The sequence below is a fragment of the Asanoa ferruginea genome, assembly GCF_003387075.1.
GTDB classification, from domain to species: domain Bacteria; phylum Actinomycetota; class Actinomycetes; order Mycobacteriales; family Micromonosporaceae; genus Asanoa; species Asanoa ferruginea.
The window spans coordinates 6,068,025-6,125,695 of record NZ_QUMQ01000001.1 but is presented as its reverse complement, the minus strand read 5'-3'; the positions used below and the strand labels follow the sequence as shown (position 1 = coordinate 6,125,695).

Below are 57,671 nucleotides of genomic sequence, written 5' to 3'. Positions count from 1 at the left end.
AGCTCGTAGAGCAGGCCAAGTGGCGGGAGCACCCCAATCGGGACACCCCCGAGCACGTCGCGCCATCAGGCCGAACTGTGGGCGGGACAAGCACGCACCGAACTGGAGTGGGCGAAGAGCCTGAGCAAACGACTGTCTGAGGGCGCCTACACCATGGCCGATGATCCGGGTTCGTGGCGAACGGTCCCCGATCACCTCAAGCCGCGCGCCTAATCAACCTTGACTAGACGTTTCGTCCTCGTGTACTTTGGCCAAGTAGTCAAACTGGACTAGTCCTCTACCAATCCGTTTGCAACACGGGAGAAGGAATCGAACCCATGGGAAAGCTCGCGATCGAGACGAGAGGGTTGAGCGGAGGTGGGCGCGTGTCGGCGACGAAGCTCCTGGTGCTCGGTATCGTGCACCTCTCCGGCGGCGCGCATGGCTACCAGGTGCGGTCCGAACTGCAGAGCTGGGGTGCGGAGAGTTGGGCCAAGATCAAGCCCGGCTCGATTTATCACGCACTGAAGAAGGCGGCGGCTGATGGCCTCCTCACCGAACACGCCGAGCCGGGCAACTCCGGGCCGGAGCGCGTTTTGTACCGCGCGACAGCTCGGGGACGTGACGAGATGGTCGAACTGGTCCGCGACGGTCTGCGGCGCACCCATGACCCCACCATGCTCGACGCGGCCATCGCCATGTTGCCCATGCTGACCAGGACAGATGCGATCGCGCACGTTAACGAGCGGGTCGCGCGCCTGGAAGCGGAGCTCGTAGGGCAGGCCAAGGGGTGGGAGAACCCGAACCCCGACATTCCCGAACACGTCCGCGATCAGGCCGAACTGTGGGCGGGACACGCACGCACCGAACTGGAGTGGGCGAAGAGCCTGAGCAAACGACTGTCTGAGGGCGCCTACACCATGGCCGATGATCCGGGTTCGTGGCAAACGGTCCACAATCCCCTCAAGATGCGCTTCTAATCAACCTTGACTAGACGTTTCCTCCTCGTGCACTCTGGCCAAGTAGTCAAACTTGACTAGCTCACCAATCCGTTCGCAACGCCGAGAGAAGGAATCGAACCCATGGGAAAGCTCGCGATCGAGACGAGAGGGTTGAAGAAGAGCTTCGGCACGACCCACGCGGTCGCCGGTGTGGACCTGGCCGTGAGCGCCGGGGGCGTGTACGGCGTGCTCGGCCCGAACGGGGCGGGCAAGACCACCACGATCCGCATGCTCGCCACGCTCCTGCGCCCCGACGCCGGAGAGGCGCAAGTGCTCGGCTACGACGTCGTGCGTGATGCGCGTTCGGTACGGACCCGGGTGAGCCTCACCGGGCAGTTCGCGTCGGTCGACGAGGACCTCACCGGGGTGGAGAACCTGTTGCTGCTCGCCAGACTGCTCGGCTACTCACGCCGCCGAGGCAGGGAGCGGGCGACCGACCTGCTCGACGCGTTCGGTCTTGCCGAGGCCGCCGATCGGCAGGTGAAGAAGTACTCCGGCGGGATGCGCCGGCGCATCGACATCGCGGCGAGCCTGGTCGTCACCCCCGAACTGATCTTCCTCGACGAGCCCACGACCGGGCTCGATCCGCGCAGCAGGAACCAGGTGTGGGAGATCGTCAGGGGCATGGTCGCCGAGGGCGCCACCGTGTTGCTGACCACGCAGTACCTCGACGAGGCCGACCAGCTGGCCGACCGGATAGCGGTGATCGACCACGGGAAGGTCATCGCCGAGGGCTCGATCGGCCAGCTCAAGGCATCGGTCGGCGCGGGCTCGCTGCATGTACGCCTGCGTGCGCCCGAGCAGCGCGCCGAGGCCGAACGGGTCCTCGCCGCCGCGCTCGACGTGCCGATCGAGCTCTCCGCTGACCCGGCCGCGCTGTCCGCGCGGATCTCCGACCCCGAGCGGGTCGCCCGTTCCGTGGCCGAGCTGTCCCGCGGCGGCATCGACGTCACCGAGTTCGCGCTCGGTCAGCCGAGCCTGGACGAGGTGTTCCTCACCCTGACCGGACACACCGCCGAGGAGACACCCGAGGAGGATGCCGCATGAATGCCACGACCGCGGAGCAGGCGTCGGCGCCGGTCACCGAGGACGCGCTGCGCAGTGTGCTGTTGGCCGGTGAGCGGCCGTCTCGCCCCGGCCCGGTGCTCACCTCGTTGACATTCGGCTGGCGGGCGCTGCTGAAGATCAAACACGTGCCCGAGCAGCTCGTCGACGTGACCATGTTCCCGATCATGTTCACGCTGATGTTCACCTACCTGTTCGGCGGCGCGCTCGCCGGGTCGACACAGGCGTACCTGCAGTTCCTGCTGCCCGGCATCCTGGTGCAGGCGAACGTCATGATCACCATGAACACCGGCATAACGCTGAACACCGACATCCAGAAGGGCGTGTTCGACAGGTTCAGGGCGCTCCCGGTGTGGCGACCGTCCCCGCTTGTCGGCGCCCTGCTCGGCGATCTGGTGCGCTACTCGATCGGGTCGGCGATCGTCATCACGCTCGGACTGGTCCTAGGGTTCCGGCCGGAGGGTGGCGCCGTCGGCGTGGTGCTCTCGGTGGTGCTGCTGCTGGTGTTCTCGTTCTGCCTGTCGTGGCTGTGGACGATGCTCAGCCTGATCCTGCGCACGCCGAACTCGGTGGCGGGGGTCAGCATGATGGTGATGTTCCCGCTGACGTTCGTGAGCAACATCTTCGTGGACCCGAAGACGATGCCCGGGTGGATGCAGGCGGTCGTCGAGGTCAACCCGATCAGCCACCTGGCGACCGTGGTACGCGGCCTGATGGACGGCTCGGTGCCCGCCGGGGAAATCGGCTGGGTGCTCGTCTCGTCCGTACTTCTCGTCGCGGTCTTCGGTCCCATCACCATGGTCCTCTACCGCAACAAGAAGTAGATGCCCCTACCGCGAGCACTTGGTCGAAATCAACTCCGACAACCCGGCCCACTCGGCCAACGCCATCACCGGTACCAGGCCCGGACACGACACGGAGAGCCGAATGAGCACCATCCCCCAGAACAACTCGGAAACCGTTGCGCACACGCCCGGGCGGGCGAGCAGCATCGGGGTCTGGATTCTGCAAGTCGTGCTGGCGGCGATAATCGCCAGCGGCGGAATCTCGAAGCTCGCCGGCGACCCGGTCATGGTGGACATGTTCGCCGACATCGGGGCTGGCCAGTGGCTCCGATACCTGGTCGGAGCGCTGGAGGTCGCGGGAGGGGTTGGACTTCTGATCCCGGCTCTGGCGGGCCTGGCCAGTCTCGGGTTGGCGGCATTGCTGACCGGTGCTGTCATCACCGATCAGTTCGTGCTCGAGCAGAGCCCTTGGCTGCCGCTCGCCTTACTCGTCGTAGCGGCCGTGATCGCAAGGACGCGGTGGTCGCGCACCGAGGCCGTCGTCGGCACGCTGTTCAGGCGCTGAGACAAACCTCTCGAACGGAGATGTGAGATGAACGAGATGGCCTTTCGCATGACATCAAACGATGGCACCACCATCGCCTACGACAGGGAAGGAAGCGGTCCGGCCGTCATTCTGGTGGGCGGAGCACTCGACGAGGGGGTGGAGAACGCTCCCTTGGCGCCAGCTCTCGCCGAGCACTTCACGGTCTACAACTATGCCCGTCGGGGACGCGGCGCGAGCGGCTTCACCGAGCCGTACGCCGTGGAAAGGGAGATCGAGGACCTGGATGCGTTGATCGCGGAGGCGGGCGGCTCGGCACACCTGTTCGGGGCGTCGTCAGGCGGCGCGCTGGCGCTGGAGGCCGCCGCGGCAGGGTCAGCCATCGACACGATCGCCGTCTGGGAGGTGCCCTACGCGGTTGGAGACGACATACGCCCGCGATTCGAGGAGTACATCGCAGACACCCGACGCGCCTTCGACGCCGGGCGAGACGAGGAGGTTCTCGAACTGTTCATGCGCATGACCGGCGCCTCCGACGACAACATCGCGGCCAGGAAAGCGGCAGGCAAGCAGACGGCGCATTGGGCGCATTCGGTCGCCCTCGCGCCCACGCTGGTCCACGACAGCGTCTTCCTCAACCGCTACCAATTGCCGGCCGATCGACTGGCAACGGTCACCCAACCGGTCCTGGTCACCACCGGAGGACCGATCACGGTCCCCTACATGGCAGGCCTGCCCTCGGACTTCTTCGACCGCGCGGCCGACGAGCTTACAGACCTACTACCCCACGCTCAACGGGAGACCCTCGAGGTGCCGGATCACGTCGTCGACCCACAGACCGTCGGCCCGCTGTTGCTACGGTTCTTCAGCAGCGAACGCTGAGGGGCCCGCGAGGTGTTGCGGGAAGACCGATTAGGCACCGCGCAAGCAGCGTGCTCGTCACCAACGTCTTCGTCACCACGCAAGGCCGGGCCGTCGTACTGACCTGGGCCTCAGTGGGACTCGACCTGGCCTACTCACTGCTCATCGGCTCCGTCGTCGGTCGTACCCCGCACTCCGGGCCGACTCAGTACCGCCCACCGAACCCCTGCGCAGCACATGACCAGGCACCTCGGTAGGGCCAGTCATTCCGGGCTGTGGTCGCATGCGGTCACCGTTCCCGGGCAGTGGCCCGGTGCCGAAAGTCGTGCCCACGGCGTGCTCACGTCAGGAGTGCCACCGATGACACAGCCGCGTTCCCGGGTCGACCTGTACGCGGCGATCCGACGGGTTGCCCGATCTGGGATGTCCAACCGCGCGCTGCAGCGCAAGCACGGCGATGCCGCCGCCGTTTCGCAGGCGTTCTCGCCCAGCCGCGTAGGCCGACTTCTCGCACTGTTACCGATATCCCAACGCGGTCGATACATCGCTTCTGGGCGCCATCGGTGTGTGGTCTACGCTGGAGCCCGCAGCGTCTACATAGGAGGCATCAACAAGACTCCTTTACTCGGCTGGTCTATGCTTTGCACGACCTGGGAATACGTTGCTGAGCATGCCGCTCACCCAGCCAAGAGCTGGGGGTCGTCCCGACACAGCTCAGAGGGCATATCCGATCGATGGATATGCCCTCTGCGGCCTCGAGGGCCTACCGCCTTATCACAGCGCAGCAACGAGTTCGTCGAGCATGCGGTCGAAAGCCCCGACTCCCACCGACAGGTGTCCCTCCCCTTGCTCCAGATGGGCGGTCACCCCCGGCACGTGCGCCGCGAGCCACTTGCCGTGGGCGTAGGGCACCATCAGGTCCTCGCTGCCCTGCCACACGTACGTCGGCATGGCGATCTCGGCCAGCTCGAAACCCCAGTCCCTAATGAAGGCGAGGTCGTCGTCGAGCCAGCCGTCGACGCCCAGACGCAGCCCCTCCGCGAAGCCGGCCGTTAGATCCACGCCGAACTCGTCGGTCAGCACGGCCCGGTCCACGGGCGGCAGCAAACTCGACAACCCGGCGATCAGACCGGCGGCGTCGGTGTCGCGCATCCCCTCGGCCTCCTTCTCCAGGTATGGGCGCAGGTGCTGCTCCCCGCGCGCCGCCGCGCCGAACTCCGTGACGTTGTCCTCGCCCATGCCGGCGAGAAAGTCCAGGCCCTCGGCGTCGTACGGCGCGACCCCGGCGATCACCAGCGCCGCCACCACCCGCTCCGGCAGCCGCGCGGCCGTCGCGAGGGCGTGCGGCCCGCCCCCGGACCAGCCCGCCACCAGGCAGCGCGGAGCGCCGACGTGGTCGAGCACGTCCCGCACATCCGCGACCACGTCCACCACCGCCCGGCCCGCAGCGCGCGTCGAGCCGCCGTAACCGGCCCGGGAGAACGTCACGAGCCGCAGGCCCCGCTCGTGCACGCCCCGCCGCATGTAACGCAACGGCCAAGCCGACCCAGGGGTGCCGTGGTGGAAGACCAGCGGTACACCGTCGGCGGGGCCGCTCACGTCCACGTCGAGCAACCGGCCGTCCCGAGTGGAAATCGTCGTCATGTCCCGATCCCTTCGTAGAGCCACGCATAGGATGGCGCACGGCGACGCGCGTTTCCACCAGGTGGCCACGCGGGCATCGTCCAGCGGTAGGCGGCCGCGACCACCGCCGCGGCCGTCGCCGACCTACCGGGCAACAGCTTCGCCGGACCCAGCCGCCTCGGGCACATGCGCGGAGCGCCGCCGACGCCCAGGACCACAGATGGCCGCGAGGCTCTGGTCACTTTCCGAACAGCTCACCGATACGCGGTTTCCCCTGCAGGGGCGGCCCCGCGAGATCCTCTAGCGGCGTTCGGTGGTCGCTTCAGCCTCGGCGGCCTCCTCGGCGCGCATCGCGCCACCTAGGCCCCGCATGTTCTTGATCGGCTCGATTGAGGGAAGAAAGATCGTGATGGCGCCGGCCAGTAAGATACCGGCAGAAACCAAGACGGACAGGACCTACTGCTCTACCGCGAGTGGAGCGCATGTCAGTCGATGGACCGAGCCGCGGGCGGCACCGGCTGGGCCAACTGTTCGGCTGCCCAGAGCAGATTGTGGAAGCCACGGCGGCACAGGAACGGGATCATCACGCGGTGCGTCAGCGTGGCCATGAGGGGAAGGCGCATCCGCAGCGGCGGGTTCGTCATGGATGCCCGGCGCAGCCGGTAGGTCACCCGCGCGCCGTCGGCGGCCGGCTCGATCTCGTAGCGGTGCTCCCACCGGGCCTCGGTGCGGCGGCCGGTTGGCCACACCGCGACGCCGTCAGTGTGAAACTCGATGACGGCGGCCTGGTCGGCGCGCACGACCACGCTGTGGTCCTGCCAACGGGTGCGGGTCATCGGCATTGATCCGACGCTCGTGAATTCGGAGCCGGCCCGCATCGGGCCGTCGGCCCGCAGCGACGTGAGTTGAAACCCGTGCCGTTGCTTGCGGCCGGCCCAGTCCAGGTGGGTCTCCAGGTTTGCCAGCACGTCGTAGACCGCGGATGGCGAGGCGTCGCAGTGCGCCTCGAGCACCATCTCGTAGCTGCTGTCGCCGTCCCACACCACGCGAGTCAAGGCCGTCTCCCTCATGCCGGTGCCCATGCGATCGACGTTAGGTCGGAGCACGGGGGCGGACATGAGGCATTCACCTCATCTTTGTCGCGACTCCGCGTCGATGTCGTCGTCGCCGATCAGGCCGTGCTTCACGGCGAACAGACTGGCCCGGGCCCGGTTGGACACACCGATCTTGACGTAGATGTGCTCCACGTGGTTGGCGGCGGTTTTTTTTGGAGATGCCTAGCTGGGCGGCAATGGCCGCGACCGCCAGCCCTCGGGCGGCCAACCGGAGGACTTCGACCTCTCGGGCCGTGAGCCCGGCCGGCCAGGAGCGGCGGCGACGCACCGCGTGCCCGGCCACGTGCAGCACACCCTCGACCGCGTCGCCGTCGAGCCGGCCGACCCGTGCCTCATCGCGCAGGTAGGCCGCGGCTTGATCGGCCGTCAGCCGGGCTCGGTGCGGTCGCGGTTCCAGCTTGGACCGGTAGGCATCGGCCGCTCCTAGAATCCGGGCGACCATGGGCAGAGCATCGCCGGTGATGCCCCGGGGGTATCCAGAGCCGTCCAGCCGTTCGTGATGGGCTATCGCCACCGTCCCCAGTGGAGCGAGTGCCGACGCCGCCAGCATCCGCTCGGTCAGATACGGGTGCAGCCGCACCCGTTCCCGTTCGCCGACGCTGAGGCTGCTCGGCTTGTCCCAGATGGTATTGGACACGCCAAGCCGGCCGAGGTCATGGACATACGCGGCCCGCCGCACCAGCACCGCGTCAGCCTCGACCAGTCCGGCGGTACGAGCCGCCGACTCGGCCAGCAGGGCCACCGCGCACGAATGGCCGAGCGTGTAAGGCGACTTCACATCGGCGAAGTTGGCTACCGCCGCGAGCGCCGCGTCGAGCTCCGCGCCAGTCAGCACGACGTCGAGCTCGGGCTCGGCGGCGATCACCGCGCTCCAGGTCGCCTCGCCGTCAGGCCCCACCAAGATTTCGTCGGCGACGGACACGAACAGATCGACCAGCTCCGGATCGAACTGAGTCCCCCGCCGCTCACGGGCGACCGCCACGGCCGCCTCAACGCCACCCAACCGGTGGAAAACCTCGACCACATCAGCCAGGGTCACCAGCCGTGCGACCAGCGAGATCGCGGGCCCCCGGGCCAGCCCTGGGGTACCCCTTCCATCCCACCGTTCGAAAGCCTGCCCAAGGCTGTCCCGAACCTCGGCGTCGAGACCGAGCTGGTGGGCCAGATCCTCCGCTGCCCGCCGATGGTTGTCGATGATCGCCTCGACCTCGCGCCGGCCACCGCCGATCAGCGCCAACCCGAGCCGGGCCCGGTCGACCAGCGGTCGCCCGGCACCCAGATGACGCAGGACGAAACCCGTCCCCGCCCCGTCGACCATCGGAAAGTCAGACTTGAATGCCAGGTCATCACCGAACCACTTCGCCTGCTCGTAGGCGTCCACGTGGCAGCCGACCCAGGTCAGCAGCGCCGTGTAGCAAACGGTCGCGCGGCCCCTCGTATCCAGTCCGACTCGCTCGGCCAGGCGCATCGCGATCAGGCACTCACGCAGCACGTGCTCCATCGGCTGACCGAGGCCGAGATCGGCACCCAGCGACATGACGGCCAGCAGCTCGAGGCGGCGCACTCGCAGATCAGCTGACGGCCCGGCCATGCGGCCCAGTGTATTAATTCAGCGGCACGGGCGGAGTGGCGAAGACGAGCGGATAGGCCTATCTCTGTTGATCACAGAGACGGGCCGAGAGGTCAACCGGGAGGGCCGAGGCCGGCCGGAACGACCGGCCGACCTCAACTACCACGCCGTTCCCCCGCGGCATCGGCCGAGCCGACCACCGCAGGGTGGCGCTCACGTCACCGGTGACCCGGCGTGAAGCTCACGGTCTCGGTTCTCGAGGTCTTTCCGCCGGCGTTGCGTTGCACATAGGCGAAGTATTGCGTGCCGTTGGTCAGGCCCTTGATGTGCACGCCCTTCGAGTTGTAGTTGACGTTGCTGTAGAGGGTGAACGGCCCTGGCGCATCCGCCTTCTTGAGGTAGACCGAATACCCCTTCCCGTTCGACGACCCGATCGCGAAGTCCAGGTCCACCTGGCCGTTACCGGGTTTGATGCGCGTGACGGGGATGTCGTTGGCGGCGTTGACCGTTGTCGAGCCGAGCAGGTTCGCGCCGAGGTCGGCGTCCCAGATGCCCTCGCCATTGTTCGCGAACTGAATGCTGCGCTTGTTGGGGGTGGTCTCTTTGGGATCGTTGATCTTCAGGTAGATGTCGTAGTCGCCGACGGGCACGTTGCCGAACTTGTGCATGTCGATCGCGAAGCTCAGATCGCGGTAGGCGGCGGTGTTGCTCGCCCTGCTGTCCAGGTCGGGCCGCCAGTTCCTCGCGTCGATCTTGGTCAGCGCCGTGTAGGACTTGCCATCCGCCTTGGACTTCAGGACGACCGACACGTTCTTCTTGTTGACGATGTTCCCGAAGCCGACGTTCTGGATGCTTCCGTCGAACTCGAGGGTGCCGTTCTGCTTGACCCACCCGCTCGCGTTCGCGTCACGCAGCACCAACCGATAGCCCAGTCTGTCGCGGAAGTACTCCGCTCCGGTTCTGCCGTCGTACAGGGGGTCGAAGGTCGCGTACTCCGTCCGGTACGGCTCCTCGTACGCATTCGTCATCTTCTGCTTGACGTTGTCTTTCGTGTACGTGAAGTCTCCCCACCTGTCGTGGACGGAGTCCTCGTAGTCCGCGTTCAGGTAGACGGTCTGTGCATAAGCGGCTTCCCAGCCGACGAACGGATAGGTGTTCCAAAGGGTCGCGTCGCCCTGCGCCTCGCCGCCATAGAGGTTGTTCTGCTTCCTGATCCAGGTCATCAGCCGGCCGCGGTCATACGTGTCCGCGGCGCCCAGCGGGTTACCCGGCCAGCCGGCCCCTTCGGACAGCGAACCCCAGTCGTTGGGGTAGTTGTCCCCTTCGTCCTCGCCGTACGCATAGCTGTCGTTGAAGAAGCCGAACCGCGCCTCTGGGGTACCCGCCTTCGGTGGCGGCATCTTGTCGATGTTTTGGAAGGTGTAGTGGGTGTGGTATTTCGCGTTGTACCACGACACGAACGCGCCACCCTGGACGGTGATCGAGCGCGACTCGGGGACGGCGTCCAGCAACGCGTTCAGCATCCAGGCGTACGCCTGCGGACTCGTGCCGAAGGTCGTCGAGTGCTCTTCGCCCCAGGGACCGAAGAAGCCTCCGTCCACCCCCATGATGACGTCTTCGAACTCGTGCAGGATGGGCTTCAGCTGCGCGATGTGCTGGAGAACGGTCGCTTTGTCCGGCTCGATGTCCGCGACGGACCGGTCCATGTAGCCGTCCTGCGGATGCTCGACGGAGACCCAGCTGTAGCCCAGGCCGTCGTAGTTGAAGCGGACCATGGTGACCCCGTTGCCGTTCCTGACCTCCTGAAGCTTGGCCCTGATGTAGGCGAGGGCATCCGCTGTCAAGGGTTGGGACGTGCCGCGCGGCCACGTGGGCAGGACGTTTGCCTTCCAGTAGTCGAAATGAGTCGCGTAGGCGTACGGCGGCTTGTCACCGGGCCGTGATTGTATCGACACATCCGCGGGGGCCCGATAGCTCGCGGTATATCTGGTGCCCCGCGACGTGAAGGTATTGCTCGAGTAGTTCCTCAGATCGAAGTAGATGTGGCTGATGCGGGTATTGACGACCGCGCCACCCACGGTCACCGGGCTGTTCCCGACGTTGACGGTTCCGGAGCCCTGGCCGGTGACCGGCACCACCATCCCGTCGTTGGCACGGTAGAACCCTCTGTCCGGGTTCGGCACGTCGACCGGGTTCTCCGTGTAGTTCAGGCCTTGCGGCACCAGCGGCGCCGAGGAACCCGCACATTGGACTCCGCCATGAGAAAACGCGCTCATGGTCAGCAGCAGCGCCGGAGCCAGCAGCAGAGAGAGCGCCCGCCTCATTTTCATCGGTGACCCACCGTAAAGCTCACCGTCTCGGTTCTCGAGGTCGCTCCGCCGGCGACGCGTTGCACGTAGGCGAGGTACTGCGTGCCGTTGGTCAGGCCCTTGATGTGCACGCCCTTGGCGTCGTAGTTGACGTCGCGGTAAGGCTTGAACGGCCCCTGCGCATCGGCCGCCTTGAGGTAGACCGAATACCCCTTCCCGTTCGCTGACGCGATCGCGAAGTCGAGGTGGGCCTGCCGGTTGCCGGGCTTGACCGTGCCCACCGGAATGTACGGGCGATCCTCACCAGGAATGCCGCCGTTAGCAAGCCAGTAGGCCTCGAACGCGTTCCACCCGCCGCCGCCGCTCGTCCGGCTGTAGACGCCGACGTTGTCCAGGTACGCGCCGTCGAATCCCTGGCTGATGATTCGGTCGATGGAGGACGTGTTGTCATGAGTGGCGATGTTCGCGTACGGGCTGCCACCGTTGACGATGATGTCGCGCCACTCGGGGTTCCACCACTGCACCACGGCCTCTTCGGCGTAGTTGCCGCCGTATCCCAGGGCCAGCCACGCCGGGGCGTTCTCGGGCGGCGAGTAGACGGTGTTGACGATCTTGCCGGACTTCATGCTCCGTTCGGTGTTCGGGTTGGTGGGGTCGATCCAGACCCAGTCGTCCTGGCAGTACCAACGGTTCTGCTCCGCCGATCCGACGCTGATGTAGGCGATGACCTGCCGCCTGCCGCCGCCCGGCTTGCGCTTGAGGCTTTCGATCTCGGCGCGCGTCAGCGGCGTCTGTTCCCCGGGCAGCGCCCGGTGGTTGTAGAAGGAGTCGATGTAGATGACGTCGTAGTCGGAGTTTCGCAGCGCGTTGAGCCACGTCTTCCGGCCGTCGTTCACGTTGAGACCCGCAGCCCGCCACCACCAGTCCCACTGGTCGCCGTACTGAGCTATCGCGTTCTGCACGACAGTGGCGTCTCCCGCCGGCCGGTAGCGACCACCTGGGGACGGAACCAGCAGACCGTTTCCGTAGGAGTCGGTGATCCTCGTCCGGTCGGGCTCGCCCGCCGCGAGAGCGGCGGCCTCTTCGTCGTCCCACGTGCTCCAGGCGTCGAAGGGCCGGCCGTTGATGTTGTAGAGGTAGTTCCGGGCGTCGGTCAGGTCGCGGACATTCCTCTTGCCGTCGATCCGGCCGCTGAGACCGATCGTCGCTGGGTTCTCGACCCAGAAGTAGTCACCGTTCTGCGCCCAGCGCTTGCCCGGGAACAGCTGCTGAGCCAGTGTCCCGCCGATCCGCGGGTAGGGGATGATGCCCCAGTTCTGGGCTCGGCGGTAGTACTCCTGAAGCTGCGCGGGCGAGTTGACGGTCGAGGTCTCGGTGACCATCAGGCCTTCCTTGACCAGCGCGATGTAGGCCGCCTGCTCCGAGGTCGGAGTCGTTCCGTCCCCGCCGAGGAGCAGTGACTCCTTACCCCAGCCATCGACGAGAGAGACGAGATCCGGCAGCACTCCCTTGCTCACGTCGCCGTCGATGAAGGCCAGCGCGGCCGCATCCTGGGGAATGATCTTGAAGTCGGGGTTACGCGTCTTCGCGTGGAGTGCGAGCTCCATGATGAACGCCTGCATCTTGTGGGTGCGGCCCACCAAGCCGGATCCACTCGCATAGAGCTCGTTGATCTTCGCTTTCAGGGCGGCGACCGTCGGATCCTGCACGCACGGCTTCGCGGCCGACGCGGGCGCCGCTGTCGTCGTCAACAACAGCGGCGTAGCCAATGCGGCCGCGAGGATCTGCCGCCGCCTTATCGGGGTCAGTGCGGGCGCCGGGTGCGCCGAGGAACGTGATATAGCCATCTGCGGATCCTCTGCCTGCGCGAGCGGCCTGGCAAGCCTTTCTTGCTCAAACGCGCGTAAATGAACTAGCTTGATTGCGCGTTTGTGTTCATGACTGGCAGGGAGCTCGCATGGCTCGTAGCACGTTGCGTCGCGCCGACCGGGTGTCGACGATCCTGGACCGCATCTCGAGCGACGGCTCGGTCGATGCTCGGGCGCTGGCGAAGGAGTTCGCCGTTTCGGTCGCGACCATCCGCCGTGACCTCCAGACGCTGGAGGACCAGAAGCTGCTGAACCGTACGCACGGCGGTGCCATCGCGGCCGAGGTCAGCTACGAGCTGCCGGTCCGCTACCGCGTCGGTCAGCACCGGGAGGAGAAGCTGGCGATCGCGCGCACGGCGGTCTCCCGGCTGCCGCACGGGCCGCTCACGGTGGGACTGACCGGCGGCACCACCACTCACGCGGTGGCGCGCCTGCTCGCCGACCGGTTCGATCTGGCGGTCGTCACCAACGCGCTCAACATCGCGGCCGAACTGGCGCTACGTCCCCGGCTGAAGCTCGTCATGACCGGTGGCGTCTCACGGACGCAGTCCTACGAACTGGTCGGTCCGATCGCCGACCGCACCCTCGGCGGGCTCAACATCGAGGTGGCGATCGTGGGGGTGGACGGGATCTCCGCACGTGCCGGCCTGACGACGCACGACGACATCGAGGCGAACACGAACGCCACGATGATCCGCCAGGCGCAGCGCGTCATCGTCGTCGCAGACGGCTCCAAGGTCGGCCGCGTCCACCTCGCCCGCATCTGTGCGCTGCAAGACATCGATGAGTTCGTCACCGACGCCAGCGCCGACCCGGCCGCGCTGGCCGCCATCTCCGCTGCCGGAGTCACCGTCACGGTTGGCACCCCCGATTCGCGTTGATCATGAACTCCTGATCAACGCGCCGCCCGGGTGTCCAAACGCGCATCGACCCGCTGGCCGGTTCGCGACGTGTCCACTGTCTCGGGTCCGGTGTCGTGGGCACCGGCTGGCGAACTCGGCCACCCGCATGAGCATCGCAACACGCTCATGTTTGCACAAGTTCTGCGCGAGTTTGCTCGGATCTGCGTGAATGCCTAGAAGAAATGCTTGACAGCGCACGAAGCGCCGTCCGAGTATCTTGCGATGAGCACCACGGCAGATGAGATCGCAACCCAGCCCGAACTCTGGCGCCGCGCCCAGCGGGTCTTGCACGAGGTCGCCGACCTACTGCCAGCACCTGGCCAGGACGTGTGCATCGTCGGCTGCGGCACGTCGCTGTACATGGCCCAAGCGGCGGCGAGTCTGCGGGAGAGTGCCGGCCACGGCCGGACCGACGCGTTCGCGGCGTCCGAGATGCCGCACGGACGCCGTTACGACGTCATCGTGGCGATCTCCCGCTCCGGCACGACATCAGAGGTCACGAACGTCTTGAGCCGCGGCCACGGCGCGCGCTCTGTCCTCATCACAGCGGTCCCGGACGGTCCGGTAGCGGCGGTCGCGGACGGCGTGATCGCGCTGCCTTTCGCCGATGAGCGTTCGGTGGTCCAGACACGCTTCGCCACCACTGCCCTCACCCTGCTCCGGGCCCATGCCGGCGACGGCGACGAGCGTGCCGCGACCGATGCCGAGCAGGCGCTCAACACGCGACTGCCGGTCGACCCCAGCGCCGTTTCACAGTGGACGTTCCTCGGCCGCGGCTGGACGGTCGGCCTCGCCCAGGAGGCTGGGCTGAAGCTGAGGGAGGCCGCACAGGCCTGGACGGAGGCCTACCCCGCCCTCGAATACCGGCACGGACCCATCAGCGTGTCGGGCCCCGGTAGCGTCGTGTGGTCGTTCGGTCCACTCGACGCCGCCCTGGCACGCGAGGTGCACGCGGTCGGTGCGACGGTGGTCGACCTGCCGCTCGATCCGCTGGCCTCGCTGGTCGTAGCACAGCGCGTCGCGGTCGAGCTCGCCGAAGCGCGCGGCCTCAACCCTGACACCCCGCGTAACTTGACCCGTTCGGTCGTGCTCTCCGGCGACGCGCTCACGGTGCTGTAGCCATGCGACGGCGGATGCGCGGGCGTTTGGGCAAGTCATTGACACCCCGAAATCAGCTGGATAGATTCCGTGCGCTTTATCGGACAGCGTTCGAAATCTCGAACACATAGGGCGCGGCCCAACCTGCCGTAGCCACCACCGCAACCCAGTGAACGCTCGCACCCGAACCGCTGCGCAAGGGTTGGAAGCGGAACGAACAGTTTCTGCTCGCACCAGCCATCACGCCGCAGCACCAGAAGGGGGAGACCTTCAGTGACCGTACGACAGCCCTCCGGCAGCGTGCCCACTCGGCGAGACTTTCTACGAGGTGGACTTAGCCTGGCCGCGCTGGCCGGGATAGCACCGATCCTGAGCGCATGTGGCTCGGATGACGACAACAGCGTGGCGGCCGACGGCACCGTCACCATCACCATGTGGCACGGGCAGAACGACACGGGTAAGGAAGCTATCGACAAGATCGTGGCCAGCTTCCAGAGCAAGAACCCGAAGATCAAGGTCGACGCGAGCACTGGCGGCGTGCTGGCCGACGCCATGCTGCAGAAGATCACCACCGCGCTCTCCGGCGGCACCTACCCGGACATCGCCTACATCTTCGGGCCGGACATCGCGAGTGTCGCCCGCAGCCCCAAGGTCGCGAACCTGCAGTCGTTCATCACCCCACCCGAGGCGAAGTGGGACGACTTCTTCCCCGCTGCTCGCGACGCGGTGACCGTCGACGGGAAGGTGCACGGCTTCCCGGCCCTGATCGACAACCTGTGCGTCGCGTACAACAAGAAGGTCTTCAAGGATGCCGGGGTGCCGGAGCCGACCGAGGCCTGGACCTGGGACGAGTTCGTCGCCACGGCAAAGCGGCTGACCAATCCCGGGAAGGGGATCTTCGGCACGGGATGGCCCGCCGACGGCGGGGAAGACTGCGTCTGGCGTATCTACCCGATGATCTGGGACCTGGGTGGTGCCATCGTGGACGACTCCGGGCGCAAGGTCGGGTTCGACAACGACGCGGGTCTGAAGGCCCTGCGGACGATCCAGCAACTGGGTGCGGACAAGTCGGCCTACCCGGATACCAAGCCGGGCAGCGAGACGATGTACCAGATCTTCAACAGCAACAAGATGGGCATGATCGCGACCGGGCCATGGCAGCTACCCGCCATCATCGAAGCGAAGGTCGACTATGGCGTGGTTCCGCTTCCGAGCTACAACGGACAGCGGGTCACCATCGCCGGCCCGGACACCTGGACGGTTTTCGACAACGGATCGGCGAAGGTCAAGGCCGCCGTCGAGTTCCTGCAGTTCGTCACGGCCGCCGATCAGGACATTCAATGGGCCACCCAGGCCGGCAGCCTGCCGCTGCGCAAGAGCACCTCCGAGTCCGCCGAGTGGAAGCAGCACCTGCAGTCCACCGCCGGCCTTGACGTCTTCTCGAACGCGCTCGGCTATGCGCGGACCCGCCCGACGATCCGCAACTATCCACGCATCTCGCAGCCCCTGGGCCAGGCCATCACCAAGATGGTCCTCAACCAGGGGACACCCGAGGAAGCGCTCAAAACGGCCGTGCAGGCCGCCAACGCTGCCCTTGCCGCCGGTTAGGAACTCGGGTGGGCATCAAGCTTCGGGCGGCGGTCGTCGACCGGGAGGCGCCGAGCCGGCGGCGACCGCACGCCAGGCGAAGCTTCGGCGAGGCGGGGACCGCCTGGGCCTATATCCTCCCGGCCTGCGTCGTCATCCTCGGCCTCGGCATACTGCCGATGGCATGGTCGCTGATCCTGTCGTTGCAGAGGTCCGACCTGATCACGCCGGCCGAGTGGGTGGGACTGCAGAACTACGATCTCCTCAGTCATGATCCCGCGTTCCGCGCCGCGGTCGGCCACACGTTGATCTACACCGCCCTGTTCGTTCCACTGTCGATCGTGGGCGGGCTCGGGTTGGCTCTGTTGCTCAACCGCAAGATCCGGCTCATCGGCGTCTATCGAACACTGGTCTTCGTGCCATTCGTCATCTCGGCGACCGCGCAGGGCGTACTTTTCTCCTTCATCTTCGACTCGCACTTCGGCCTGGCCAACGCCGTCCTGAACTGGTTCGACATTCCACCCCAGGGCTTCTTCGCCGACAAGAACCAGGCCCTGTATCTGCTCGTGCTCATCGGGCTCTGGAGCGGCGTCGGCTTCTGCGTCGTGGTCTACCTCGCGGGGTTGCAGGACATCCAGAGCGAACTGGTCGAGGCGGCGGCCCTGGACGGAGCGGGCAGGTGGGCGACGTTCCGATACGTCGTATGGCCCGCGCTGCGACCGATCACGGTGTTCCTCGTGGTCTGGGAGACCCTGCAGGCCTTGCAGGTCTTCGACCTGGTGTTTGTCACGACCCGGGGCGGTCCCTTGGAGTCGACCACCGTCGTGGTCTTCTACGTCTGGCAGCAGGCTTTCGAATTCTTCAACGCCGGCTACGCCGCAGCGGCCGCCTACGTGCTGGCCTTCGGCCTGCTGCTGCTCAGCATCGGTGTTCGCTTCGCGCGACGCCGCGATCACGAGGTGGTGAGGCGACCGTGACCACGGTGCAAGGCGCCCGGCGTCGCAGATGGCTTCCGTTCAGCCCGTGGCATCTGGTGCTCGTCCCTGTCGCGCTGCTGTTCGCTCTGCCGCTGGCATGGCTGGTCATGAGCTCGTTCATGACCAACGCGCAGATCAACAAGTTCCCACCGACGATCATCCCCGACTCGCTGCACCTCGACGGCTATCGGTACGTGCTGAACAACGCGCTCTTTCCGCGTTGGTTCCTCAACTCCAGCATCGTGGCGCTCGTCGTCGTGGTCGGGAACCTGGTCTTCGGCGTGCTCGCCGGTTACGCCTTCGCGCGGCTGCGGTTCGGCGGATCGAAGACGATGCTGACGCTGATGCTCGGTACCTTGGTCATCCCGTTCCAGATAACGATGATCCCGACGTTCCTCATCATGAAGAAGTTGGGGCTGATCGATACCCTCGGGGCGCTCATCGTACCCTCGCTGGTCACTCCCTTCGCGGTGTTCCTGTTCCGGCAGTTCTTCCTATCCCTTCCGCGGGAGATCGAGGAAGCTGCCTGGATCGACGGCTGCTCCCGTCTGAAGGCCCTATGGCTCGTCGTCGTGCCCCTGGCGAGACCGGCGTTGGGCACCGTGGCGGTCCTGACCTTCCTGACCACCTGGAATGACCTCGCGTGGCCGCTGATCGCCATCAACAACGACCACAACTACACGCTGCAACTCGGCCTCGCGACGTTCCAGGGACAACACCGGACGCAGTGGTCGGCCGTGATGGCCGGCAACCTCATCGCTGTTGTTCCGGTGCTGGTCGCGTTCCTGGCCACGCAGCGGACGTTCATCCAGTCACTGACGTCCAGCGCGGTGAAGGGCTGAAGGCCGCGGGCGACAATCGGATTCCGAAGTAGACAGGACGAAACCACATGACGACCATTGCCTTTGTCGGCGCCGGAAGCGTGGTCTTCACGCGCCAGTTGCTCGCCGACATACTCAGCTTCCCGGAGCTGGCCGACGTCCGCATCGCGCTGCACGACATCGATGCCGCCCGCCTCGAGACCGCGGCGGGCATCGCCCGGCAGGCCGCGGAGCAACTCGGTGTCCATCCCTCGATCACCGCGACCCTCGACCGACGGACGGCACTCGAAGGGGCGCAGTTCGTCATCAACATGATCCAGGTCGGTGGCATCGCCGCCACCCGGACCGACTTCGAGATACCGGCATCGTTCGGGGTCCGCCAGACGATCGCCGACACGCTAGGCGTGGGAGGCGTCTTCCGGGCCCTGCGCACGTTCCCCGTCCTGCGCGGCATCGCGGAGGACATGCTGGCGGTGTGCCCGGACGCCTGGCTGCTCAACTACACCAACCCCATGGCCATGAACGTCTGGTGGCTCTCCGAGGTGGCGCCCGCGCTGAAGGCGGTCGGGCTGTGCCACAGCGTGTACTGGACGGTTGCGGGGCTGTGTGATCTCGTCGGTGTCCCGCTGGAAGAGACGGACTATCGGGCGGCGGGGGTCAATCACCAGGCGTGGCTGCTGCGCTGGGAGCATCGGGGCGAGAACCTGTACCGGCGACTCGACGAGCGTATCGAGGCGGATCCCGAGTTGCGCCGGCGCGTGCGGGTGGACATGTATCGCCGCCTGGGCTACTACCCCACCGAGACGAGCGAGCACTCCTCGGAGTACGTCCCGTGGTATCTGCACGACGAGCGGGAGATCGCGCGCCTGCGCATACCCGTCGACGCCTACATCGGCATCAGCGAGGAGAACGTCGCGGAGTACGAGCAGATGCGGGCGACACTCGCCGCGGGCGAAGTCGTGCCACTTGAACACAGCGCCACGGAGTATGCCCCGCAGGTCATCCACTCGATGGTCACCGGGTCGACGCGCATCATCCACGCCAACGTGCCCAACCGCGACCTGATCGGCAACCTGCCTCGCGGTGCCGCCGTCGAGGTGCCGTGCACTGTCGACAGCCTCGGTATCCACCCGCACCGCGTCGGCGTTCTTCCGCCGCAGTGCGCCGCGCTCAACCAGGCCTTTCTCGCGGTCGGTGAGCTGACCGTCCGAGCCGCCCTGGAGGGTGACCCGAGGATGGTCCGCCAGGCGGTGATGATGGACCCGAACGCGTCGGCGACCCTGCGGGTCGACGACATCTGGGCGCTGTGCGACGCGATGACAAAGGCGCACGGCGACCTGCTCCCGGAGTCCCTGCGGGCATGACTCCGGACCGCGCTACGGGGCCGGCAGGCGGTAGCCGAGACTCTCGGACAGCCGGCCGGCGCCGTCGCGGACGAGTCGCGTGAGGTTGGTGCGGGCCTCGGCGTTCCACCGCGTCGTCGGCACCGAGATGCTCATGGCCGCGACCATCGTGCCGGTGTGGTCGCGCACGCCGGCGGCGACGCAATGAACATCCTCACTGGACTCGGACTCGTCGAACGCCAGACCCTCCTGCCGCACCCCCCGCAACGCCGACTTGAGTCGCGCGGCCGAGGAGTTGCTGTTGCGGGTCATGGTCGCGAGCGGGCTGTTGGGGGGATACAACACGTCGAGCGTCTCCGGTGAGAGATCTGAGAGCAGCATCTTGCCGACGCCGGTGCAGTGCGCGGGCAGGCGCCGGCCCACGGCGGAGACCATCCGGACGGGATGCGTGCTCTCGACCCTAGCGATGTAGATCACGTCGCGGCCCTCCAGCACGGCGACGTGCACCGTTTCGTCGCAGGCACCGGCGACGTCGTTGGCTACCCGGTGCGCCTCGCGCGCCAGGTCGACGTGCTCGGCGAAGACGCTGCCCAACTGAAACAGGCGTACGCCCAGCCGGTAGCGCATCGGCTGCCCGGGCACCTGGACCAGGTAGCGGCGGTCCACGAGCGTGACGAGTAGTTCGTGCACGGTCGTGCGGGGAAGGCCCAGGCGGGTGAAGACATCGCTGGCTGACAGGAGCGGGTCCTGCAGAAACAACTCCAGGATGTCGAAGGCCCGATTCGCGGCCGGGACGGTCCTGCCCATTCAACTCCCGCCTTCTTTACACGGCTCGACTTCCGCCATTAAAGTTCTGTCGAAATCACGAAGCGTGTTCAGCATACCGAACAGACGTCAGGCCGCGGGAGGTGCCATGCGTGGGCTTCGCGGAAAGCGGGTGCTCGTCAGTGGCGGCAGCCGCGGCATCGGCGAGGCGACCGCTCGACGTTTTCTGGAGGAGGGAGCCCGCGTCCACATCGGCGGCCTCGACCCAGTCGACGTGTCGGCCGCGGTGACCCGGCTGCGACCTCTCGGCGAGGTGTCGGGAACGCCGGTGGACGTCAGCAGCGAGCCGGACGTCCGGCGACTGGTCCAGGACGCGCGGGAGGCGCTCGGCGGCATCGACACGCTGATCAACAACGCTGGCACGGCCTGGCGTGAGCCGTTCCTGGAGATCACACCGGATCATTGGGATCGGATGCTCGCCGTCAATCTGCGCGGCATGTTCCTCGTCGCGCAGGCCGTGAGTCGGATCCTGGTGCAGCAGCGCACCGGCGGAGCGATCGTCAACATGTCGTCCACCAACGGTGTCGGCGGCGAGGCCGACTACGCGCATTACAACGCCTCGAAGGCCGGCGTGCTGCTGCTGACGAAGACCATGGCCGTGGAACTGGGCCCGCACGGAATCCGGGTCAACGCGCTCTGTCCCGGCTACATAGAGACGCCGCTGAACGCACAGATCGCCGGGAACCTGGGTAACAGCGACTTCGCAGCCGACTACGCCCGGCTCAAGGTTCCCCTGAACCGAACCGGCCAACCGGACGAGGTCGCCGCGGCGTATGCGTTTCTCGCCTCCGACGACGCGTCCTTCATCACGGGCAGCGAGATCGTCGTGGACGGCGGGCAACTCGCGTCGATGTAGCCCGTATCCGCCTTCGTCACCAACGGGAGTACCGATGAGTCAACCGATGCGGGCCCTGGTCTTCACCGGTCCCGGAACGATGGAGCTACAGGATGTCGCGAGGCCGGAGGCGGGCGCCGACGGCGTCCTGCTCGAGGTCCGGGCGGCCGGCATCTGCGGCAGCGAGCTGCACGGGTTCCGGCACGTGGGTTTTCGCAAACCACCGCTGATCATGGGGCACGAGTTCGCCGGCGTCACCCCGGACGGTCGGCGCGTTGTGGTCAATCCGTTGGCGAGCTGCGCGGCGTGCGACATGTGCCGCCAAGGGCTACCGCAGATCTGCCGGTATCGAGAGCTCATCGGGGCTCAACGGCCCGGCGGGTTCGCCGAGAACGTCGTTGTCCCGGCGGACTCGATCCATGACCTGCCCGCCGAGATGACGTGGGAGACCGCCGCGATGGTGGAACCGCTTGCCAACGCCGTCCACGCCTGGCACCGGGTCGACCTGGCTGGCACGGAACGGGTCGCGATCATCGGCGCCGGCACGATCGGCTTGGTCTGCCTGCTCGCGGGGTTGTCTCGCGGCCTGACGGATTTCACTGTCGTGGACCGCTCGCCGACCCGGCTGGCGCTCGCCGAGCGTCTGGGAGCGACGTCGTGCGCGACCGAGCTCGCCGGCGAGTATGACGTCGTGCTGGACGCGGTGGGATCGCAGATCACCCGCGGCGCCGCGGTCGATCGACTCAGGCCCGGCGGAACCTGCGTCTGGATCGGGCTGGTCGATAGCCATCCCGGCTTCGACGGCAACCAGCTCGTCCGGTTCGAGAAGCGGGTGGTGGGCTCCTTTGCCTACACGCCGCAGGAGTTCGCCGCCGCCCTCGCGCTCGCCTCGCAGGTGGACCTCGGCTGGACGACCCCGATCGCCCTCGAGGAGTCGCAACGGGTCTTCATGGCCCTGGCGCAGGGAGCCACCCAACCGGTCAAGGCGGTGATCCGGCTGTGACCGCGCAGGGCGGGCCGGCCGACATCCCGTTGAGTGCATATCGACCGAGGCCCCGGCTGGTGCTGCCCGAGCACCACGTGCCGGCCGCCCGGTTCCCTGCGATCGACGCCCACACCCATCTGGGTCGATGGCTGAGCGGTTGGGCGGGACGCGAGGGAGAGTGGCTCGTCCAGGGCGTCGACGACTTCCTGCATGACATGTCGGATTACAACGTTCACGGTTTCGTCAACCTCGACGGCCGGTGGGGCGACGAACTGCGGGCCAACATCGAACGGTTCGACGAGCGACACCCGGGACGGGTGGCCACTTTCTGTCACGTGGACTGGTCGCTGCTCACCTCCGCCGGCCCGGACGCACTGGTCGCGAACCTGACCGAATCCGTGGCTGCCGGAGCCGCCGGCGTGAAGGTGTGGAAAGACCTCGGACTCCACGTCAGGGATGCCGACAACGCATTGGTGCTACCCGACGACGATCGGCTCGGGCCACTGTGGGCCGCCGCGGGCGAACTCGGCATTCCGGTCTGGTGGCACGCGGCTGACCCCGTCGCGTTCTTCGATGCGGTCGACCATCACAACGAGTATCTCGAGTTGCTCCAGGCCCGCCCCGAGTGGTCCTTCCACGGTCCGCGGTTTCCATCCTTCGAGCGGCTGATGGAGTCCGTGGAGTCAGTGGTCAGCTCACACCCCAGCACGACGTTTGCGGCGGTGCACGCCGGCTGCTACGCCGAAAACCTGGGCTGGGTGGACCGGATGCTCGCCACCTATCCCAACCTGCACATCGACATCGCCGCCCGGATCGCACAACTCGGCCGGCAGCCTCGGGCGACCCGCGAGCTGTGTCTGCGGCACCCCGACCGGGTGCTGTTCGGCACCGACGAGGTTCCGCACGACGGCGCGAGCTACCCGACCCATTTCAGGTTCCTGGAGACCGCCGACGAGCACTTCGCGCACTCCGCCGACGATCCACCGCTGATGGGCCGCTGGACAATATCGGGTCTGCACCTGCCCGATGACGTGCTGCGGCAGGTCTACTCCGGCAACGTCCGGCGACTTGTGCCCCAGTTGGCGGCTACGCCCGGCATTTCGGAAGGGAAGGTATGACGAAGATCGCGATCATCGGTGCCGGTGGCTACGAGTTCCCACTGCAGCTGATGAACGACTTTCTCTCGTTCGACAGCACGAAGGACGCCACCTATTCGCTGATGGACATCGATGCGGGGTCGTTGCGCCGCACCGAGCGGCTGGCCCGCCGGCTGGTCGAGGCGCACGCGCTCACGGCCCGGATCGAGCCAACGACGAACCGTCGGGAGGCCTTGCGTGGCGCGGACTTCGTCGTCGTGTGTTTCCAGGTCGGCGGTCGCGATGCCTATGCGATCGACATGGAGATCCCTCGCCGCTACGGAATCGACCAGACCGTCGGGGACACGCTGGGCCCCGGCGGAGTGTTCCGCGGCCTGCGCTCCATGAGCGCGCTCGACGAGATCGTCTCTGACATGCGTGAGCTGTGTCCCGATGCCCTGATGTTGAACTACGCGAACCCCATGGCCATCAACTGCTGGTTCGTATCCACGGCGGGCATCCGCGTCACCGGCCTCTGCCACTCCGTCCAGCACACCGCCGACGAGCTGGCCGACATCATGGGACTCGAAGCCGGGGAATGGTCCTTCCGCGCGGCGGGAATCAACCACCAGGCCTGGATGCTGGACTTCCGGCATCGGGGGCGCGACGTCATGCCCGAGCTGCGCGCCGCCGTCGCCGCCTATCACCGCGGCGACCTGGCACCGGCACGGCCGCTGGACGAGTGGTACGCCGGCGGTCGTGAGGGTGTCCGGACAGCCATCATGGACCTGACCGGGTTCTTCCAGACCGAGTCCAGCCACCACGCGTCCGAATACTATCCGCACTTCCGGCGATCGGCCGAGGACGTGCGGGCGCTCCTGCCGCAGCGATGGGACTACCTGGAGATCACCCAGGGCAACAACGACGCCGAGCTCGAGCGGCTCGCCGACGATTTCGCGGCAGGGACGCTGGCCGTCAGTGAGGAGTACGCCGCCCGGATCGTCGACTCCGTTGTCACGAACACCCCCAGGGTCGTCTACGGCAACGTCCCGAACACCGGTCTGATCACCAACCTTCCGAACGGCAGCTGCGTCGAGGTGCCCTGCCTGGTCGACCAGAACGGGGTACAGCCGACGTTCGTCGGCGACCTGCCGGCCGCGTGCGCCGGCATCAACCTGGCGTCGGTGGGCTACCAGCACTGCGTCGTCGAGGCCTATCGGCAGCGATCCAAGGACCTGATCTACGCCGCGGCCTCCCTCGACCGGCTCACCAGCTCGCTGCTGAGCCTGGACCAGATCCGAAGGATGTGCGACGAGATGATCGAAGCCCAGCAGCAGTGGCTGCCGGACGTGCGCTGATGAGCGGCACCGTCCCGGCCGGGGACCTCATGCGCTGGTGCCGCGTCCCAGCCGAAGACCTCGTGGACCATCCCGACCGTCGCATACCGCTTCGGCTCTGCCGGGACAGCGCCGAGATGGGCCTGCTGATGGCCCGGGAGCTCGTCGAGGAGATAACCCGCAGCGCGCGCGAGGGAACCACCCTGCGAATCGTCGTACCCTGCGGGCCGAGCTGTTGGTACGCGCCGTTCACCGAACTGGTCAACGCGCGCCGGGTGAACCTCTCCCACGTCGAGGTGTTCCACATGGATGAGTGCCTCGACTGGGAGGGCACGCAACTCCCCCGCAACCACCCGTACAGCTTCCGGGGTTTCATGGAACGGAACTTCTACGGTCCCATCGCGCCGGAGCTCAACGTCCCGCAGGCCCGCCGGCACTGGCCGGAACCTGACGCGCTCGACGAGATCTCGCGCAACCTCGTGGAGCAACCGGCCGACCTCGTGTACGGCGGGTGGGGACAGGACGGGCACATCGCCTACAACCAGGCACGCCGCCATCCCTACAGTCCCGTGACGGTCCAACAGCTGCGGGCGTCGACAGCCAGGGTGCAGGACAACAACCTCGACACCGTCATCGCGCTCGCCCAGCGCACTTTCGGCGGCGCGTATCAGTTCGTACCCCCGATGTCCGTCACGCTCGGTCTCAGCGAGATCCTCCCCGCACGCAAGATCAGGTTGTTCAGCGACACCGGCGCATGGAAGCAGACGGCCCTGCGGGTGGCCCTGTTCAGTGAGGTCACCCCGGAGTATCCGATCACGCTGCTGCAGGAGCACTCCGACGCGCTGCTCACGGCCACCGTCGAAACGGCGCAACATCCGGTCAGCCAGCACCCTGAGTGGGACCTCGGCGTGCTTCCATGAGTCCGCGGACGTACGACGTTGTGGTGGCGACGGGTGGCATCGGCTCGGGCATGTTCCTCGCGCTGACGGGCGACCACACTCTTGGGCGGGAAGAGAGCCGGGCGGCGACGCTGCTCGACCAGCGCGACTATTGCAAGCTCCACATTGTCTGCCACTACGTCCAACGGCTGCTGGGGACCGGCGTCCGGGTCTTTCCGATCGGCAAGGTCGGCGACGACGCGAACGGCAGGACCGTCGCCGAGGAAATGCGTACGGCGGGTATGGACATGTCGTTCGTGACGGTCTCGTCCCGCCCCACACTGTTTTCGGTGTGCTTCGTCTACCCCGGTGGCGACGGCGGCAACATCACCACAGCGGGCTCGGCGAGCGATTGCGTCGGGCCGCAGGACATCCGGCATGCGGGCCCCGTGGTCGCGGCCCACTACGGCAAGGGCATCGCTGTCGCACTGCCAGAGGTGCCACTCGAAGCGCGGTACGCGTTGCTCGAACTCGCGACGGAGGCGGCGTTCTTCCGGGTCGCGGCCTTCGTCCCCGGAGAGCTCGAGCAGGTTCTGACCTCCGGGCTGCTCAAGAAGGTTGATCTGTTGGCCGTGAACCTCGACGAGGCAGCCGCACTGGCCGGAATGGTGGCGGAGGGTGCATCCGTCCCGAGCGTGGTCGAGGCGGCCGTTCGCCGACTCGCTGAGGTGAATCCGCGTATGTCCGTGGTCGTGACGGCCGGCGGCCACGGTAGCTGGGCATGGGACGGCCAGGCCCTCACCCATGCGGCCGCCCTCGACGTCACGGTGGCCAATACCGCCGGAGCCGGCGACGCCCACCTCGCCGGACTCGTGGTGGCGACGGCGCGTGGGATCCCCCTGGCGACCGCGAACCGCTACGCCGCACTGGTCTCCGGCTTGAAGGTGACCTCACGCCACACGATCAATCCAGACCTCACGGCGGACAGGGTGCAGGCAGTGGCCGAGAACCTCGGGTTGCCGCTGCCGCCGGGCCTGCCGGGGTCACCCCACCACGCCGGATGACTGATGCCGGTTCCCGCTGTCCCTGCGGCCACAGATTTCGGCGGGCTACCTGGCGGCCAGAAGGTGGAGGCCTACCGCCTGTCAAACCCGCTCGGCATGTCGGTCGCCGTTTTGACGTACGGCTGCATTGTCCAGACGATCGAGGTTTCGGACGCGCGCGGTGAGGGACGCAACGTGGCGCTCAGATTCGCGTGGCTCGAGGACTACCTGGTGCGTAGCCCCTACTTCGGCGCGCACTCACCCACCTCGTCGCAGCCCTCGTGACCCACCTGTCTGTCTCGGTGGGTAGTGCGCGCGGATCGCGGCAGATGCGCGCACGCCGCTCAACCGGACCGTGGGTTCTGAAGTGATTCGAGGACCAATGCCGTCATGTCCAACAGCCGCTGGTAGTACGCGGCCTCACCGCCGTTCAACTCCGGGATGACCCGGATTAGTTGTTCCTCACATGACGCGAGATGGCCGCAATGCGGGCCATCGATGTTTCCGCCGTTGCGCAGCCAGGCGCTGACGCAGCCAACCACATCTGCATCTAGAATCACCATCTCGACGGCGGCGACCTCAGCGCCTCTCAGCCGGTTAGGGAACGCCGCCCGCATGTGCGCATCCCAAAGGTCGGCGACCGCAGCATCGTGGTCCGCCATACGAAACAGCACCCCTGTCGTCGACCAAGCCTCGCACTGTAGACGCACTCTCCTCGGCATGAGCGGATCTCGGCGGCACGCAGGTGCCCCACTCTGCGCGGCAGGGCGTCCCGCGGCTATTTCACGCAGCGAGCACGCCGCGATGAGATCTTCAAAAGCAGTCTCCGTGGAATCCGCTCCATGGGGGCCTTCGACCTGCGCCCAGCGAGATTCGTTCAACTCCCGAGCCAGGAGCTCCTCCCCACTCCGCGGCTAGCTAGGCGCGGCAACGACCGCACCGAGCTCAGCAAGCGGAACGCGCCGGGACTACCATCAATCCACTTCTGGCAGATCGATGATCGCCGACAGGTGGTCACCCCGTTGGGTTTTGGTTCGTGTCGCCCCTCTGAGCTGCACCCTCGCGCACCGATGCCGGAGAATCCGGAGCGGTGTCGCGATGCACCGTCCACGTCGGACGATCGCGACGACCCCTTTACTTCGCAGGTAGAAGCCTCACATGACCTGGGAAGACGTTGCCGAGCATTGTCGCTCCCCCAGCCAAGAGCTGGGGGTCAAGGGGGCGTGGGTTCGAATCCCGCCGTCCCGACAGCGTGAGGGTTTCCGCAGGTCAGCGACTTGCGGGGACCCTCTTTCCATAACTCGGCACCAAGGTCCTTCTCGTCCCTCCAGCCGGCGGGTTCGGGGGTGGTAGCCGTACGCGGCGGCTCGCACCGTGTCCTCGTCCTCCAGCCCGGAGCCGATCGCGCCGCCGACGGTGGCCAGGGACGTTTCACAAAGCGTTCTCCGCCCAGCCGCGGCTCGGCACTGCTACCGAGGTCCCAACGGGATCGCTACATCACCCTGGGACGCCATCGATTGTGCCGTCTACAAGGGACGGCCTGTTGGCATCCAGATAGGAGACTCTGGCAAGACTCTTTTACTCGGCCCTCCGAAACCTGAGGTCAAACAGGGTGGGTGACGGACGAGTCGGCCTGGACGCCGGATTCAGCACCGCAGCACAATGCGAGGATGAGATGGCTGCGGCGGCGACCCCGCTGGTATGGCGACTGTCCGGCGTGTGGGCACGACTGGCGCGAACACATTTCGGCGGAGCCGTGTAGTGAGTGCCAGTACGAGATCGAGCACGGCGAGCCGGATGCCCCCGTCGTCGCCTGCACTGCGGTCGCTCCGCCGGCGCCACGACAGTGAATCCATGGGGCGGCCCCGTCCCCAAAGAGAGACCATCTGGGGACCACACATCCAACCTCGACACGCACCGACAACGGATCGGCGTGCGAGCCGGTAGGTGATCGGATGGCTGCGTAAGCCCGTCGTCTTGGCCCTTGATCGGCGGGGAGTGGCCGCACACACGATGCTCTCGCTCACGCGTTGGGCGCCAACCGCTTGGCGCCCGTCATGATCGCCACGCCTTCACCCATGTCGTGTGACTGCGGGGTGATCACTCCCGCCAGAGCACCCAGCCGCTGGATGTGGATGCGGTCGGCGACTTCCCACACATGCGGCATGTTGTGGCTGATGAGGATGATCGACAGGCCGCCGTCGCGCAACTGCTTGATCATCTCTAGGACCATGCCTGACTCCTTGACACCAAGGGCTGCCGTCGGCTCGTCGAGGACGACGACCTTGCTTCCGAAGGCCGCGGCGCGGGCTACCGCGACGGCTTGGCGTTGGCCGCCGGACAAGGTCTCGACGGCCTGACCCATATTCTGGATGGTCTGAATGCCAAGGCGCTGTATCGCCTGGCCAGCGCGGCGCTCCATGCCCTTCTTGTCGAGCATCCGGAAGACCGAGCCGAGCGGACCCTTGCGACGCTCCTCGCGGGCGAGGTAGAGGTTGCTCGCGATGTCGAGGGCCGGGACGACGGCGAGTTGCTGGTATACCGTTTCGATACCCGCCATTCGGGCGTCTTGGGGCTTCCTGAAGTGGACCGGTTGCCCATTCATCAGGATCTCGCCGGAGTCAGGGATGTACGCCCCGGTGAGGCACTTGATGAGCGTCGACTTGCCGGCGCCGTTGTCACCGATGACGGCGAGGATCTCGCCGGGGTAGAGATCGAGGTCCACCCCGTCCAGGCCGACGACCCGGCCGAAGGTGATGACGAGCTTGCGCGCTGACAGGATGGGCTGCTGGCGGTAGATGCCCTCCTTGCCCACGGGAACGCCACCATGGGCAACCTCGAGATCTGGTGTGGTCATGCCTTGACCTTCCTGATCCATTGGTCGGCAGCGACGGCCACGACGATGAGGATGCCGGTCGCGAGCACGCGCCACTGCTGGTCGACGCCCATCTGGGACAATCCGAACTGGAGCGTCTGGACGATGAGGGCGCCGAGAAGGGTGCCGATCAGGACGCCACGGCCACCGAAGAGGCTCGTGCCTCCGATGACGACAGCCGTGATGGACTGCAGGTTGGCGTCGGGAACGGCATTTGGCGTCGCGGCCCCAGCACGTCCGATGAGTTCCCAGGCGGCGATGGCGTAGATCAGCCCGGCGACCGTGTAGACGGCGAGCAGGATTCGCTTGCTGGGCACGCCGGAAAGGCGCGCGGACTCGGGGTCGTCGCCTACGGCGTACACGTATCGGCCCCACGCCGTCTGCGACAGAGCGAAGCCGACGATGGCGTAGATGATCACCATGACGACGATGCCCCAGGTCAACCGGAAGCTTCCAATGGCGAAGCCTTCGCCGAGGACGTTGAGCAACCCGGGCAGGTGAGAGGCCTGAATGCTCTCACCACCGGAGTACAGCAGGGCGATCGCGGTGTAGACGCTGAGCGTGCCGAGCGTGACGATGAACGGCGGCAGGTTGATCCGGGTGACGAGAAATCCGTTGAGCGCTCCGGCCGCCAAGGCGAGCACGAATCCGATCACCAGGGCAAGAAGGCCCGGCATGCCCCCGTCCCTGGCGAGCGAGGCCATGACCATCATCGTCAGCACCATGATGGCCCCGACCGACAGGTCGATGCCCGCCGTGAGAATGACCAGCGTCTGGCCGACCGCGAGCGTCGCGACGACGGCGGTCTGCTGGAGCAGGATGCCCATCGAGTTGGCGGTGAGGAACGTGGGCGTGGCGATGAAGAACACCACGAAGGCCACGAAGAGCAGGAAGAGCGGACTCAACCACGGCCGAGCGTGCAGCTGGTGCTGCACGCGTTGAACGGGAGAGTGCTGCCGCCGGGCGAACTCGGCGGCAGCAGACGTGACCGTGTCACTCATGGTCAGTTACCCCAGCAGATCTTGGCGCCCTCGGCAGAGGAGATGCTGTCGACTCCATCCACCTTCTTGTCGGTCACCAGCGCGACGCCGGTGTTGTAGAAGTCGAGGCCGGGCGAGGTCTTCGGCTTCTCACCACCGCGGGCGATCTTGGCGATGGCCTCCATGCCGAGCGTCGCCATCTTGAGCGGATATTGCTGGGCGGTCGCACCCACAACGCCACTCTCGACGCTCGCGACGCCGGCGCATCCACCATCCACGGAGACGATGATGGCCGTCTTGCCGGCGGCCTTCAGGCTGGCGTTCGCCCCGACAGCCGTCGGCTCGTTGATCGTGTAGACGAGGTTGATGTTGGGGTTCTTGGCGAGGCACCTCTCCATAGCGGACCGGCCACCGTCCTCGGCGCCCTGTCCGGCCTCGTTGCAGACGATGGTGTACGTGCCACCCTTGCCACCCGTGTATTTACCGGTCTTCGCTTCGTCGCCGTTCTTCTTCGGGTCGGCGACGTCGATGCCCATGCCCTCGAGGAAGCCCTGGTCGCGGTTGTAGTCGACCGACACGATCTTGTCGTCGAACAGGTCGAGCAGGGCGATGACCGCCGGCTTGCCGTCGAGCTGCGCGGCCGCCCACTGCCCGTCCAGCTTGCCAGCCGCACGATTGTCGGTGGCGAACGTGATGTCGACGGTGTCCGCCGGGTCCGGCGGGGTGTCCAGCGCGATCACGTACAGGCCCGCATCCCGAGCCTTCGTCATGGAGGCGTTGACGCCGTTGCTCATCGGGGTGATGAGGATGCCCTTGTCGCCGCGGGCGATGGCGTCCTCGATCGCGGTGATCTGGCCCTGGTCGTCACCCTCCTCCTTGCCCGAGGCGACGGTCAGCTTCACGTTGTTCTTCGTGGCGTCCTGCTTTGCGCCTTTCTGCATGGCAACGAAAAACGGATTGGTGGAGTCCTTGGTGATGAGGCTGACGCCGATGGCCGCCTCGCCGCCGGTACCCGAACTGGAGGACTCGCCACGGTTGCAGGCTGCCACGGTCACGGCGGTCGAGACCGCCGCGATGATGGCGATTGCCCGTCGGCGGGACGAGTTGTTGAAAGTCGTAGAAGTCATGGTGGGGTCGCTCCCCTCTCCTAGGCGGCCAGCAGGTCGCCGATTTGACCGGCGGCTAGCCCGGCCTGGGACCGTCCTGGCTGCGCAACCAGCAATGAAGGAGGAGGCCGGCTCCACTGCTGAACTGGTCGCTACTGCCAGGCTGACCGTAGCTGCCAGATGGTGATCCGGTCCAGTGACGTCCGCCGATGGAGACCACTTAGATCCCTTGTCGCGGTCGGACAAGGTCTGGTCGGTGCGGGCCGCCGCCGTCATGACCGCCTCGCACGCGAGCGTCGGCCTCCAGGCCACGTTGTCGGGCGGCGACTGGAGGCGGGCGTTGCGCTCGTCGGCTGGGCGGCCGTCGGGCAGCTGGAAGCAGGCCGCGTTGCCGCGCGAGCCTAGCTGGATCTTGCGGGTGCGGGCCTTGCGTAGGTGCTCGTACTTCCGCGGCCCCGCCGCCACCGAGAGCCCGTCGGCGGACAGGTAGGCCGCGAGCGCCGCCGCGTCCTCGATCGCCTGGTTGCTGCCCTGACCGGCGTGCGGGAGCATCGGGTGGGCGGCCTATCGGGGACAGCACCCGAGCGCCCGGCCCGTGAAGTCCTACCTCGCGACGTCGTCTATCGCTGGCGTGGCCGGGTCGGATGGACGCGTGGTCGGGGTCGGCTTCGGCGGCTTGGTCGGTTTGGGTGTTGGCGTGGGCTCGGTCGACGGCGTCGGTTGCGGCGGATCGGTCGGCTCGGGAGTGCGAGTCGGCGGCGTCTCCGCGCTGGGCGGCGCGGACGGCGTTTCCTGCGGGAACCCGGGCTGCGCGAACCGGTAGTCGTCCGGGTCGAGTTCCATCGCCTTGGCCGCCTGTGTCATGAACTGCTGCCAGATCCGGCCCGGATAGCTCGCGCCGAACACGTCGTAACTGCCGTCCTTCGTGCGCAGCGGCTTGCCGTCCGTGGTGCCCAGCCACACCGCCGCGGCGATCGCACCCGTGTAGCCGACCATCCAGGCGTGCTGGTTCTGCGTGGTGCTCTTGCCCGCCTGCCAGGTGCCGGTCTTGCCCGCCGCGTCCCAGTCCGGAACCTTCGCGGCCTCGACCTGGCGCAGCGTCCAATTGAGCTGCTTGGCCTGCTCCTCGTTCAGCCCGACGTCCGTCTGCGTCAGCTGCTCCTTGTAGATCTCGTCGTCTCCTTTGGACACCGATCGGACGAAGTGCGCGTTCGCGCGCTTGCCGCCGGCCGCGAACGTCGCCATGCCGTTCGCGTGGTCCTGCACCGTGATGCCGTACTGACCGATGCCGACCTCGGTGGAGAACCGGGCTGCCGCCTCCTCGGCCGGCGTCTCGAGCAGGTCGACCCGAACAGGTTTGGGCTTGCCCTGCTCGTTCGCCCACATCGACTCGACGCCCGCCTTGCGTGCCATGTCGATGACGGCGGGCACGCCGAGCTGCTCGGTGAGCCCGAAGTAGGTGGTGTTCAGCGACGCGACGGTCGCCTCCCAGAGCGCGCACCGCGGCTGGCAACCCGCACTGCCGGAGTTGCGGATCGGGCCAGCCGCACTGTCGCGCGTGCGGCCGCTCTTCGGGAACTCCTTGGTCGCCGGAGAGTCGAACCGCTGCTTCGGGGAGATGCCCTGCCGCAGCGCCTCCGCGAGGTCGTACACCTTGAACGACGAGCCCGGCGGGTGCTGCCCGAACCCGGACGCGTTGCCGTCCTCGTCGAGGTACCACCCCGCGTTGTCGGCGCCGAGACCGTCGTTGCCGCCGTAGTAAGCGAGCACCCGGCCGCTGCCGGGTTGCACGGCCACCAGCGCCGACTGCCAGTTCTTGGGCTGTCCGCGTACGACGTCCGGTGCCTTCTCGCCGTGGATGTTCGCGGCGTCCTCGGCCGCGTCCTGTGCCCGCTTGTCGACCGTCGTCACGATCCGGAAGCCACCGTTGCGGACATAGTCGAACGGGCGGTCCTTGAACGGGTCGACTCCCCGCAACTCGCTCAGCACGTGGTTGACGACGAGCCCGCTCGGCCGGTCGAGGCCCGACTGACCCGCCCGGGGATCGTAGTCACGGACGGTATCTGGGTAGGCGAGGTCCGCGCCCTCGGCCGCCGTCAGGTAACCGAGCGCGACCATCCCGTCGCGGATATAACGCCATCGCTCGATCGAGTTCTGGCGGGCCTTGTCGTTGCGCTTCGGGTCGTAGCCAGGCTGTCCCTCGGGGTCGTCCGGGTTCGCCTCCGGCTGTTTGACCATCGCTGCCAGCACAGCGGCCTCAGACCGCGTCAGCTGGCTCTCTCGGGACGCATCCTTGCGGGCCGTCTTGCCGAAGAACGTCTGCGCCGCCGCCTCGATGCCGTACGCCCCGCGGCCGAACGACACGGTGTTGAGATAGAAGCCGAGGATCTCGTCTTTGCTGTGCTGGTCGTCCAGCTTCCAGGCCATCACGGCCTCGCGCAGCTTGCGGGAGTAGGTGACCCCGTTGAGATCAGCGGCGATCCGGGCGTATTGCTGGGTGATCGTCGAGGCGCCCTGCCGGTCACCGCCGGTGACGTTGTTCCACGCGGCGCGCAGCACACCGCGGAAGTCGATGCCCTCGTTCGTCCAGAAGGTCCGGTCCTCGGCCGCCACAATCGCCTGCTTGACCGCGTCGTTCATCTGCTCGTACGGCAGGATCGTGCGGTTTTCCGTGCCCAGCTTCGCCATCGGCGTTTTCCCGTCGGCGTAGTAGAGCGTCGTCGACTCGGGCAGCACCAACTCGTCGGGCGGCGGCACGGTGTCGACGTAGTAGGCGCCGATCGCCGCACCGCCACCGCACATGACCAGCAGCACGGCCAAGCCGCTGACCAGCCACGTCTTGCGGCGCGAGCGCTTGCCCGGGGCTTTGGCCGGTTCGGCGGAGCCGGCCGCGGCCGCGTCGCTCGGAATCTGGGACATGGCACAGCGGTACCCGCTCACGGCCGCCCACAATCAAGAACGACTATCCCGGTCGAGATCAGGATGCGCCATCCCACGGTTGTTCGCGGGCGCGGACCGGGCCTTCGTTCGTGAGGCAGTCGGCGATCCGGCGCTTGGCGTCGGAGATCGCTTCGTCGGAAGCCCGGGGCAGGACCTCCTCCCACAACGGAAGCATCATCTTCTGTGCCTGCACCATTCCCAGCGGGCGGGGCAGATACCAGACGTGGAAGTGGGCTCCCCCGTCGCCCCAGCGGTAGACGTGGGTTCGCGCGACGTCCGGCAGTGCCAGCAGTGCCCGGTCGATCCGGCCGCTGAGCACCCCGAAGTCTTGGGCCAGGGCGGAATCAAGATCTGCGAACGAGTCGACGTGTACGCGGGTGGCGAGCCATACCGCCCCTGCGAGGCTGGTTTCTACACCGTGGTTGAGGATCCAGTTGTCGTCGGACCAGATGGTGTGCGGACCGTCTTCGCCTGGGCAGACGCCGCATGGCTCGCCACCAGGATCGCCCCGTCGCGGCGGTTCGGGAATGACGGGGTCCGCCAGCGTTCGTCGCGTCAGCGGCGGTGCGTACGGCAGTTCCATCATCGTCCTTCCTCGGCGCGCACTGCGGAGAAGGAGAACCACTCGTCCTTCGGCTGGATGTCGACCCTGATGTCGGTGAACCCGGCAGCGCTCAGCCGGTCTGGCAGCCCACGCGGGTCAATCGGTGTGTAGATGTCGTCGCGATGGAACTCGCGCAGGCCCGAACTGGCGATGCTGTCCGATCCGGCGAAAATGCCACCCGCACGCAGCACCCGCTGTGCGTGCCGGAACAGCGCGTCCTGGTCGGCCGCGGAATGCACGTGGTGCAGCATCGTGAAGGACAGCACCGCGGTGAAAACGGCATCAGGAAAGGGCAGATCCTCGCCACGGCCGTCGATCACCACCACCTCGGGCAACCGTCGCCGTAGTCGCGCGGCCAGCCTGGGGTCGATCTCGACGGCGGTCAGCTGTCCATCCAGGACGGCGAGCCGAGCGGTCGACGCGCCGTAACCCGGTCCGATCTCCAACAGGTGGCGCCCGACCTCACGCCCGTCGAGCGCGGCCGGCACGACCTCGCCGGCGATGAACTCAGCCCACCGACGCGAGCTGCACAAACGCGCGTGCCCATCATTCACAGCGCCTCCTCGGTCCGCTCATGTGTCACAAGTGAAACACGAGCGTTTCAGAGATCGCAAGGGATCGTCGCGAGCGTTTACGAGGCCGGGAGGAGGCCGTGCATGACCAGGCGGATCACCTTCTGCTCGGCCCGCTCAGCCGACCATTGATGCCGTCCGCGCAGGTGGCTGTAGGTCCACGCCACGCAGTTGAAGGCCACCTCCGCCACCTCGTCGGCGCTGTCGCCACCGGCGAGCGTGCCGTCGGCCTGTCCGTCACGAACGAAGCGGCGATAGGGGTCGAGGGTAGTTCAGTTGCCGGCGCCCCGGGTCACCTTGATGGAACACCTCGTCCGACGCGAGTACGAGCGGCAGGTGCCGTTCGATCACCTGACACAGCACCGCGAGTCCTTGTTCCAGCCGGACCCGGCCCGGCTCGTCCGAGGTCAGCAACGGCCACATCGAGAGGCGAAAGTCATCCGCGAGCGCGTCGAGCAGCGCCGCCAGCAGCCCGTCACGGGTGACACCCTTCCGCCACACCGTCGACCGCGACTGCCCGGCCCGCTCGGCGACCTTCTCCAGCGTCACACCTTCCCAGCCCGTCTCGGCCAGGACAGCGATGGCGGCGTCCAGAAGTCGCGGGTCGAGCACGGCGTCGGTCATGCTCCGCACACTAGCGCCTCATCGGTGCGACACCCACGTAGCACTCCACCGCGGCCTGCTCCTGTGTCAGGCCAGGAGGGCCGGGGGTCGCCATGGCCGGTCGTGCAGGGTGTGGTCCAGGAACGCGAACACAGCCTCATACCAGATCCGGACGTTGCCCGGCCTGGTGATGTCGTGCATCTCGTCGGGGAACTGGAGCAGTCTCGCGGGCGTGCCCAACCGCCGCAGGTCGTTCAACGCCGTGAGCGCCTGGGTGAATGGCACCACCGGATCCAGGCTGCCATGACTGATCAGCAGTGGAGTGCGCATCTGGTCGGCGAGCGAGCGGGGACTCTGCCGCCGGTAGGTGTCGGCGGCGTCCAGCGGGTGCCCGAACTCGCCGTGGAACGCCCGCGCCATCGTGCTGCTGCTGACGAACTCGCCCAGGTCCCAGATGCCGGCGTGGACCACGGCCGCTCGGAACCTGCTCGATCGTGCCACCAGGTGGTAGGCGAGGAAGCCGCCGAACGAACCTCCCATCACCGCGGTGCGGTCCGCGTCGACGTCCGGCCGTGCGGAGACGACATCCACCAGGCTCATCACGTCGGCGCGCGGGGTGCCCGCCCAGTCACCCCAGGCGCGCTCGGTGAAGGCCTGACCGTAGCCGGTCGACGGGGCCGGATCGGGCATGAGGACGGCGTAACCCCTCGCGACAGCCAGCCACGGGCACCACCGCCACGACCAGGCGTTCCAGCTTGCTCTCGGGCCGCCGTGCAGCCACACGAGCAGCGGAGCGCGCTGGCGGGGACCGGTGTTGGCAGGCCGGCACAGCCAGCCGGATACCGGCGCCGACCCGATGTGCGCGACGACCCGTTCCAAGTGGCCGGGCATCGCGGGATCTGGTGTTGGGCTGCGCAGCACCTGCGGCGCGCGCCGGCCGGACGGGCCGTGCGGACGCAGTCGGGTCGGCACGGGCACCCGGTCGACCGCCGAACGGATCGCGTAGATCTCATCGCCGCGGGATTGGACATCGGTGAAGCTACCGGTGCCGGTGAGTCGCCGGACGGCGCCGGTCGCGATCTCCACGCTGAAGACCGGTGTGCTGCCGGCGCGGTCGGCCGTGAAATACAGCGCACCCGCGTCCGGCGCCCATGCGGCCGGAGTGGGCCAGACGTCGACATCGGTCGCGAGAGGGCGCCCGCAGTCGGTCGGGTCGGCGAGGTCGAACAACCACAACGTGCCGGACATCGGCGGCCCCGGGCTGTCCGCGCCCGGGGAGCCGCCCGACACCCGGGTGCAGGCAAGCCATCGCCCGCCCGGGGACAGCACCGGGCTGAAGAAGTCCGCGTCGTCGTGCGGGGCGAGGCGCCGCCATCGCCATGGTCTGTCCGTGCCGCCACGCTCGGCGAGGTGCAGACCAAGGCGTCGTTGTCGGTGATCGTCCACACTCGACTCCGCCACGACACGCAGCGCGTCGTCGGCGACCGCGAAGCCGCCGCGCAGCCGCGCCCCGCAGGGCTCCGGTAAGAGGGCTGCGTCGGCTTGCGAGGCGAAAGGCAGGCAGGCCAGGCGGATCCGCCGCTGCCCGGCGCCGCGACCGTGGTGGACCGTCTCACCCGGTTCGTAGAGTGCGGCACCCGTACCCAGGGCGTGTCGCTGCCGTCGCAACTCAAGGTCCTGCTCGGCTGACATGTCAGAGCACATGAGCGTCGCGTAGAGAACCTGGCCGGCGGCGGCCGCGTATACGTAGGCCGAGACACCGCCCGCTGGTGCGGCCAGCGGCCGAGCCTCCCCGCGGTCGAGCGACCGCCACCACAGGACGGTCCGGGGTGGGCCGGTGTCAGCCTCGGCGAGGTGGAGCACGCACCGGTCCGGCAGCGCTGTCACAGCCCACCCCGGAACGTGAACCGACTTCCGGTCGCCGGCGTCCATCACGACGGAACTGCGACCGGCGCCGGGACGGTCCAGTTCCACGATGTAGGACCGTCCGTCCGCCGCGGCAGCCAGACCAACCAGCCGTGGCAGGGCTAGCAGGGATGCGGGCGCCGGCAGATCGGCCACGGGCTGCCTCCTGAGGTGAGACGTCCGAGGTTCCCACCGCCGCTACACACGGGATACACGCGCTTCCGGTGTTCGGATCCTGTGTAGACGGCGACTCTACGTTCGCCTTCCGACGCATTCCAGGAGGTAGCAACATGACCATGACAGCTGTACGAGACGACCAGCTGACCCAGAGCGATCCATTCCTGCTCGAGATCGTGCCGGCCGACGCGCTGACGGCCTGGATCGACGGCGATGTCGAAGGTCCGGTCGCCCGTACCTGCAACTGCTTCGGCAGCTGCGGCGCCACGATCCACCAGACGGGCACGGAATGCACCTTCTGGAGCACCACCTGTCTCGAGCGCTGAACACCGATGGCGCGCCGGGTCCGTCCCGGCGCGCCACCGCCCGTGCCTGTCCAGTGAATGCCGATCCAGAGGCGATAGCGATGCGTTCCCTTTCCGCAGTCCCGGCCCTCGGGGCCGGCCTCGGTTTCCGGACCGAGTTGCACGACCAGATCGTTGCCCACCACGACGACATCGACTGGCTAGAGCTCATCACCGAACACTTTCTTCTCGGCGGTCAGCGCGACGACCGGACCCTGGGTGAGTTGCGGGAGCTGTTCCCCCTCGTGCCGCACGGCATCGAGATGTCGATCGGCTCCCCCGGTGAGGTGGACCCGGACTACCTCGACGCGTTGGCCCGTCTGGTCAAGGCGATCGACGCGCCCTACTTCAGCGACCATCTCTGTTTCACCCGGGCGGGCGGGGTCAGTCTGGGATCGCTGACGCCGTTGCCCCGCTCGACCGCACTGGCCCGGGAGCTCGCCGGTAAGGCGCAACGGGTGCAGGAGGCGGTGGGTGTCCCCTTCATCCTGGAGAACATCACCTACCACGTGGATCTGCAGACCGGTATGTCCGAGGCCGAGTTCATCGCCGAGTTCTTCGAGCATTGTGACTGCGGCTTGTTGCTGGACGTGACGAACCTGCACACCAATGCCGTCAATCACGGGTTCGACCCGCAGCATTTCCTCGACCTGATTCCCATGGAGCGCGTCGTGCAGGTTCACCTGGCCGGAGGGATCGAGGAACCCGGTGTTCTGCTCGACTCCCACTCCACGGCGGTGCCTGAGCCGGCGTGGCGGCTGTTCGACGATGTGCTGCGCCGGGTGCCGCTGAAGGCGGGGATGATCGAGCGGGATCAGGACTTCCCGGAGGACTTCGGCGAGCTGCTGACCGAAGTGGGCCGGGTTCGCGCCGCGATGCGGGCGCCGGTGCGCGCATGACCAGTCCCGCGTTCTACGCGGCGTACGCCAACATCCTCGTGTCGCACCAACTCCAGGAGACGTTGCGCCGCGAGCCCGAGTCGCTGCGTTCCCTTTACGGGCTCACCGCCGACGAGCTCGTCCTGCTCAGCTCGGCGAGCCCGCGCTCGCTGCACCTGTCCTTGCACATGCTCCAGGCCAAGCGGGTCGTGCTGCTGGAGCAGATGCTGCCGCAGACTCTCAAGCTGCTCCAGGAGCACGACGCGGGCCGCACGTTGTTCGAATACGTGGCGGACGCGATGCGGCGACCGGACGTGGACATGCTGCGGGCGGTCACCCACGGCCATGACTTCGTGGCCTGGTTGGATCGCCGGGTCGGCTGGCTGCCGGCCGGTGTCGCGGACCTGGCACGGCTGGAGGTGGCGGTCGCGGGCCTCCCGCCGGTCTCCACCGCCGAGGGCTGCGAGGAACACCCGGCGGCCGAAGCCCTCGGCACGAAGGTATTCCCGGAGCTGCTCCCCGGGCTGTGCGTCATCACCGTCGGCTGCGACATCCTCGGGCTCCCCGCGCGGCCCTCCCTCGCGGACCTGTCGTCGATCGAGCAGCGACCAGGGGGTGTCCTTTTGCGGCGCGACGCGCGGTCCGGCCGTCCCGCGTGCCACCGGCTCGGTGTCATTACCGCGCGGTTGCTGTCGCGATGCGACGGCCGGTCATCCCTGGATGCCGTCGTCGCCGTGGCCGGGAGCACCCCGTCGGCGCGGCGCGACGCCCGGGAAGTGCTGCACCGCGCGGCGCAGCAGTCACTCATTCGTCTGCTGCCGGCGCCGCTGGGCGTCCCGGTCCTTGATCAGCCATAACCGTGAGGATGTGTTCGTCATGCGCATTTGCGCCGTTGTCAAGTACCCGCCGATCGAGGGCGGCGTCAGCGCCCTGAGCTACCGCGTAGTGATGGCGCTCGCCGCCGCCGGGCACCAGGTCAGCGTGGTCACCAACGCGGACGAGGTCGAGGACGACTACCGGATGTGGATGCGGCCGGAGGACCGCGCGCGACTGGAGGCGTCCTTCCCGAACGGCGGCAGTGTTTCGCTGGTCCCCACGTCGGGCCTGGGCCGCAAGTTCGCCGCGTACATTCCGGCGAGCAAGCCCTTCGTCACCAAACTCGCCAGCCTGGCCACGGAGGAGATTCGGCGAATCGACGCGGACGTCGTCTACTCCTACTACCTGGAGCCCTACGGGCTGGCCGCGCATCTCGCGGCGCAATGGACCGGCGTGCCGCACGTCGTGCAGCACGCGGGCAGCGACCGGACCCGGCTGATGGCACATCCGGAACTGTCGCTGGCATACCGGGAGGTGCTGCGGCGGGCGGACCTCGTGGTGGCCCGGCCGGGAACGATCGAGGGATTCGGGGTCGATCCCGCGCGGGTGACCAATCTGGGACCGCGCCGACTGGCCGCCTTCCCCCATGCCGATACGCCCGCACTCGACATCGACGCCACGATCGCCGAGCTGGCGGCTGCCGGGCACCCCTGGATCACCAACACCGCCCCGTTGCCGAAAGACCGGGCGACGTTCGGCATCTACGGGAAGATCAGCCAATACAAGGGCAGCTACGATCTGGTCGACGCACTGGCCAAATGCCGAGCCGCCGGCCACGAGTTCAACTTCCTCGTCATGGCCGGAGGAATGTGGCGGGAACGCTTCCTCGAAGCGGTAGGGAACGCCGGCCTCGCCGACCGCACCTGGACGTTGCCGTTCCTCCCCCACTGGCGGGTGCCGGAGTTTCTGCGGAGCCTCACCGCCGCTTGTTTCCTCGAACGCCGCTTCCCCATCACGATCCACACTCCGGGCGTGCCGGCCGAAGTGCTCACCGTCGGCACCTGTCTGGTGATGTCCCGGGAGATCGCGGAGAAGCAGCGGGTCCGCGATGAGTTCCAGCAGGGCCGGAACTGTTACGTCGTCGAGGATCCGACCGACGCCGCGGAGCTGGCCGGCGTTCTCGCCCGGATCGCTGCCGACCCGGCCGCGGCGCAGCAGGTCGGCCGGGAAGGCCAGCGGCTCATGGCGGACGTCGGTACGGACGTCGAACTGGCAGCCGACTACGAGCGGCTGTTCCGGCGGGCCGCCGACCTCCGGGCCGACCGGGACCGCCCCGCGGCCACGCCGCCGGCCCCCGACGACCGGTGGGATCTTCTTCGCCGGTTCATGCCGGCGACCATGGCGGTGCTGGGCGACTCGCGGGGCCACGCCCTGGCGCAGGTTGCCGCGGACGCCCACCCGAGTGCGGCACACCGCACATACGCGGGCGGTGCGGCCGCCGTCGCCTGGATCACGGAGCAGGCCGCGACGCTACCGGAGGCCGCCCCGGCGGCGGCCGCCTTCGAGCTGGATCTGTTGTGGACCCGCCTCGACCTGGAGAGCCAAGACGGCGACCCGCTCTTCCCACGCCGCGGTGCGGGTGCCCTCGTCCTTTCCGATGTGGTCGGCCCCGGCTCCCGGGTGCCGATCGCGGCCAGCGGTATCCGGATCCGACGGCACCGCAGTGACATCGAGTCCGTCCTTGCCGACCTGCGAAACGGATCGGCGTCCGTCGCGTCGACCGGCGACGAGACGCTGTTCCTCTTCCTCAAGCGCGGTGACCTCGACGGTGCGGTACGACGCATCAACCCGGCCACCTGGTCGCTGTTGCAGCTGTGCGACGGCCGCACGCCGGTGACGGCGATCGCGCAGCGGCTCGGCGGTGAGTACGCCGTCAGCTACGACGAGGTCGAGCAGATGGTGCTGGAGATGGCGAACGAACGGCTGGTTCAGATGTAGCCGCCCGCGGCACGTCGCGCTTCACGCACTGCTTCGCCAGCCACAGAGGGAGGAACTCGTGGGTGAGTCATTGCCGAAACCGGATTTCCGTTGCGCGGACGTCCTGCTGGTGCGCGTCGCCGCGCGGCCGCTTGGATGGGGTCGCGCGACCACCCCGCGGGACGGCGACGAATTCGGCGAAAACGCCGAGAGCCTTCTGGACCGGATCAGGGAGCTGGCCAGTGACCCGGTGCTCCGCGAGGCGGTCGCGGTCGCCAGTTCCAGCCTCTCGAGGGCGTTGGACGCCGCACTGACCGGGCGGGTGTCACCGAAGCAGAAGGATCTGCGCCGGCTGCTGCTGAGTCTGGAGTCGTACCGGATGCGGATGTCGACCCGGGCCACGCCGTTCGGACTGTTCGCCGGCGTGGCCCGGGCACGATTCGAGGAGACCGGTGCCGCCCACCTGAACGGCAGTCACCGGACCCGCGCCCGGCCGGACATGGGATGGCTCGCCGGCCTAGTTTCGACCCTGGAGACCGACCCGGCCGTGCTTCCCCGGCTGCTGGTGGTGACGAACGCGTCGTACGTCGTGCGCGGCGGACGGCTCGAGTTGATGGACCGGGCCGGCCCGGCGCCGCAGGACGCCGACCCGGAACCGGTCACCTCGCTGCGGTGCACTCCTGCCGTGCAGGCGGCTCTCGATGCGGCCACGACTCCGATCGGCGCTGCGGACCTGGCCGAACTCCTCACCGCCAGATGGCCCGGCGCATCCGCGAGCCGATCGCTGCAACTGCTCGGTGGGCTGGTCCGCCACCGCCTCCTCCTCACCGACCTCCGGCCGCCGTCCGAGTGCGCCGAGCCCATCGGACACGTGCTGGACCGGATCGGTGCGCACCCCGCCGCTGAAGAGCTCGGCGCGATCAGGAGTGCGATGGTCGAATACGACCGGTTGGCACCCGGCGAAGGTCTGCCGGTGCTGGAGCGGTTGACCGACCGGATGCGCTCGGCGCGGCCGGCCGACGACGTGCTCCACGTCGACCTCGCGGTGCGTGCCGAGGTCCGTATCCCGACGCTGGTCGCGCGGGAGTTGGAGCAGGCGATGGAGACCCTTTGGCGGCTGTCTCCGGGGCAGCCCGGAAGCCCGCGCCTGCGCGGTTACCACCGTGATTTCCTGCAACGCTACGGCACCGGCCGGCCGGTGCCATTGACAGAACTGCTGTCGGAGGAGATCGGCCTTGGCCTGCCCGACACGTATCGGCGCGATGGCGGTCTGCGGGCGAAGCAGCAGCTGTCCACTGTCGATCCCGATGTCGACCGGAACCGCCTGCTCGCCCGGGTTGTGGCGGACGCCGTCGCGAACGAGCGACGGGAAGTGTGCCTGGACGACGACCTGGTCGACCGGCTTGCCGGGGAACCGGCGGCGGGGGCCCGACCGCACCCCTCGATCGACGTCAAGGCGCGGCTGATGGCGCCGTCGATGGCGGCGCTGGAGGCGGGCGACTTCCGGCTGGCCTTCGGCCCCTACGTGGGATCCAGTCCGGCCGGCGCCGTCTCCAGCCGGTTCGCGACCCTGCTCCCCGACGGAAACGAGGAGATGGGCCGCGTGGCGCGGGGGGCCGACGAGGACACCGGCGACGAGATCCGAGCGGCCCTCGTGTATCGCCCCACGTCTGACCGGACGAACAACATCCTGACCTCGCCCCGCTGGCTGGCACACCACATTGCGGTGGGGGTCGGCACGTTCGAGTCATCGGCGGTCGATCTGTCCCCCGACGACCTCGCGGTCGTCGCGACGAGCGACCAGTTGGTCCTGGTGTCGCGCCGACTCGGCCGGCGCGTCCGGCCGATCCGCTTCAACGTCGCCAACCTGAGCCTGTCCGGGACCGGCATGGTCCGGTTCCTCGACGACCTCGGCCGTGAAGGGTTCTGCCCCGTGCAGGGATGGAACTGGGGCGCCATGCGCGACGTCCCGTTCCTGCCCCGGATCCGGCGTGGCAGGACCATCCTCGCACTGGCCACCTGGCGCATCGACGATGCGCTCGCCGGACCGAACGCGACCCGGCCGGACTGGTCGCGGCGACTCGCCGCCTGGCGCGAGGCAGCCGGCGTGCCGCAGCGGATCGTCGTCGCCGAAGGGGACCGGGTGCTGACCCTGGACCTGGACGAGTCGTCGCACCGCGAGCTGTTTCGCCGGTCATGCGAGCGGCGTGGCGCCTTCACCGTCCGGGAGGTGCTCGAGGATTCCTTCGTGGACGGATGGCTCCGATCCCCGGACGGGCCGCACCACTGCGAGATCGTCGTCCCGATGGTGCGGCGGGAACCGGCCCCGACCAACCCGGTCGCGGTCCCGCCCGGCACGGCAACGCAGGTCCGGGACCGCGACCAATTGCACCTGCCGGGCGGGGAATGGTTGTACGCGAAGATCTACACGTCCGCTGGCCGGCTCACCGAACTCGCCCGCGACCACCTTCCGGCGCTGCTCGAGCGGCTCGCCGCCGGTGCACTGTCGCGGTGGTTCTTCATCCGGTATGCCGACCCGGGTGCACACCTGCGGCTCCGTATCTCAGGGTCGCCGACCGACCTGTGGTCCGACTCGCTGCCGAGGCTGCGCGACTGGGTCCTCGGGCTGCGGCAGGCGGGTCTCGTCAGTCACCTGGCATTGGACAGCTACGACCCGGAGGTCGAGCGGTATGGCGGGGCACCGCTCATCGAGCCGGCGGAGCGGGTCTTCCACGCAGACAGTGAAGCGGTGATCCGCATGTTGCGGTTGCTCGAGCTGCACTGCTCCACCGCGGATCCCGTCATGGTCGGCGCATTGAGTGTGCTGCACATGTTCGCCGCGATGGGCCAAGAGGACGAGGCGGCGGACTGGCTGGCGCGTACCGGCGCCAACGGTGACTACCGCAAGACGTTCACCGCACGGCGCGAACAGGCTCTTCGCCTGGCCGATCCCGGCGGTGCCTGGACCGAGCTGCGGCAGCTTCCGGGGGGTGACGACCTGCTGGCGGCCTGGGACCGGCGGCGCCCGGCCCTGGCGGATTACCGGTCCGCGCTGGGCTCGGCGGGCGACCCCGCAACGCCGATGCATTCGATCGCCCGGAGCCTGGCCCACATGCACTGCAACCGACTGTTCGGCCTGGACCGCACGCTGGAGAATCAGGTGCTGTCCGTGGCGCGGAACGTCATGCTCACCCGCGCGCGTCGGGCCCGGTACGCTCCGCGCTGATCACTTCTGTCCGACGACGGCGACCAGGCCCGTCGGCAGCCGTTCGCTGCCGAACGACGTACGCTTCCGGGCCGTCATGCCGTGCCGCTCCAGAACGGCGACCAACCCGGTGACGTCGAGCAGAACGTTCTCGTGCCGCTCGTCGCTGCGTCGCCACGACGCGTTCGCGGACCGCACGAACGTCGTCACCTCCTGCACCATGCGTCGGCTTTCGGTCGCGACGGATCGCGAGAACACGGCCCAGTCCTCGTGTACGCGTGCCAGAGACGCCACGTTCCGCCAGTCGTCGGCCCAGCCGAGGTCGATGACGTCGATCGCGAGGACGCCTCCGGGGCGCAGCGCGCCGGCGATCGCCGTCATCGTGCGCGTGACCGACTCCTCGTCGACCAGGTAGTTGAGGACGTGTCCGACGCCCACCACGGCATCGACGGTCGGCAGTCGGTCGGCGGGTAGGACGAGGCGCCGGAGGTCCGCCGCCGGTAGCCGGGTGCGGGCCCGGGCGAGCATGGCCGGCGAGCCGTCGGTGGCGATGACGCGGTGGCCGGCGTCGAGCAGGTGGCCGGTCAGCGATCCGCTCCCGCACCCCAGCTCCAGGACGACACCGCCGCGGCGCCGCACCGGTTCGAGCAGGTCGAGGATGCCGGGCGCGCAGCGACCGCCGTGGAAGTCGAAGCCGCTGTCGTGTACGAGGGCCAGATCGTCGCGGTAGTACGAGAATTCGGTCTCGACCGCGTTTTCCCGGTTATCAGGCACTACGCAACCTCCGTCCGGCGGTTTCCACCACCGGGTTGATCAGAAGGAACATGAGGGCGAAGAACAGGGCGAGCACGATCCAGCCGATCGACCGCAGGCCGCCGATCAGCGTGGCGACCAGGACGGGACCGATCACGCCGCGCAGCGCGATGCCGAGCGAGAAGACCCCCGCGTACTGTCCCTGCGCGGTCGGGTCGGCGAACGCGAATCGCAACCGCCAGTTCGCGGCGGAACTCCACAGTTCGCCCGCGGTCAACACGACGACGCCGAGGATGAGCAGCGCGGTCGCCGGACCGGCGGTCGGTCCACGGGTCAGACCGAACACCACGCAGGCGAGGGCGACAGCGACGCAGGCCCGCCGCTGCAACCGGCGCGCGCCGTCGACGGTGACCGCGAGCCGGGACGCCCGCACCTGGAGGGCGACCACCAGCACCGTGTTGAGCCCGATGACCCATGCCGCCACGGCCGCCGGCGCCTGCGTCCAGCTGACGATCCAGAGCGGCAGGCCGACGCCGAGGATGACGTCGTGCACCGTGACGAGCCCGCCGACGACGGCCAGGGAGACATACGGAAGGTCCGCCAGCGCGGACCACGGCCCGCGCCCACCCGCGGGAGCTCCGGCCACCCGCGGCTGGACCGTGGTCACCGCTGCCGCTGCGGCCGCCGCAGCAGCGGCGCCGAGGAAGAGCCACCGGTATCCGGCGGGTGAGCCGGCCGCGACGGCGAGGCCGGTCAGGAGGACGCCCACCGTGAGGCCGACGTTGAAGACGCTGCGGAGCAGGGCCAGCAGCGGGACCCGGTCGTCGTCGGCGACCACGCCGGCCAGCAGCGCGTTGCCGGCGATGATGGCGGTCTGCTCCAGGAACCCGACGGCCGCGATGACAGCGAGGTAGGTCTCGAAGCTTCGCGCGTGCGCCGCCACCGCCAGGGCCAGGGCCAGCGACAGGCCCGCCACCACCGCCGCCTCCCGTGGCCCGACCCGGTCGACCAAACGACCGACCGGAACGGCGAGCGCGATCCACAACAGGCCGGACACCGACAGGCCGATACCCACCTGCGACGGCGAAAGCCCCACGACGCGGTTGAAGTAGATCACCGTGCCGGTGGAGTAGAGCCCGAAGCCGACACTGGTGAAGAAGTGGGCCGCCACGAAGACCCCCGTCGACCGGCGGCGTTTCCACGTCATCGATCCAGGCTGACGGCCCGATCTACACGCCGGATACGCGCGGTGGACGTGTAGGACCGGCGTAGCAGCCGCGCGCACGCTGGCGGGAACAGGTTGCGCGCGCCGATGGCGCGCCGAGAGGAAGGACGAACCATGTCCGACGAACGCACCACTGATGAGTTCGCGTTGGATCTGCGTGTGGAGACCGAGCCGCCGCTGGCGTCGGGCCAGCACATGACCGGCACCGGCACCGCGCCGGCCGACTTCATGACGGGCACCGGAACGGCACCGGTCAGCTGATTCACGTCGACGACAGAGCGGGTCCGGCCAGTTCGGCCGGACCCGTTTCGCGTCAACGGCGGCCGAACCGCTCGCGCTCGGCGCGGGCGATGACCGTGTTGCGGGCCACGGCGTGGATCTGGCCCTCCAGGGTCGAGTCGATGCCGAAGACGCGGTTGACATGCATGTGCGCCAGGCTGGCGGCGACCGTCTCGATGGCGTCGCACCCGCGGCGGCGCAGCGCGCACCCGTAGTCGGCGACGGCGGGCCGTCGCGAGCGCCACGCCGCCACCAGTTCCGCACCGCCCGGGCGCCGCGCCAGTTCGTACCAGTCGCCACCTGGATCGGCTAGCAGGAGTGCCTCCCGGCGCCGCGCGGCGAACGCCTCGCGGTGCTGCTGCCTGGTCCCGGTGCGCGCGAGCCAGCCGGGAAGGTCGTCGGGCCCGCCGAGCGCGGCGAGCAGGTCGAGGACACTCAGCGCCCCGATGAGGACGCGGTCCGACGTCGACGCGTAGGAGTCGAGCACGCGGAGCATCGCGACCGCGGACAGGCTGTCGGCGTGGAACGCCCGCTCGGCCTCGGCGAGAACGTCTGGGCCGCCGTAGCGTTCGATCTCCGGGTCGTAGCCGTCCAGCACGACCTGGCCGACCAGGCCCGAGCGACGCAGGCCGGCGGCCCACTCACGAAGCGCCGGCAGCGCGGCGGCCCACAGCGCCTCCGGCTCGCCGTGCATGCGCAACCTCAGATGGGGCAGCGGGTCCGCGTACCGCACGAAGAACCAGCGGTCGACGACGCCGGGTCCGACGAGGTCGAGCAGGCCGTCGACATGGTCGCGAAGCAGTTCCGGCACGCTTCTCGCGCCCGTGTAGACCTTCGCGTAAAGCCACTCCCCGCCGGGCAGGTGGAGTTGGTCACGGGTACGCACCGCGGGCGCGGGGTGGCGCGCTCCACCTTGGTCGTCGCCGTTCGCCTTCCGGGACACCAGCGGCACGACGATCTCGCAGCGGTGTGGCCCGTCCGGACCGCGCAACCATCCGTCGGTGTCGTGGTCACCCACGACCTCCTGGACGAGCAGGTCGTCGCGGCGCTCGCATTCACGGCGGAACAGGAGGCGGTGCAGCGGGTCGTCGAGATCGAGCGGCATGCACTGGTCGCCGTCGACGAGCAGCACCCGATCGGGCACCCGCGCCGCGTCGCGCCACCGCGCCAGCCGGTTTAGCCATGGTCCGGCCGCCGCCGCACCGTCGGCGAGCAGCGCCTCGTCGACCAGCCACCGCGCCGGTGCGAGGACGGTTCGCCCGCGGCTGACCCGCGGCAGAAAGGGCGCGCTGCCGAGCGGTCCCCAGTCCCAGCTCCGCAGGCCGCAGGTGCCCTCATGGCCGAGATCGTCGAGGAAGCGTGCGACGCCGGGGGCGAGAACGGTCGGGTTGAGAACGTTGAATACCGCGGGTAGGACCGCCCGGCCCAGCCGCGACGAGAGGAGCACGAGCCGGTCCGGCGTGGCCGTCACCGCGAGGTCCGACGGCGGCAGGTCGACGACCGCGGGGTCGAACGACCCGACACCCACCGGTAGGCGGTGATCGAGCCAGCGGGTTGAGGTCATCACGTTGGCCAGCCGGCCCACCCGGGGCTGGTAAGCCAGGGCGGCCACGACGGCTGTGGCGTTACCGTGGTCTGTGTCGTTGACATCCCGGATCAGCTTTGCCAGGTCCGCTCCGATGTCGCCGAGAAGGTGGGCGAAGCGGCCCAGCATCGCGCCGGCCCGGCTCGAACCGAGGTAGGGCCCGAGCACGAGCAGGAAATCGCCGTCATGCATCGCCGTGACGGATCGCGCCATCAGATGCGCGTACATCTCCATCGACGCCGGCGGACCTCCGCGAGCGTGATCGTCGGACCCTTCGCGGTCGAGTCGCGTCATCAGGGCGTCGTCGAGCACGACCTCCCGCGCGCCACGGGCGGCGGCATCGGCGACGAGCCGGGCCAGTAGCCGGTCACGACGCGGGTCGTCGCCGGTCGACGCCCGCCGTGGTTCGCGGCTCCAACCATCGCCGGGGCGCCGGTACGGGGCGGGTAGGCCGAGGCCGCAGTCTTCGGAGACAAGCTCGGTCAGGGCGACGGCCCGGCCGGTGCCGTACCGCTCCAGGAACGCGCTGTGGTAGTCGCGCAGCCACGGCCGGCCGGGCCGGCGCGGCGACAGGCGCCACAGCGCCTCGGCGGCCTCCTCGAGCTCGCGGGCGACCACCGCCGGGATGCCGGCGTCGACGTCGAGTACGAGGTCGACCTGGAGAGGATGGTTCGTCGGCTGCACCTCGCACATCCGCGTCCGGAGCGATTCGAAAGCGGGCTGCCCCTGCCCGACCGGAAGGCCGTCGTAGGCCGCGATCTCCCGTCGGATCGGGCGCAACCGGTCGGCCACGGGGTGACCCGGGAGCCGTTCCAGCAGGTAGCCGATGGGATCGGCGCAGTCGAACGGCGGACGAAGATCGGTGAGCAGGAACCCGTGCACGACGAGGCCACGGATCATCGCGGCGACGGTCTGCTCGTCGACACCCGGAAACCCGAGCCGCACCGCCGAGACGAGGGCACGGTGGGTGATCGGAGCGACCGCCGCCCGCAGAGCGGCGGCAACGGCCGGAGTGTGCCGCAGCGACACGGCCCGGCGCTGCGTGTCGTCGTTGTCGACCCCCGCGTCGGACAGGTCGGTCAGCTCGATCCGTCCGCCCCGCACGGTGCCCGCCTCGTTGGCGACCAAGCGGAGCCCGGTCAACACCGCCGGTTCGGTCTCCAGGCGGCTCGCCAGCGCCAGCAACCAGCCGGCGTCGGGACGCGTATGCGTCCGGTGGTCAGGGCCGAGCCGTGCCTGCCCGGCGGGCACGAACCGCGCGGGCGCCACGCCGGCGAACAACCCGAACGGGGTCGGGCGTGCACCCATCCGGAGGCGGTAACGCGCGAGGCTCACCGCGAGCCGGCGCAGGTCCTTCAGCCGCGTCGGCCGTTCGCCCGCCAGTGCGGACCGCAACGCGTCGGACAGGCTCGGGCTGGCGACCGCGATTCCCTCGCGCAGGATGGGATGGGCGCTCAGGTCACGGACGCGCGCCAACCAGGCCTCCGCGTCGTCGGTGTCGACCTCGGTGCCGGTGTCGCCGGGTGGGTTCCCGTACGGATGAACCGCCGCGCGCAGCAACAGCACGTCGGCAGCAGTGAAGCGCGGTCCGGTCACGGCACGTCCCTTTCCTGGACTCATGTTCGGTATCCCGTGGCTTGCAGGGCGAACAGCTCCGCGTAGCGGCCACCGAGCGCGCTCAGGTCGGCGTGGGTCCCCTGCTCGATGATCTGTCCGTTGTGGAGCACGTAGATGCGGTCGGCGTGCCTGATGTTGGCTAGGCGGTGGGTGATGAGCACGGTGATGCGGCGCGCCGCGTCCCTGCGCAGGGCCGCGAACAGCGCCTGTTCGGCGCGCGCGTCGAGTGCGGCGGAGGGCTCGTCACAGATCAGCAGCGGCGCGTCGCGGAACAGCGCACGAGCCATGGCCAGGCGCTGCCACTGCCCGCCGGACAGGTCCATGCCCCCTTCGAACTGGCGCGACAGCAGCGTCTGGTAGCCGGCCGGCAGGGCGAGGATCATGTCGTGCGCGCCGGCCGCGCGCGCCGCGGCGTGGGTGGCGGCCTCGTCAGGCGTGTGGTCGCTGCCGAGACGGATGTTGCCCTCGGCGGTGAACGGCCAGTGCCAGTAGTTCTGGCTGACCATTCCCACGTGCCGCCACACCTGTTCGGGCTCGGAGCTGCCGAGCGGCACGTCGTTCCAGCACACCGTGCCGGAGTCCGGTTGGTAGAGGCCGGCGATGAGCCTGGCGAGGCTCGTCTTGCCCGATCCGTTCTCACCGACCAGCGCGATCGTTTGTCCACGATGGACCGTGAAAGTGATGCCGGCGAGGGCCGGTTCGCGGGTGTTCGGATAGCGGAGCGCGGCGTCGCGGACGCTGATCCGCTCCGGCGGGCGCGTCGCCGCGGTCGCGGGTGCTGTGCGGACGCGGGCGCGGGCGCGGACGCAGAAGTCGTTGTAGTCCCCGAAGTAGAGGCCCTCCTCGTACACGCGATTGATCGTGTTGATGGCGAGGGTGGACGACTGGCGGGCGGCCTGGAGGGCCAGCACGGCCGCCCCGGCCGCGGCCAGCGGCAGGGCGTGCCAGCCGACCAGTGCACCGAGCACGGCGTAGACGCCCAGCGTTGCCGCGCCGGAGAGGACGCTGCCCAGCGCCCGGGCGGCGGCCTGGCGGCGGGCCACGTCCAGCTCGGCCGAGATTTCCGTCTCCGCCGTGGCGACGTACTCGCCGAGCAGGTAGCCGCGCATGGTGAGCGCGCGCACTTCGGCCGCGGTCTCGCGCAGGGCCATGAGGTCGGCGAGCATCCACAACCGTCGCCGCCGGCTGGTGCGGGCATGGATGCTCAGGTAGGACAGGCGCGCCGCGCGCAGTGCCGCCCAGAAGCCCGGCACGCTGGCCAGCAGGAGCGCCACCATCAGCAGGGGATGCAGGATGAACAGGGCCGTGGCGGCGGCCACCAGGCCGAGGGAGCCGGCGACCAGGTCGACCGTCGCGCGCACCAGCTGCTGCACCGACTGCGCGCCTCCCTTGCGGGCGCGTTCCAGCTCGTCGCAGAACCGCGGGTCGTCATAGGCGGCGAGGTCAACACTGGTGGTCAGTTCGAACAGCCGGCGCTCGGCCAGGGTCAACACCCGGGGCTCGAGCCGGGCCAGTGCCCAACCGGCGCCGAGAGTCAGCCCCGACCGCACCGCGACAGCCACGGCGACGGCGAGAAGGTGTGGAAGCGCGGCGCGTAAGCGGTCCGGTGTCGCGCCCTCGGCCAACAGGGCCTGCAACGCGGTCCGCGTCGCCAGCAGCGTCCACGCCATCGCTCCGCTCGCGGCAAGGTTGAGCACCGCCGCCGCTGCCGTGTCCCAGGGGCTTGCCCGCCACGCCATCGCCGCGGTTCGCGCCACGATCGCCGGCAACCGCCAGAGGACAGTGGCCAGCCGCGCCTTGACCAGTGACCGGTGGTGGATCTGCCACCATCCGTCGCGTAACGCCGGCAGTCTCCTGGCGGTCTGCGAGCTAGCCATGACAGCCGGTCAGCCACGTGCTCAGATCGCCATTGGCCAGCGATGGGTCGCGGCAGAGGATGGCACCCTGGAGGCCGGTCAGCTCAGGACCGGGTTCGAGGCCCAACTCGGCGGCCAGGAGCCGGCGCACGTCGCGATAGGCCTCCAGCGCTTCGGCCACCCGTCCGGATCGGTAGAGCGCGAGCATGAGTTGGACGTAGAGCCGCTCGCACATGGGATCCGCCGCCACGCCGGCCCGCAGTTCGCCGACGAGTTCCTCGTTCTGGCCGAGGCGCAGCCGGCCGTCGGTCCAGTCCCGGAGCAACGACCGGTGCTGCTCCTCCAGAATTTCGACCCACTGCTCGACCTCCGGGGTGGCCGGAAGGTCGGCCAGCGGCCTGCCCCGCCACAGCCGCGCCGCCTGCCCGAGCAGCGCGACGCCGCTCCGCAGGTCTCCGTCGCGTAGCTGCGCGCGGCCACGGGCGGCGAGACGCCGGTAGCGCAGGGCGTCCAGGCAGTCGTCCTCGACGTTCAGCACGTAGCCCGCCGCGCCGGTGAGGATCTTGGCTTTCGACCGGCCCGCGGTCAGCAGACCGCGGATCGAGCAGACGTAGGTGTAGAGGTTCGCGGCGGCTGACTGCGGCGGTCGCTCACCCCACAGCTCGCGCATGATCCGGTCGGTGGAGACGGGCTGATCGGCGTGGGCGAGCAGGACCGCCAGCACGATCTTCGGTTTCGTCCGACGCAGGGTGTAAGCGCAACCGCCGTTTCGCATCTGGAGGCGGCCCAGCACATAGAAATCCATTGATGCCTTTCCCTTCCGGTCGGCGCCGATGTGACGGGCACGACATCGCGACCTACTCAGCGGCTACAGTCGAAGCACCCGTTCTCTTCTCGTCCTTGCGGCGTCCTTACGGCGTCCTCGACGTGTGCCCGCCGGACGGGGTTAGGAGTTGACCGGTCGTATGGACTTCCGCCTGCTCGGTCCGATCGAGGTTTGGGCAGCCGGAAACCGGGTTCCGCTGCACGGTGCGCGCCAGGAGCGGGTCCTCGCCGCGTTGCTTCTCGACGCCGACCGTCCGGTGTCGATACCGCGACTGGTCGACATCGTCTGGGACGAGCGGCCACCGGCCACCGCCCGCCGTCAGGTGCAAGACGTCGTGTCCCGGCTGCGATCGGTCCTCACCGCCGCCGGCGCCCCCGCCGGCACGATCCGCGCCGCGCGTGAGGCCTACCAGCTGACGCTCACCGGTCACCGCTACGACGAGCGGACCTTCGGCGAGCTGGCGGCCCGGGCCGAAGACCTCGCCGCGCGAAGTCCCGAAGATGCCGTCGCACTCCTGGTCGAGGCGCTGGCGCTGTGGCGCGGTGCGCCGCTGGCCGGGCTGGAGGGCGCCGGCCTGCGCGACGCGGTCACGGCGCTGAACGCCCGTCGCCTCGCGGTTGTCGAGCGGCGGTGGGAACTGGAGCTCCAGCTGGGTAGGCACGAACCCGCGGCCGAGGAGTTGTCCAGCCTGCTCGCGGCTCATCCGTTCCGCGAGCGGATCGCGATCCTGCTGATGGCCGCACTGGCCGGGCAGGGGCGTCGAGCCGAGGCGCTGACCGTCTACCAGCAGGTTCGCCGGACATTCGCCGAGGAACTGGGTGTCGACCCGGGCCCAGAGCTCCAGGCCGCGCACGGGGCGCTGCTGCGCGGCGACCGGGCCGCGTCGGCCGAGGCTCCCGAGGCCAGCCGGAGACACTCGCCTCCGGCTCACCTACCCGCTGATGTTGCCGGGTTCACCGGCCGGGAGGCCGAGCTGGCGCGGTTGGACACATTGGTGGGTTCGATCGAGGCGCGGGCCTCCGACGGCCGGGACGCGACGGCGACGCTCGTCTGCGCGATCTCGGGGACCGCCGGCGTGGGCAAGACCGCCCTCGCCGTCCACTGGAGCCACCGCGTCCGAGACCGGTTCCCTGACGGTCAGTTATACCTTGACCTGCGCGGGTTCGACCCGTCCGGTGCGCCGGTCACGGTGGCCGAGGCGGTGCGCAGTCTGCTCGCCGCCCTGGGCATCCCGGCGCAGAGCATCCCGACCGGTTCAGCCGCACAGAGCCTCCTCCTGCGCACCGAGCTGGCCGACCGACGGGTCCTGATCCTACTGGACAACGCACACGACACCGAGCAGGTCCGCCCGCTGCTTCCCGGCGCCGCCGGCTGCCTGGTCGTGGTGACCAGCCGCAACCGGCTCACCGGACTCGTCGCCAGCAACGCCGCCCTGGCCGTGCACCTGGATGTGCTCACTGACGCCGAGTCGCGGAGCCTGCTGGCCCACCGACTTGGCGCTGCCCGGGTGGCCCGCGAGCCGCAGATCGTCACCGAACTGATCCACGCGGCCGCACGGCTCCCCCTCGCCCTCGTCATCATGGCCGCGCGGGCCACGGAGCGCGCCCGCTATCCGCTCGCGCAGCTGCGCAGCGAGCTTGCTGACGCCGGAGACCGGCTCGACACGCTCACGGGCGGTGACCCCCTTACCGACGTGCGTGCCGTGTTCTCCTGGTCCTACCGGGCAATGACGCCGGCGGCGGCGCGGATGTTCCGGAGCCTGGGCACGATTCCCGGTCCCGACATCGGGGTGGCCGCCGCGGCCAGCCTGGTCGGTGTTCCGCCACGGCAGGCGCGCGCCCTCATCGACGAACTCGTCGACGCGCACCTGCTCTCCGAGCACGGGCCATACCGCTACGCTCCGCACGATCTGCTCCGCGCCTACGCAGCCGAGCTGTCCACCGCCCACGACGATCCCGCCGAACGGCACCTACAGCTACGCCGGCTCCTCGACCATTACCTGCACAGCGCCCACGCGGCTCTGCACCTGCTGTTCGAGCGCATTGAGCCGCTCGCCCTCCCGGAGCCGACGGCCGGCACGACCCCCGGCCGGCCGGCCGATCCGGCGGCCGCGCTGGCCTGGTTCACCGCGGAACGCCCGGCCCTGCTCGCCGCCGTCCGCCACGCGCACACGGTCGGTCTCGACACGCACGTGTGGCACCTGGCCCGGACAATGGACGACTTCCTCGACCTGCGCGGCCACTGGGACGACTGGCTCACCGTCCAGAGCCTCGCCCTCGACAGCGCCCGACGCCTCGCCGACCCGCACATGCAGGCCTACTCCGAACGCCGGCTGGGCCGCTGCAACGCCCAGATCAACCAGTTCGACGAGGCCGAAGACCATTACCGCGAGGCCCTCCGGTTGTACGTTCGCCTCGGCGACCAGACCGGCCAGGCGAGCACCCACTTCAGCCGGTCCTGGATGCGCTCGACGCAGGGCCGCAAGCGCGACGCCCTCGACGAGATCGCCGGGGCCCTGGACCTCTACCGCGCCGCCGGTCACCAACTCGGCGAGGCCCGTGCCCTCAACGCACTCGCGTGGGCCCTCGCCCAGCTCGGCGACCTCCAGCAGGCCCTCGTCCACGGCGCGCAGGCCCTGACCCTCAACCAGAAGCTGGGCGACGCCTACGGCGAGGCGGCGATCTGGGACACCCTCGGCTACACCCATCACCACCTGGGTGATCATCGCGAGGCACTCGCCTGCTACCGACAGGGGCTCGACCTGTTCCGACACGCGGGCGACCGCTACAACGAGGCCGACGTCCTGACCCACCGCGGCGGCACCCATCTGGCCGCCGGCGACATCGACGCCGCACGCGCCGACTGGCAGGCCGCCCTGGAGATCCTCACCGCACTCGGCCATCCACACGCTGCGGAGCTACGGGTCAGGCTCGCAGACGTCGACGCCGGCTAGCGGCCTTCATCGCCGGTTGAGCCGCTCGCGTAGATCGTCGGCCGCGGGCGCGTCGATGCTGTGCAGGATGTCCAGGGCCGGCTTCCAGACGACCCGGGCCGCCGCGGGGTCGCCCGCAGCGAGGTGGGTGTCGCCGAGATGGCTCAGCACGGTCCCCTCGAGGTGGCGGGCGCCGGCCTGGCGGGCCAGCGTCAGCGCCTGCTCGTAGGCGTGCACGGCCTCGTCGAGGCGCCCGAGGTGGTGACAGGCGAAGCCGATGGAGTCCCAGGTGTCTGCCTGGGCCCGGTGGTCGCTCGGGTCCAGGAGCAGCAGAGCGCGCTGGCAGTGGGCCAACGCCTCGGCGTGCTGGCCGAGTTGGGCATGACACCAGCCGATGGCGTTGAGCGCGAGGGCCTGCACGCTCTCGTCGCCGCTCGGTCGCGCGTATGACAATGCGTGCTCGGCGTGGTGCAGTGCGCGCTCGAAGTCGTGCCGCTGTTCGTATACACAGGACAGTGAATGATGGACGATGGCCTGACCGGCGTCGTCGGCGGCGTCTTCGTAGAGCCGCAAGGCCTGGCCCAGGTGGGCGTCGGCCTCGGCGTCGCGCCCGAGCAGCGTGCACGCCTGTGCGAGCCGGCGCTGCGCGAACGCCTGCGCCCGCAGGTCGGGCAGCGCCGTCGCGATGGAGAGCGCCAGGCGCCACGCATGCGCGAGTTCCGACCAGTGGCCTTGGCGTTCGAGGGCGGAGTCGACCGCCCACGCGAGCTGCCAGGCCTGCCGGGCCACGTCGGGGTCGCGGGCGCGGTCGAGCACCGCCATAAGGTTGGATCGCTCGGCGGTGAACCACGAGACGGGATCGTCGACCTGGCCGACCGTGGCGCCCGGCACCGGCTCGCCGAACGGGATCACACAGGGCCGGCGCGACGGGCTGAGCTGGCGGTCAGCCTCGGCGGCGGTGTGCAGGTAATGGTCGAGAAGCCGGGTGAACGCCGCTGTCCGCGCACTGGGGGTTTCCTCGTCAAACGCGAGTTCGCTGGCGTACGCGCGCAGCAGATCGTGTAGTGCGAAGCGACCCGGGTTGGGTTCGGTGAGCAGCGAGGCGCGGGTGAGCTCGGTCAGCAGGTCGCGCGCGACGGTCGCGGGAACACCGGCCAGGCTGGCCGCCGCGGGGAGCGCGACGGTGCCG

46 protein-coding genes (1 of these 46 only partly in view) are annotated in these 57,671 nt (G+C 68.6%); 24 read left to right on the top strand and 22 right to left on the bottom strand.

The window, feature by feature from the left end; translation table 11 throughout:
- Window positions 1–317 precede the first annotated feature (317 nt).
- The 5 genes from DFJ67_RS28645 to DFJ67_RS28625 all read left to right on the top strand — a co-directional run bounded on the left by DFJ67_RS28645 (window position 318) and on the right by DFJ67_RS28625 (window position 4,256).
- A complete protein-coding gene (locus DFJ67_RS28645; RefSeq protein ID WP_116070880.1) occupies window positions 318–959 on the top strand; it encodes a PadR family transcriptional regulator in 642 nt (213 codons plus the stop codon).
- A 102-nt stretch (window positions 960–1,061) separates the two neighbouring features.
- Window positions 1,062–2,027, top strand: coding sequence for an ATP-binding cassette domain-containing protein (locus tag DFJ67_RS28640; protein WP_116070879.1), 966 nt, complete (start codon window positions 1,062–1,064; stop codon window positions 2,025–2,027).
- On the top strand, window positions 2,024–2,869 hold the full coding sequence (locus DFJ67_RS28635) for an ABC transporter permease (RefSeq protein WP_116070878.1): 846 nt from the start codon (window positions 2,024–2,026) through the stop codon (window positions 2,867–2,869). Before DFJ67_RS28640 ends, DFJ67_RS28635 begins: the two co-directional genes overlap by 4 nt.
- A 103-nt stretch (window positions 2,870–2,972) precedes the next feature.
- Window positions 2,973–3,395: a DoxX family protein gene (locus DFJ67_RS28630; protein WP_116070877.1), complete on the top strand. Its 423-nt coding sequence runs from the start codon at window positions 2,973–2,975 to the stop codon at window positions 3,393–3,395.
- Between the two features lie 27 nt (window positions 3,396–3,422).
- Entirely contained in the window at window positions 3,423–4,256 is an 834-nt protein-coding gene (locus DFJ67_RS28625) for an alpha/beta fold hydrolase (RefSeq protein ID WP_116070876.1), read from the top strand.
- A gap of 753 nt (window positions 4,257–5,009) precedes the next feature.
- Here DFJ67_RS28625 and DFJ67_RS28620 read toward each other — a convergent pair.
- The 5 genes from DFJ67_RS28620 to DFJ67_RS28600 all read right to left on the bottom strand — a co-directional run bounded on the left by DFJ67_RS28620 (window position 5,010) and on the right by DFJ67_RS28600 (window position 12,699).
- Window positions 5,010–5,879: an alpha/beta fold hydrolase gene (locus tag DFJ67_RS28620; protein WP_116070875.1), complete on the bottom strand. Its 870-nt coding sequence runs from the start codon at window positions 5,877–5,879 to the stop codon at window positions 5,010–5,012.
- A 464-nt stretch (window positions 5,880–6,343) separates the two neighbouring features.
- Window positions 6,344–6,913, bottom strand: coding sequence for an SRPBCC family protein (locus DFJ67_RS28615; protein ID WP_147315638.1), 570 nt, complete (start codon window positions 6,911–6,913; stop codon window positions 6,344–6,346).
- A gap of 70 nt (window positions 6,914–6,983) precedes the next feature.
- Window positions 6,984–8,564, bottom strand: coding sequence for an HD domain-containing phosphohydrolase (locus DFJ67_RS28610; RefSeq protein WP_211333968.1), 1,581 nt, complete (start codon window positions 8,562–8,564; stop codon window positions 6,984–6,986).
- 197 nt (window positions 8,565–8,761) lie between these two features.
- A complete protein-coding gene (locus DFJ67_RS28605; RefSeq protein WP_116070873.1) occupies window positions 8,762–10,873 on the bottom strand; it encodes a DUF4832 domain-containing protein in 2,112 nt (703 codons plus the stop codon).
- A complete protein-coding gene (locus DFJ67_RS28600) occupies window positions 10,870–12,699 on the bottom strand; it encodes an endo alpha-1,4 polygalactosaminidase (protein WP_147315637.1) in 1,830 nt (609 codons plus the stop codon). Before DFJ67_RS28600 ends, DFJ67_RS28605 begins: the two co-directional genes overlap by 4 nt.
- 110 nt (window positions 12,700–12,809) lie before the next feature.
- Here DFJ67_RS28600 and DFJ67_RS28595 point away from each other — a divergent pair, with 110 nt between their 5' ends.
- The 6 genes from DFJ67_RS28595 (at window position 12,810) to melA (DFJ67_RS28570) (ending at window position 19,469) form a co-directional block, all read left to right on the top strand.
- A complete protein-coding gene (locus DFJ67_RS28595) occupies window positions 12,810–13,601 on the top strand; it encodes a DeoR/GlpR family DNA-binding transcription regulator (RefSeq protein WP_116070871.1) in 792 nt (263 codons plus the stop codon).
- Window positions 13,602–13,844: 243 nt separating this feature from the next.
- Window positions 13,845–14,741: an SIS domain-containing protein gene (locus DFJ67_RS28590; protein WP_116070870.1), complete on the top strand. Its 897-nt coding sequence runs from the start codon at window positions 13,845–13,847 to the stop codon at window positions 14,739–14,741.
- Between the two features lie 381 nt (window positions 14,742–15,122).
- Complete coding sequence (locus DFJ67_RS28585; RefSeq protein WP_203783907.1) at window positions 15,123–16,328, top strand: ABC transporter substrate-binding protein; 1,206 nt, start codon at window positions 15,123–15,125, stop codon at window positions 16,326–16,328.
- Between the two features lie 8 nt (window positions 16,329–16,336).
- On the top strand, window positions 16,337–17,284 hold the full coding sequence (locus DFJ67_RS28580) for a carbohydrate ABC transporter permease (RefSeq protein ID WP_239097360.1): 948 nt from the start codon (window positions 16,337–16,339) through the stop codon (window positions 17,282–17,284).
- Window positions 17,281–18,126 (top strand): carbohydrate ABC transporter permease, encoded by an 846-nt coding sequence (locus tag DFJ67_RS28575; protein WP_170216026.1) that lies wholly within the window; start codon window positions 17,281–17,283, stop codon window positions 18,124–18,126. The genes DFJ67_RS28580 and DFJ67_RS28575 overlap by 4 nt, the downstream gene beginning before the upstream one ends.
- A gap of 47 nt (window positions 18,127–18,173) precedes the next feature.
- Window positions 18,174–19,469 carry an alpha-glucosidase/alpha-galactosidase gene (gene melA, locus DFJ67_RS28570; RefSeq protein WP_116070868.1) on the top strand — a complete coding sequence of 432 codons (1,296 nt, stop codon included), beginning with the start codon at window positions 18,174–18,176 and terminating at the stop codon, window positions 19,467–19,469.
- Between the two features lie 12 nt (window positions 19,470–19,481).
- Here the strand turns inward: melA (DFJ67_RS28570) and DFJ67_RS28565 are convergent, their stop codons facing one another.
- Entirely contained in the window at window positions 19,482–20,255 is a 774-nt protein-coding gene (locus DFJ67_RS28565; protein WP_116070867.1) for an IclR family transcriptional regulator, read from the bottom strand.
- Here DFJ67_RS28565 and DFJ67_RS28560 point away from each other — a divergent pair.
- From DFJ67_RS28560 to DFJ67_RS28535, 6 genes are all read left to right on the top strand, one after another.
- Window positions 20,215–21,129: an SDR family NAD(P)-dependent oxidoreductase gene (locus tag DFJ67_RS28560; RefSeq protein WP_116076736.1), complete on the top strand. Its 915-nt coding sequence runs from the start codon at window positions 20,215–20,217 to the stop codon at window positions 21,127–21,129. The two genes, DFJ67_RS28565 and DFJ67_RS28560, sit on opposite strands and share 41 nt — an antisense overlap.
- 34 nt (window positions 21,130–21,163) lie before the next feature.
- Window positions 21,164–22,111: an alcohol dehydrogenase catalytic domain-containing protein gene (locus DFJ67_RS28555; RefSeq protein WP_170216024.1), complete on the top strand. Its 948-nt coding sequence runs from the start codon at window positions 21,164–21,166 to the stop codon at window positions 22,109–22,111.
- On the top strand, window positions 22,108–23,211 hold the full coding sequence (locus DFJ67_RS28550) for an amidohydrolase family protein (protein ID WP_116070865.1): 1,104 nt from the start codon (window positions 22,108–22,110) through the stop codon (window positions 23,209–23,211). The genes DFJ67_RS28555 and DFJ67_RS28550 overlap by 4 nt, the downstream gene beginning before the upstream one ends.
- A complete protein-coding gene (gene melA, locus DFJ67_RS28545; RefSeq protein WP_116070864.1) occupies window positions 23,208–24,527 on the top strand; it encodes an alpha-galactosidase in 1,320 nt (439 codons plus the stop codon). The genes DFJ67_RS28550 and melA (DFJ67_RS28545) overlap by 4 nt, the downstream gene beginning before the upstream one ends.
- Window positions 24,528–24,589: 62 nt before the next feature.
- Window positions 24,590–25,426 carry a sugar phosphate isomerase family gene (locus tag DFJ67_RS28540; RefSeq protein ID WP_211333967.1) on the top strand — a complete coding sequence of 279 codons (837 nt, stop codon included), beginning with the start codon at window positions 24,590–24,592 and terminating at the stop codon, window positions 25,424–25,426.
- Window positions 25,423–26,448, top strand: a complete 1,026-nt coding sequence (locus tag DFJ67_RS28535; RefSeq protein ID WP_116070862.1) for a carbohydrate kinase family protein — start codon at window positions 25,423–25,425, stop codon at window positions 26,446–26,448. The genes DFJ67_RS28540 and DFJ67_RS28535 overlap by 4 nt, the downstream gene beginning before the upstream one ends.
- Before the next feature lie 323 nt (window positions 26,449–26,771).
- Here the strand turns inward: DFJ67_RS28535 and DFJ67_RS28525 are convergent, their stop codons facing one another.
- The 10 genes from DFJ67_RS28525 to DFJ67_RS28475 form a co-directional block, all read right to left on the bottom strand.
- Window positions 26,772–27,089 carry a hypothetical protein gene (locus DFJ67_RS28525; protein ID WP_116070860.1) on the bottom strand — a complete coding sequence of 106 codons (318 nt, stop codon included), beginning with the start codon at window positions 27,087–27,089 and terminating at the stop codon, window positions 26,772–26,774.
- Between the two features lie 1,361 nt (window positions 27,090–28,450).
- Complete coding sequence (locus tag DFJ67_RS28515) at window positions 28,451–29,284, bottom strand: ATP-binding cassette domain-containing protein (protein WP_116070858.1); 834 nt, start codon at window positions 29,282–29,284, stop codon at window positions 28,451–28,453.
- On the bottom strand, window positions 29,281–30,183 hold the full coding sequence (locus tag DFJ67_RS28510; RefSeq protein WP_239097359.1) for an ABC transporter permease: 903 nt from the start codon (window positions 30,181–30,183) through the stop codon (window positions 29,281–29,283). Before DFJ67_RS28510 ends, DFJ67_RS28515 begins: the two co-directional genes overlap by 4 nt.
- Before the next feature lie 122 nt (window positions 30,184–30,305).
- On the bottom strand, window positions 30,306–31,940 hold the full coding sequence (locus DFJ67_RS28505; protein WP_239097358.1) for a substrate-binding domain-containing protein: 1,635 nt from the start codon (window positions 31,938–31,940) through the stop codon (window positions 30,306–30,308).
- A 51-nt stretch (window positions 31,941–31,991) separates the two neighbouring features.
- Window positions 31,992–34,307: a transglycosylase domain-containing protein gene (locus DFJ67_RS28495; protein ID WP_116070854.1), complete on the bottom strand. Its 2,316-nt coding sequence runs from the start codon at window positions 34,305–34,307 to the stop codon at window positions 31,992–31,994.
- Window positions 34,308–34,365: 58 nt separating this feature from the next.
- Complete coding sequence (locus tag DFJ67_RS28490) at window positions 34,366–34,914, bottom strand: HIT family protein (protein ID WP_147315636.1); 549 nt, start codon at window positions 34,912–34,914, stop codon at window positions 34,366–34,368.
- The gene (locus tag DFJ67_RS28485) at window positions 34,911–35,486 is read right to left on the bottom strand and encodes a class I SAM-dependent methyltransferase (RefSeq protein WP_116070852.1); all 576 of its coding nucleotides are present in this window, start codon (window positions 35,484–35,486) and stop codon (window positions 34,911–34,913) included. Before DFJ67_RS28485 ends, DFJ67_RS28490 begins: the two co-directional genes overlap by 4 nt.
- 77 nt (window positions 35,487–35,563) lie before the next feature.
- Entirely contained in the window at window positions 35,564–35,686 is a 123-nt protein-coding gene (locus DFJ67_RS44425; RefSeq protein ID WP_280525917.1) for a hypothetical protein, read from the bottom strand.
- Between the two features lie 55 nt (window positions 35,687–35,741).
- Window positions 35,742–36,128, bottom strand: coding sequence for a helix-turn-helix domain-containing protein (locus tag DFJ67_RS28480; protein ID WP_116070851.1), 387 nt, complete (start codon window positions 36,126–36,128; stop codon window positions 35,742–35,744).
- A gap of 66 nt (window positions 36,129–36,194) precedes the next feature.
- Window positions 36,195–37,994: a S9 family peptidase gene (locus DFJ67_RS28475; RefSeq protein ID WP_170216023.1), complete on the bottom strand. Its 1,800-nt coding sequence runs from the start codon at window positions 37,992–37,994 to the stop codon at window positions 36,195–36,197.
- Window positions 37,995–38,308: 314 nt separating this feature from the next.
- Here DFJ67_RS28475 and DFJ67_RS28470 point away from each other — a divergent pair, with 314 nt between their 5' ends.
- The 5 genes from DFJ67_RS28470 to DFJ67_RS28450 all read left to right on the top strand — a co-directional run bounded on the left by DFJ67_RS28470 (window position 38,309) and on the right by DFJ67_RS28450 (window position 45,430).
- A complete protein-coding gene (locus DFJ67_RS28470) occupies window positions 38,309–38,515 on the top strand; it encodes a hypothetical protein (RefSeq protein ID WP_147315634.1) in 207 nt (68 codons plus the stop codon).
- 80 nt (window positions 38,516–38,595) lie between these two features.
- Window positions 38,596–39,432, top strand: a complete 837-nt coding sequence (locus DFJ67_RS28465) for an MbnB/TglH/ChrH family RiPP precursor modification enzyme (protein WP_116070848.1) — start codon at window positions 38,596–38,598, stop codon at window positions 39,430–39,432.
- Window positions 39,429–40,268, top strand: coding sequence for a hypothetical protein (locus DFJ67_RS42930; RefSeq protein WP_170216022.1), 840 nt, complete (start codon window positions 39,429–39,431; stop codon window positions 40,266–40,268). The genes DFJ67_RS28465 and DFJ67_RS42930 overlap by 4 nt, the downstream gene beginning before the upstream one ends.
- A gap of 19 nt (window positions 40,269–40,287) precedes the next feature.
- Window positions 40,288–42,225: a PqqD family peptide modification chaperone gene (locus DFJ67_RS28455; protein WP_170216021.1), complete on the top strand. Its 1,938-nt coding sequence runs from the start codon at window positions 40,288–40,290 to the stop codon at window positions 42,223–42,225.
- Window positions 42,149–45,430: a lantibiotic dehydratase gene (locus DFJ67_RS28450; protein ID WP_116070845.1), complete on the top strand. Its 3,282-nt coding sequence runs from the start codon at window positions 42,149–42,151 to the stop codon at window positions 45,428–45,430. Before DFJ67_RS28455 ends, DFJ67_RS28450 begins: the two co-directional genes overlap by 77 nt.
- Here the strand turns inward: DFJ67_RS28450 and DFJ67_RS28445 are convergent, their stop codons facing one another.
- Both DFJ67_RS28445 and DFJ67_RS28440 read right to left on the bottom strand, forming a co-directional pair.
- The gene (locus DFJ67_RS28445; protein ID WP_116070844.1) at window positions 45,431–46,183 is read right to left on the bottom strand and encodes a class I SAM-dependent methyltransferase; all 753 of its coding nucleotides are present in this window, start codon (window positions 46,181–46,183) and stop codon (window positions 45,431–45,433) included.
- Entirely contained in the window at window positions 46,176–47,369 is a 1,194-nt protein-coding gene (locus DFJ67_RS28440) for an MFS transporter (RefSeq protein ID WP_170216020.1), read from the bottom strand. Before DFJ67_RS28440 ends, DFJ67_RS28445 begins: the two co-directional genes overlap by 8 nt.
- A gap of 132 nt (window positions 47,370–47,501) precedes the next feature.
- Between DFJ67_RS28440 and DFJ67_RS42925 the strand changes: the two genes are divergently transcribed.
- The gene (locus tag DFJ67_RS42925; RefSeq protein WP_170216019.1) at window positions 47,502–47,648 is read left to right on the top strand and encodes a hypothetical protein; all 147 of its coding nucleotides are present in this window, start codon (window positions 47,502–47,504) and stop codon (window positions 47,646–47,648) included.
- 52 nt (window positions 47,649–47,700) lie between these two features.
- On the opposite strand, the gene DFJ67_RS28435 is transcribed toward DFJ67_RS42925, so the two are convergent.
- The 3 genes from DFJ67_RS28435 to DFJ67_RS28425 are packed head-to-tail and all read right to left on the bottom strand — an operon-like array spanning window position 47,701 to window position 53,529.
- A complete protein-coding gene (locus tag DFJ67_RS28435; RefSeq protein ID WP_170216018.1) occupies window positions 47,701–50,847 on the bottom strand; it encodes a lantibiotic dehydratase in 3,147 nt (1,048 codons plus the stop codon).
- 20 nt (window positions 50,848–50,867) lie between these two features.
- Entirely contained in the window at window positions 50,868–52,745 is a 1,878-nt protein-coding gene (locus DFJ67_RS28430) for an ABC transporter ATP-binding protein (RefSeq protein ID WP_116070841.1), read from the bottom strand.
- Window positions 52,738–53,529 carry an AfsR/SARP family transcriptional regulator gene (locus DFJ67_RS28425; RefSeq protein ID WP_116070840.1) on the bottom strand — a complete coding sequence of 264 codons (792 nt, stop codon included), beginning with the start codon at window positions 53,527–53,529 and terminating at the stop codon, window positions 52,738–52,740. The genes DFJ67_RS28430 and DFJ67_RS28425 overlap by 8 nt, the downstream gene beginning before the upstream one ends.
- A gap of 148 nt (window positions 53,530–53,677) precedes the next feature.
- Between DFJ67_RS28425 and DFJ67_RS28420 the strand changes: the two genes are divergently transcribed.
- Complete coding sequence (locus DFJ67_RS28420) at window positions 53,678–56,503, top strand: AfsR/SARP family transcriptional regulator (protein WP_147315633.1); 2,826 nt, start codon at window positions 53,678–53,680, stop codon at window positions 56,501–56,503.
- Between the two features lie 6 nt (window positions 56,504–56,509).
- On the opposite strand, the gene DFJ67_RS28415 is transcribed toward DFJ67_RS28420, so the two are convergent.
- A protein-coding gene (locus DFJ67_RS28415; RefSeq protein WP_147315632.1) for a BTAD domain-containing putative transcriptional regulator crosses the window boundary here: on the bottom strand, window positions 56,510–57,671 show its 3' portion. Its footprint extends 1,850 nt past the window's final position; 1,162 of the gene's 3,012 nt are visible here — the last part of the coding sequence; its start codon lies beyond the right edge, outside the window — the gene reads right to left on this strand; it ends in the stop codon at window positions 56,510–56,512.

Excerpts from the sequence above, each read along its gene's own strand:
- DFJ67_RS28645 (WP_116070880.1), top strand. The coding sequence starts at position 318 with ATGGGAAAGCTCGCGATCGAGACGAGAGGGTTGAGCGGAGGTGGGCGC.
- DFJ67_RS28640 (WP_116070879.1), top strand. The coding sequence starts at position 1,062 with ATGGGAAAGCTCGCGATCGAGACGAGAGGGTTGAAGAAGAGCTTCGGC.
- DFJ67_RS28635 (WP_116070878.1), top strand. The coding sequence starts at position 2,024 with ATGAATGCCACGACCGCGGAGCAGGCGTCGGCGCCGGTCACCGAGGAC.
- DFJ67_RS28630 (WP_116070877.1), top strand. The coding sequence starts at position 2,973 with ATGAGCACCATCCCCCAGAACAACTCGGAAACCGTTGCGCACACGCCC.
- DFJ67_RS28625 (WP_116070876.1), top strand. The coding sequence starts at position 3,423 with ATGAACGAGATGGCCTTTCGCATGACATCAAACGATGGCACCACCATC.
- DFJ67_RS28620 (WP_116070875.1), bottom strand. The coding sequence starts at position 5,879 with ATGACGACGATTTCCACTCGGGACGGCCGGTTGCTCGACGTGGACGTG.
- DFJ67_RS28610 (WP_211333968.1), bottom strand. The coding sequence starts at position 8,564 with ATGGCCGGGCCGTCAGCTGATCTGCGAGTGCGCCGCCTCGAGCTGCTG.
- DFJ67_RS28605 (WP_116070873.1), bottom strand. The coding sequence starts at position 10,873 with ATGAAAATGAGGCGGGCGCTCTCTCTGCTGCTGGCTCCGGCGCTGCTG.
- DFJ67_RS28600 (WP_147315637.1), bottom strand. The coding sequence starts at position 12,699 with ATGGCTATATCACGTTCCTCGGCGCACCCGGCGCCCGCACTGACCCCG.
- DFJ67_RS28595 (WP_116070871.1), top strand. The coding sequence starts at position 12,810 with ATGGCTCGTAGCACGTTGCGTCGCGCCGACCGGGTGTCGACGATCCTG.
- DFJ67_RS28590 (WP_116070870.1), top strand. The coding sequence starts at position 13,845 with ATGAGCACCACGGCAGATGAGATCGCAACCCAGCCCGAACTCTGGCGC.
- melA (WP_116070868.1), top strand. The coding sequence starts at position 18,174 with ATGACGACCATTGCCTTTGTCGGCGCCGGAAGCGTGGTCTTCACGCGC.
- DFJ67_RS28560 (WP_116076736.1), top strand. The coding sequence starts at position 20,215 with ATGTCGAAGGCCCGATTCGCGGCCGGGACGGTCCTGCCCATTCAACTC.
- DFJ67_RS28565 (WP_116070867.1), bottom strand. The coding sequence starts at position 20,255 with ATGGGCAGGACCGTCCCGGCCGCGAATCGGGCCTTCGACATCCTGGAG.
- DFJ67_RS28555 (WP_170216024.1), top strand. The coding sequence starts at position 21,164 with ATGAGTCAACCGATGCGGGCCCTGGTCTTCACCGGTCCCGGAACGATG.
- melA (WP_116070864.1), top strand. The coding sequence starts at position 23,208 with ATGACGAAGATCGCGATCATCGGTGCCGGTGGCTACGAGTTCCCACTG.
- DFJ67_RS28535 (WP_116070862.1), top strand. The coding sequence starts at position 25,423 with ATGAGTCCGCGGACGTACGACGTTGTGGTGGCGACGGGTGGCATCGGC.
- DFJ67_RS28525 (WP_116070860.1), bottom strand. The coding sequence starts at position 27,089 with ATGGCGGACCACGATGCTGCGGTCGCCGACCTTTGGGATGCGCACATG.
- DFJ67_RS28515 (WP_116070858.1), bottom strand. The coding sequence starts at position 29,284 with ATGACCACACCAGATCTCGAGGTTGCCCATGGTGGCGTTCCCGTGGGC.
- DFJ67_RS28505 (WP_239097358.1), bottom strand. The coding sequence starts at position 31,940 with ATGCTCCCGCACGCCGGTCAGGGCAGCAACCAGGCGATCGAGGACGCG.
- DFJ67_RS28495 (WP_116070854.1), bottom strand. The coding sequence starts at position 34,307 with ATGTCCCAGATTCCGAGCGACGCGGCCGCGGCCGGCTCCGCCGAACCG.
- DFJ67_RS28490 (WP_147315636.1), bottom strand. The coding sequence starts at position 34,914 with ATGATGGAACTGCCGTACGCACCGCCGCTGACGCGACGAACGCTGGCG.
- DFJ67_RS28480 (WP_116070851.1), bottom strand. The coding sequence starts at position 36,128 with ATGACCGACGCCGTGCTCGACCCGCGACTTCTGGACGCCGCCATCGCT.
- DFJ67_RS28470 (WP_147315634.1), top strand. The coding sequence starts at position 38,309 with ATGACAGCTGTACGAGACGACCAGCTGACCCAGAGCGATCCATTCCTG.
- DFJ67_RS28465 (WP_116070848.1), top strand. The coding sequence starts at position 38,596 with ATGCGTTCCCTTTCCGCAGTCCCGGCCCTCGGGGCCGGCCTCGGTTTC.
- DFJ67_RS42930 (WP_170216022.1), top strand. The coding sequence starts at position 39,429 with ATGACCAGTCCCGCGTTCTACGCGGCGTACGCCAACATCCTCGTGTCG.
- DFJ67_RS28455 (WP_170216021.1), top strand. The coding sequence starts at position 40,288 with ATGCGCATTTGCGCCGTTGTCAAGTACCCGCCGATCGAGGGCGGCGTC.
- DFJ67_RS28440 (WP_170216020.1), bottom strand. The coding sequence starts at position 47,369 with ATGACGTGGAAACGCCGCCGGTCGACGGGGGTCTTCGTGGCGGCCCAC.
- DFJ67_RS42925 (WP_170216019.1), top strand. The coding sequence starts at position 47,502 with ATGTCCGACGAACGCACCACTGATGAGTTCGCGTTGGATCTGCGTGTG.
- DFJ67_RS28430 (WP_116070841.1), bottom strand. The coding sequence starts at position 52,745 with ATGGCTAGCTCGCAGACCGCCAGGAGACTGCCGGCGTTACGCGACGGA.
- DFJ67_RS28425 (WP_116070840.1), bottom strand. The coding sequence starts at position 53,529 with ATGGATTTCTATGTGCTGGGCCGCCTCCAGATGCGAAACGGCGGTTGC.